General features: G+C 70.9%; 57 protein-coding genes and 1 pseudogene (2 of these 58 only partly in view). 26 read left to right on the forward strand and 32 right to left on the reverse strand.

Annotated elements, in window-relative coordinates; genetic code table 11:
• The 5 genes and pseudogenes from OG303_RS09505 to OG303_RS09525 all read left to right on the forward strand — a co-directional run.
• On the forward strand, positions 1-721 hold the 3' portion of the coding sequence (locus tag OG303_RS09505) for an alpha/beta hydrolase (protein ID WP_405866778.1). 89 nt of this gene lie to the left of the window's left edge; 721 of the gene's 810 nt are visible here — the last part of the coding sequence; the start codon falls outside the window, past its left edge; its stop codon occupies positions 719-721.
• Positions 722-818: 97 nt separating this feature from the next.
• Entirely contained in the window at positions 819-1,301 is a 483-nt protein-coding gene (locus tag OG303_RS09510) for a Dps family protein (protein ID WP_405866780.1), read from the forward strand.
• Positions 1,302-1,412: 111 nt separating this feature from the next.
• Positions 1,413-1,742: a DUF3140 domain-containing protein gene (locus tag OG303_RS09515; protein WP_405866782.1), complete on the forward strand. Its 330-nt coding sequence runs from the start codon at positions 1,413-1,415 to the stop codon at positions 1,740-1,742.
• Between the two features lie 52 nt (positions 1,743-1,794).
• Positions 1,795-1,932: pseudogene (locus tag OG303_RS09520) on the forward strand (endonuclease); the annotation flags it as partial.
• Positions 1,933-2,012: 80 nt separating this feature from the next.
• A complete protein-coding gene (locus tag OG303_RS09525; protein ID WP_405866784.1) occupies positions 2,013-2,825 on the forward strand; it encodes an SAM-dependent methyltransferase in 813 nt (270 codons plus the stop codon).
• Positions 2,826-3,062: 237 nt separating this feature from the next.
• Here the strand turns inward: OG303_RS09525 and OG303_RS09530 are convergent, their stop codons facing one another.
• The 8 genes from OG303_RS09530 to OG303_RS09565 all read right to left on the reverse strand — a co-directional run bounded on the left by OG303_RS09530 (position 3,063) and on the right by OG303_RS09565 (position 11,247).
• Entirely contained in the window at positions 3,063-3,752 is a 690-nt protein-coding gene (locus OG303_RS09530) for an SDR family oxidoreductase (protein WP_405866786.1), read from the reverse strand.
• Positions 3,749-4,624, reverse strand: a complete 876-nt coding sequence (locus OG303_RS09535; RefSeq protein ID WP_405866788.1) for a cupin domain-containing protein — start codon at positions 4,622-4,624, stop codon at positions 3,749-3,751. The genes OG303_RS09530 and OG303_RS09535 overlap by 4 nt, the downstream gene beginning before the upstream one ends.
• Positions 4,621-5,973, reverse strand: a complete 1,353-nt coding sequence (locus tag OG303_RS09540) for an amidohydrolase family protein (protein ID WP_405866790.1) — start codon at positions 5,971-5,973, stop codon at positions 4,621-4,623. Before OG303_RS09540 ends, OG303_RS09535 begins: the two co-directional genes overlap by 4 nt.
• A 22-nt stretch (positions 5,974-5,995) precedes the next feature.
• A complete protein-coding gene (locus OG303_RS09545; RefSeq protein WP_405866792.1) occupies positions 5,996-6,976 on the reverse strand; it encodes an alpha-ketoacid dehydrogenase subunit beta in 981 nt (326 codons plus the stop codon).
• Complete coding sequence (locus OG303_RS09550) at positions 6,964-7,944, reverse strand: thiamine pyrophosphate-dependent dehydrogenase E1 component subunit alpha (protein WP_405866794.1); 981 nt, start codon at positions 7,942-7,944, stop codon at positions 6,964-6,966. The genes OG303_RS09545 and OG303_RS09550 overlap by 13 nt, the downstream gene beginning before the upstream one ends.
• Positions 7,944-9,278: a M24 family metallopeptidase gene (locus tag OG303_RS09555; protein WP_405866796.1), complete on the reverse strand. Its 1,335-nt coding sequence runs from the start codon at positions 9,276-9,278 to the stop codon at positions 7,944-7,946. The genes OG303_RS09550 and OG303_RS09555 overlap by 1 nt, the downstream gene beginning before the upstream one ends.
• A gap of 52 nt (positions 9,279-9,330) precedes the next feature.
• Complete coding sequence (locus OG303_RS09560) at positions 9,331-9,987, reverse strand: helix-turn-helix domain-containing protein (protein ID WP_405866798.1); 657 nt, start codon at positions 9,985-9,987, stop codon at positions 9,331-9,333.
• A gap of 96 nt (positions 9,988-10,083) precedes the next feature.
• Positions 10,084-11,247: a sensor histidine kinase gene (locus tag OG303_RS09565; protein ID WP_405866800.1), complete on the reverse strand. Its 1,164-nt coding sequence runs from the start codon at positions 11,245-11,247 to the stop codon at positions 10,084-10,086.
• A 167-nt stretch (positions 11,248-11,414) separates the two neighbouring features.
• Between OG303_RS09565 and OG303_RS09570 the strand changes: the two genes are divergently transcribed.
• From OG303_RS09570 to OG303_RS09585, 4 genes are all read left to right on the forward strand, one after another.
• Positions 11,415-11,786, forward strand: a complete 372-nt coding sequence (locus OG303_RS09570) for a DUF4333 domain-containing protein (protein WP_405866802.1) — start codon at positions 11,415-11,417, stop codon at positions 11,784-11,786.
• Between the two features lie 20 nt (positions 11,787-11,806).
• Entirely contained in the window at positions 11,807-12,490 is a 684-nt protein-coding gene (locus tag OG303_RS09575; RefSeq protein ID WP_405866804.1) for an ABC transporter ATP-binding protein, read from the forward strand.
• 18 nt (positions 12,491-12,508) lie between these two features.
• Complete coding sequence (locus tag OG303_RS09580; RefSeq protein ID WP_405866806.1) at positions 12,509-14,521, forward strand: FtsX-like permease family protein; 2,013 nt, start codon at positions 12,509-12,511, stop codon at positions 14,519-14,521.
• Positions 14,522-14,591: 70 nt separating this feature from the next.
• Entirely contained in the window at positions 14,592-15,302 is a 711-nt protein-coding gene (locus tag OG303_RS09585) for a response regulator (RefSeq protein WP_405866808.1), read from the forward strand.
• 17 nt (positions 15,303-15,319) lie between these two features.
• On the opposite strand, the gene OG303_RS09590 is transcribed toward OG303_RS09585, so the two are convergent.
• From OG303_RS09590 to OG303_RS09600, 3 genes are all read right to left on the reverse strand, one after another.
• A complete protein-coding gene (locus OG303_RS09590) occupies positions 15,320-16,177 on the reverse strand; it encodes a Cof-type HAD-IIB family hydrolase (protein ID WP_405866810.1) in 858 nt (285 codons plus the stop codon).
• Between the two features lie 81 nt (positions 16,178-16,258).
• Positions 16,259-17,671 (reverse strand): cytochrome, encoded by a 1,413-nt coding sequence (locus OG303_RS09595; protein ID WP_405866812.1) that lies wholly within the window; start codon positions 17,669-17,671, stop codon positions 16,259-16,261.
• 138 nt (positions 17,672-17,809) lie between these two features.
• A complete protein-coding gene (locus tag OG303_RS09600) occupies positions 17,810-18,280 on the reverse strand; it encodes a potassium channel family protein (protein ID WP_405866814.1) in 471 nt (156 codons plus the stop codon).
• Positions 18,281-18,433: 153 nt separating this feature from the next.
• Between OG303_RS09600 and OG303_RS09605 the strand changes: the two genes are divergently transcribed.
• The 6 genes from OG303_RS09605 to OG303_RS09630 all read left to right on the forward strand — a co-directional run bounded on the left by OG303_RS09605 (position 18,434) and on the right by OG303_RS09630 (position 23,695).
• Complete coding sequence (locus OG303_RS09605) at positions 18,434-18,676, forward strand: hypothetical protein (RefSeq protein ID WP_405866816.1); 243 nt, start codon at positions 18,434-18,436, stop codon at positions 18,674-18,676.
• A 111-nt stretch (positions 18,677-18,787) separates the two neighbouring features.
• The gene (locus OG303_RS09610) at positions 18,788-19,642 is read left to right on the forward strand and encodes a hypothetical protein (protein WP_405866818.1); all 855 of its coding nucleotides are present in this window, start codon (positions 18,788-18,790) and stop codon (positions 19,640-19,642) included.
• Positions 19,643-19,755: 113 nt separating this feature from the next.
• Positions 19,756-20,568 carry an SAM-dependent methyltransferase gene (locus tag OG303_RS09615; RefSeq protein WP_405866820.1) on the forward strand — a complete coding sequence of 271 codons (813 nt, stop codon included), beginning with the start codon at positions 19,756-19,758 and terminating at the stop codon, positions 20,566-20,568.
• A 39-nt stretch (positions 20,569-20,607) separates the two neighbouring features.
• Positions 20,608-22,011, forward strand: coding sequence for a glutamine synthetase family protein (locus OG303_RS09620; RefSeq protein WP_405866822.1), 1,404 nt, complete (start codon positions 20,608-20,610; stop codon positions 22,009-22,011).
• Between the two features lies 1 nt (position 22,012).
• Positions 22,013-23,143: an amidohydrolase family protein gene (locus OG303_RS09625; RefSeq protein WP_405866824.1), complete on the forward strand. Its 1,131-nt coding sequence runs from the start codon at positions 22,013-22,015 to the stop codon at positions 23,141-23,143.
• Positions 23,144-23,167: 24 nt separating this feature from the next.
• On the forward strand, positions 23,168-23,695 hold the full coding sequence (locus OG303_RS09630) for an NUDIX hydrolase family protein (protein WP_405877155.1): 528 nt from the start codon (positions 23,168-23,170) through the stop codon (positions 23,693-23,695).
• Here OG303_RS09630 and OG303_RS09635 read toward each other — a convergent pair.
• Entirely contained in the window at positions 23,658-24,488 is an 831-nt protein-coding gene (locus OG303_RS09635; RefSeq protein ID WP_405866826.1) for a DUF427 domain-containing protein, read from the reverse strand. The two genes, OG303_RS09630 and OG303_RS09635, sit on opposite strands and share 38 nt — an antisense overlap.
• 56 nt (positions 24,489-24,544) lie before the next feature.
• Between OG303_RS09635 and OG303_RS09640 the strand changes: the two genes are divergently transcribed.
• The 3 genes from OG303_RS09640 (at position 24,545) to OG303_RS09650 (ending at position 26,416) form a co-directional block, all read left to right on the forward strand.
• On the forward strand, positions 24,545-25,486 hold the full coding sequence (locus tag OG303_RS09640; protein WP_405866828.1) for a sigma-70 family RNA polymerase sigma factor: 942 nt from the start codon (positions 24,545-24,547) through the stop codon (positions 25,484-25,486).
• Positions 25,487-25,550: 64 nt separating this feature from the next.
• Complete coding sequence (locus OG303_RS09645) at positions 25,551-26,108, forward strand: dihydrofolate reductase family protein (protein WP_405866830.1); 558 nt, start codon at positions 25,551-25,553, stop codon at positions 26,106-26,108.
• A complete protein-coding gene (locus tag OG303_RS09650) occupies positions 26,105-26,416 on the forward strand; it encodes an EthD family reductase (protein ID WP_405866832.1) in 312 nt (103 codons plus the stop codon). The genes OG303_RS09645 and OG303_RS09650 overlap by 4 nt, the downstream gene beginning before the upstream one ends.
• 68 nt (positions 26,417-26,484) lie before the next feature.
• On the opposite strand, the gene OG303_RS09655 is transcribed toward OG303_RS09650, so the two are convergent.
• The 12 genes from OG303_RS09655 to OG303_RS09710 all read right to left on the reverse strand — a co-directional run bounded on the left by OG303_RS09655 (position 26,485) and on the right by OG303_RS09710 (position 41,179).
• Complete coding sequence (locus tag OG303_RS09655; RefSeq protein ID WP_405866834.1) at positions 26,485-27,468, reverse strand: aldo/keto reductase; 984 nt, start codon at positions 27,466-27,468, stop codon at positions 26,485-26,487.
• A gap of 89 nt (positions 27,469-27,557) precedes the next feature.
• Positions 27,558-28,220 carry an NUDIX domain-containing protein gene (locus OG303_RS09660; RefSeq protein WP_405866836.1) on the reverse strand — a complete coding sequence of 221 codons (663 nt, stop codon included), beginning with the start codon at positions 28,218-28,220 and terminating at the stop codon, positions 27,558-27,560.
• Positions 28,221-28,287: 67 nt separating this feature from the next.
• Positions 28,288-29,742 carry an alpha-amylase gene (locus OG303_RS09665; RefSeq protein WP_405866838.1) on the reverse strand — a complete coding sequence of 485 codons (1,455 nt, stop codon included), beginning with the start codon at positions 29,740-29,742 and terminating at the stop codon, positions 28,288-28,290.
• Positions 29,739-32,522: an MGH1-like glycoside hydrolase domain-containing protein gene (locus OG303_RS09670; protein ID WP_405866840.1), complete on the reverse strand. Its 2,784-nt coding sequence runs from the start codon at positions 32,520-32,522 to the stop codon at positions 29,739-29,741. The genes OG303_RS09665 and OG303_RS09670 overlap by 4 nt, the downstream gene beginning before the upstream one ends.
• Positions 32,523-32,619: 97 nt before the next feature.
• On the reverse strand, positions 32,620-33,234 hold the full coding sequence (locus tag OG303_RS09675; RefSeq protein ID WP_405866842.1) for a helix-turn-helix domain-containing protein: 615 nt from the start codon (positions 33,232-33,234) through the stop codon (positions 32,620-32,622).
• Between the two features lie 9 nt (positions 33,235-33,243).
• Positions 33,244-34,329 (reverse strand): FAD-dependent oxidoreductase, encoded by a 1,086-nt coding sequence (locus OG303_RS09680; RefSeq protein WP_405866844.1) that lies wholly within the window; start codon positions 34,327-34,329, stop codon positions 33,244-33,246.
• Positions 34,326-35,645: an FMN-binding glutamate synthase family protein gene (locus tag OG303_RS09685; RefSeq protein ID WP_405866846.1), complete on the reverse strand. Its 1,320-nt coding sequence runs from the start codon at positions 35,643-35,645 to the stop codon at positions 34,326-34,328. The genes OG303_RS09680 and OG303_RS09685 overlap by 4 nt, the downstream gene beginning before the upstream one ends.
• A gap of 42 nt (positions 35,646-35,687) precedes the next feature.
• The gene (locus OG303_RS09690; RefSeq protein ID WP_405866848.1) at positions 35,688-36,362 is read right to left on the reverse strand and encodes a glutamate synthase; all 675 of its coding nucleotides are present in this window, start codon (positions 36,360-36,362) and stop codon (positions 35,688-35,690) included.
• Positions 36,350-37,225, reverse strand: coding sequence for a glutamine amidotransferase family protein (locus OG303_RS09695; RefSeq protein WP_405866850.1), 876 nt, complete (start codon positions 37,223-37,225; stop codon positions 36,350-36,352). Before OG303_RS09695 ends, OG303_RS09690 begins: the two co-directional genes overlap by 13 nt.
• A gap of 48 nt (positions 37,226-37,273) precedes the next feature.
• Positions 37,274-38,602, reverse strand: coding sequence for a type III glutamate--ammonia ligase (gene glnT / locus OG303_RS09700; protein ID WP_405866852.1), 1,329 nt, complete (start codon positions 38,600-38,602; stop codon positions 37,274-37,276).
• Positions 38,603-38,787: 185 nt separating this feature from the next.
• Positions 38,788-40,215, reverse strand: coding sequence for a purine-cytosine permease family protein (locus OG303_RS09705; RefSeq protein WP_405866854.1), 1,428 nt, complete (start codon positions 40,213-40,215; stop codon positions 38,788-38,790).
• Between the two features lie 25 nt (positions 40,216-40,240).
• Positions 40,241-41,179, reverse strand: a complete 939-nt coding sequence (locus OG303_RS09710; protein WP_405866856.1) for a flavin reductase — start codon at positions 41,177-41,179, stop codon at positions 40,241-40,243.
• 180 nt (positions 41,180-41,359) lie between these two features.
• On the opposite strand from OG303_RS09710, the gene OG303_RS09715 reads away from it, so the two are divergent.
• The 6 genes from OG303_RS09715 (at position 41,360) to OG303_RS09740 (ending at position 46,763) form a co-directional block, all read left to right on the forward strand.
• Complete coding sequence (locus OG303_RS09715; protein ID WP_405866858.1) at positions 41,360-42,514, forward strand: LLM class flavin-dependent oxidoreductase; 1,155 nt, start codon at positions 41,360-41,362, stop codon at positions 42,512-42,514.
• Positions 42,511-43,125 carry an amino acid synthesis family protein gene (locus tag OG303_RS09720; RefSeq protein WP_405866860.1) on the forward strand — a complete coding sequence of 205 codons (615 nt, stop codon included), beginning with the start codon at positions 42,511-42,513 and terminating at the stop codon, positions 43,123-43,125. The genes OG303_RS09715 and OG303_RS09720 overlap by 4 nt, the downstream gene beginning before the upstream one ends.
• Entirely contained in the window at positions 43,122-43,673 is a 552-nt protein-coding gene (locus OG303_RS09725; RefSeq protein WP_405866862.1) for an amino acid synthesis family protein, read from the forward strand. The genes OG303_RS09720 and OG303_RS09725 overlap by 4 nt, the downstream gene beginning before the upstream one ends.
• A gap of 5 nt (positions 43,674-43,678) precedes the next feature.
• Positions 43,679-44,509, forward strand: a complete 831-nt coding sequence (locus tag OG303_RS09730; protein WP_405877157.1) for an alpha/beta fold hydrolase — start codon at positions 43,679-43,681, stop codon at positions 44,507-44,509.
• Positions 44,506-45,993: an aldehyde dehydrogenase gene (locus OG303_RS09735; RefSeq protein WP_405866864.1), complete on the forward strand. Its 1,488-nt coding sequence runs from the start codon at positions 44,506-44,508 to the stop codon at positions 45,991-45,993. The genes OG303_RS09730 and OG303_RS09735 overlap by 4 nt, the downstream gene beginning before the upstream one ends.
• A gap of 74 nt (positions 45,994-46,067) precedes the next feature.
• The gene (locus OG303_RS09740; RefSeq protein ID WP_405866866.1) at positions 46,068-46,763 is read left to right on the forward strand and encodes a GntR family transcriptional regulator; all 696 of its coding nucleotides are present in this window, start codon (positions 46,068-46,070) and stop codon (positions 46,761-46,763) included.
• Positions 46,764-46,782: 19 nt separating this feature from the next.
• On the opposite strand, the gene OG303_RS09745 is transcribed toward OG303_RS09740, so the two are convergent.
• Entirely contained in the window at positions 46,783-47,277 is a 495-nt protein-coding gene (locus tag OG303_RS09745; protein WP_405866868.1) for a PaaI family thioesterase, read from the reverse strand.
• 116 nt (positions 47,278-47,393) lie between these two features.
• On the opposite strand from OG303_RS09745, the gene OG303_RS09750 reads away from it, so the two are divergent.
• Entirely contained in the window at positions 47,394-47,861 is a 468-nt protein-coding gene (locus tag OG303_RS09750) for a winged helix-turn-helix transcriptional regulator (protein ID WP_405866870.1), read from the forward strand.
• Between the two features lie 3 nt (positions 47,862-47,864).
• On the opposite strand, the gene OG303_RS09755 is transcribed toward OG303_RS09750, so the two are convergent.
• The 7 genes from OG303_RS09755 to OG303_RS09785 all read right to left on the reverse strand — a co-directional run bounded on the left by OG303_RS09755 (position 47,865) and on the right by OG303_RS09785 (position 54,423).
• Positions 47,865-48,539 carry a 4-carboxy-4-hydroxy-2-oxoadipate aldolase/oxaloacetate decarboxylase gene (locus OG303_RS09755; RefSeq protein WP_405866872.1) on the reverse strand — a complete coding sequence of 225 codons (675 nt, stop codon included), beginning with the start codon at positions 48,537-48,539 and terminating at the stop codon, positions 47,865-47,867.
• A gap of 9 nt (positions 48,540-48,548) precedes the next feature.
• Entirely contained in the window at positions 48,549-49,763 is a 1,215-nt protein-coding gene (locus tag OG303_RS09760; protein WP_405866874.1) for an aspartate transaminase, read from the reverse strand.
• A 1-nt stretch (position 49,764) separates the two neighbouring features.
• Positions 49,765-50,508 (reverse strand): SDR family oxidoreductase, encoded by a 744-nt coding sequence (locus OG303_RS09765; RefSeq protein WP_405866876.1) that lies wholly within the window; start codon positions 50,506-50,508, stop codon positions 49,765-49,767.
• A 52-nt stretch (positions 50,509-50,560) separates the two neighbouring features.
• The gene (locus tag OG303_RS09770; RefSeq protein ID WP_405866877.1) at positions 50,561-51,874 is read right to left on the reverse strand and encodes an MFS transporter; all 1,314 of its coding nucleotides are present in this window, start codon (positions 51,872-51,874) and stop codon (positions 50,561-50,563) included.
• Positions 51,875-51,937: 63 nt separating this feature from the next.
• Positions 51,938-52,933: a biotin-dependent carboxyltransferase family protein gene (locus tag OG303_RS09775; protein ID WP_405866879.1), complete on the reverse strand. Its 996-nt coding sequence runs from the start codon at positions 52,931-52,933 to the stop codon at positions 51,938-51,940.
• Positions 52,926-53,648 carry an allophanate hydrolase subunit 1 gene (locus tag OG303_RS09780; protein WP_405866881.1) on the reverse strand — a complete coding sequence of 241 codons (723 nt, stop codon included), beginning with the start codon at positions 53,646-53,648 and terminating at the stop codon, positions 52,926-52,928. The genes OG303_RS09775 and OG303_RS09780 overlap by 8 nt, the downstream gene beginning before the upstream one ends.
• Positions 53,641-54,423 carry a LamB/YcsF family protein gene (locus OG303_RS09785; RefSeq protein WP_405866883.1) on the reverse strand — a complete coding sequence of 261 codons (783 nt, stop codon included), beginning with the start codon at positions 54,421-54,423 and terminating at the stop codon, positions 53,641-53,643. Before OG303_RS09785 ends, OG303_RS09780 begins: the two co-directional genes overlap by 8 nt.
• A 270-nt stretch (positions 54,424-54,693) precedes the next feature.
• On the opposite strand from OG303_RS09785, the gene nac reads away from it, so the two are divergent.
• Positions 54,694-54,721, forward strand: the beginning of a protein-coding gene (gene nac / locus OG303_RS09790) for a nitrogen assimilation transcriptional regulator NAC (RefSeq protein ID WP_405866885.1). The gene runs 902 nt beyond the window's last position; only the first 28 of its 930 coding nucleotides appear in the window; it begins with the start codon at positions 54,694-54,696; its stop codon lies off the right edge, out of view.

Here is a 54,721-nt window from a genome sequence, read left to right on the forward strand (position 1 = left end):
CCTCGTGGTGCACGGCTACGGCGAGCACGTCGGCCGGTACGAGGAACTCGCCGACGTCCTGACCGGGCACGGCGCGGCCGTGTTCGGACCCGACCACACCGGTCACGGCAGGTCGGCGGGCGAGCGGGTGCTGATCGAGGACTTCGAGGACGTGGTCACCGATCTCCACGCCGTGGCCGAGCTCGCCCGGTCCGCCCACCCGGGCGTGCCGGTCGTCGCGATCGGGCACTCCATGGGCGGCCTGATCGCGGCCCGCTACGCCCAGCGATACGGCGACGAGCTCGCCGCACTCGTGCTGTCCGGCCCGGTGATCGGCGCCTGGGAGCTGCCGGGGCGGCTGCTCGCGCTCGACGAGATCCCCGACACGCCCATCAGCCCGGCCTCGCTCTCCAGGGACCCGGCGGTCGGCACGGCGTATGCCGCCGATCCGCTGGTCTGGCACGGCCCGATGAAGCGGCCGACCGTGGAGGCGTTCGCCCGGACCCTGGAGACCGTCACCAAGGGCGGTGACGTCGGCCGGCTCCCGCTGCTGTGGCTGCACGGCGCCGACGACCGGCTCGTTCCCCTGGCCGGAAGCCGCATCGGCATCGAGCAGCTCGACGGCGGCAGCCTCACCGAGCGGATCTACCCCGGTGCCCGGCACGAGGTCTTCAACGAGACGAACAAGGCGGAGGTCTTCGCGGACCTGACCCACTTCCTGGACGGCGTGCCCACCGACTGAGACGAGGCCGGGCAGCCCGGGCGCCGTGTTTGCACCGTTTCGCCCTGGGCACCCGCCGCCGTATCGGCAGGCACCACGCCAGAAGGAGAAGCACCCTATGACTGCGGTGAAGAGCACACTTCCGGAGCCGGCCCGCAAGGTCACCGGGGAGGCGCTGCAGAGCACTCTCGTGGATCTTCTCGGGCTCTCGCTGATCGGGAAGCAGGCGCACTGGAACATCGTGGGCCCGCGGTTCCGCTCGATCCATCTCCAGCTCGACGAGGTCGTGGACACGGCGCGTACGTACGCCGACACGGTGGCGGAACGCTCCGCGGCGCTCGGTGTGTCGCCCGACGGGAGGCCGGAGACGATCGCGGCGGCCTACACGCTGCCGGGGCCGAAGGGCGGCTGGGTGCAGGACACGGAGGTCGTCCAGCTGATCGTGGACGTGCTGGAGGCGGCGATCGGGCGGCTGCGCGAGCGCATCGCCGCGACCGCGGAGCCGGATCCGGTCACCCAGGACCTGCTGATCTCCCTCACCGCCGAGCTCGAGAAGCAGCGGTGGATGTTCGACGCCGAGAACTGGCCCCGCGACCACTGACCGGCGGACCGGTACTCCGACCCTCCGGTACACCGACCCTCCGGCGCACCGGCGCAGCACGGAAGCAGCAGCAAGTACGCAGTACGGACGCCGTACGGAAAGGGGGACTCGATGACCGATGCCCTCGAACTCGACGCGCTCTGGGAGGACTTCCACAGGGCGGTGAACATGACCTCGCAGGAGCTGGCCGCCTGGCTGCAGGTCAGCGACGCCGAGGAGACGGAACCCCTGCCCGATCAGGCGGGCACACCCATCGGGCAGCACATCCTCGCGATCCTGCAGAAACGGCGCACGGACCTCACCGACGACGACGTCGCCGTGATGTACGAGGTCGTGGACACGGTCACGGAGCAGACGGACCCGGAGAACGAGCCGGTGGCCGCGGACACCGACCGCCGCCACCGGCTGATGACGATCGGCCACGACCCGCTCAAGCCGTGACCGACCGGACGGGCGCGCTGCGGGAGCTCCTCGGGGCGCACGGGCAGACGTTCGGCTGGGCCTGCCGAAGGATCCCGAACGGCTCGTGGAGCTCGCCGGGGACACCGAACCGGCCGTGCTCGCCGCCGCGTTGGTGCGTGCGGCGCTCGACAAGGAGGTGGCCGAAGACAGTCTCCGTCGCTCCGCGTGATCGTGTCACACTGCTCGCACGCCCTGGCAGGAGCTGTTCTGCCAGGGGGAGTTGGGGCCTGTCGAGCAGAGGAGCGTCACGTGACCGGGACCGAGCCGGCCGTCCATCGGATCGACACGAGCAGGCCGCACCCGGCCCGCGTCTACGACTGGTTCCTCGGCGGCAAGGACAACTACCCGGTCGACGAGCAGCTGGGCCGGCAGATCATGTCGATCGATTCGGGCGCGCCGCGGGCCGCTCGCGGCAACCGCCGGTTCATGCAGCGCGCCACGCGCAAACTCGTCGGGGAGTCGGGGATCCGCCAGTTCCTCGACATCGGCACGGGCATCCCCACCGAGCCCAACCTCCACCAGATCGCCCAGAGCGTCGCATCGGACGCGCGCGTCGTCTACGTCGACAACGACCCGATCGTCCTCGCCCACGCGGGCGCCCTGCTGCGCGGCACCCCGGACGGTGTCACGGAATACCTCCAGGCGGACGCACGCGACCCCGCCGCGATCCTCGAACAGGCGGGCCGCGTCCTCGACTTCGACCGCCCGGTCGCCCTGTCCCTGATCGCCCTGCTGCACTTCATCGCGGACGAGGACGGCGCCCACGACCTGGTGAACACCCTGGTCGACGCTCTCGCGCCGGGCAGCTGTCTGGTCCTGTCCGCGCTGACGGCGGACTTCGAGCCGGAGAACGTACGGCGGGGCATCGCGGCATATGCGGCGGGCGGAGTGACCCTCGTGGCACGTGCGCAGGCCGAAATGGGCGTCTTCTTCAAGGGACTTGATCTCGTCGAGCCGGGGATCGTGTCCGTGGTGGACTGGCATCCCGAGCTCGGGGTGGACGAGACGCCGGACGGCGAGGGACCCGTGTCGCTGTACGGGGGCGTCGGCGTCAAACGCTGACTCAGAGCCCTCCGCTGCCGCGCAGGAACTCCGCCAACGCACTCAAGTCCCGCTCTCCGAAGCCGTGTTCATGGGCATCAGCCACCAACCCGCGGTTGACTGCGGCCTGTTGCACGGAGGCTCCCACGCGAGGGCCTGGTTGAGCCCCAGGAGGAGGGAGTTGACCGCCGACGTCATCGCCGCGCCTGTGCCGCCGGGGCCGACATGGACGACGTGGGCGGCCAGGGTTCGTGTCACTCACCCCAGCAGCCACCCCCCGTCCACGCTCAACTCCACCGCGTTCACGGAGCGGTTGTGCAGCAGGAAGTCCACGGCGTCCACCACGTCCGCCATGGTGGCGAGCCGTCCGGTCGGGGTCCTGGCGCGCAGGCCGGCCAGTACCGCTTCCGGCTTGCCCTGCCAGTAGGGGCTGTCGCCCACGACACCGGGGTGGACGGCATTGACGCGGACCGGCGCGAGTTCGACGGCGAGGGTGTTCACCAGGCCCCGGACGCCCGCGTTGACCGTCGCCACCGTCGTCGCGCCGGGGTAGGGGCGCTCCTTGGCCTGGCCGCCGAAGATGACGATCGCGCTGTCGTCGTGCATGCGGGGTCGCAGGACGTGAACGACCTCGGTGTAGCCGACGAGTTTGAGGGTGACGAGGCTCAGGGCGGCGGTGATGTCGTAGTCGGTGACCCGGTTCTCGTCCCGGGAGACACCCGCGAGGACCAGGTGGTCGACGCGTCCGACGCCGGCCAGGGCGTCGGCTAGCTCGCGCGGCCGGGACAGGTCGAGGGCGAGGCCGCGGGCGCCGACCTCCTTGGCGACGGCGTCCGTGCGGTCCGCGTCGCGGCCGGTGAGGACGACCTCGTCGCCCCGCTGCGCGCGGACGCGGGCCAGCTCGCGGCCGATGCCGGACGTGCCGCCGACGACCAGGACGCTGCTCATGAGTCCAGCGCCTCCCTCAAGTAGTCCCAGTCCCGCGTGAACCGGTACGAGTGGCGCGGCGGCGGCTGCGGCGCCTGTGTCTCCAGCCAACGCAGCGGCCCCTGACCGACGTTGGCGAAGCCGTGCACGGAGCCGGCCCCCGCCCAGGCGCAGTCGCCGGGGCCGAGCCGGTACCGTTCGCCGTCGAACACCGCCTCCGCCTGCCCTTCGAGGAACAGGTACGTCTCCTCGAAGGGGTGGTCGTGCGTGCCGACGACGCCGTCGGGCGCGTACTGCACCATGAACATCGTCGAGGCGACCGCGCCGAGGTCGCTGTCGACCATCATCTTGACCGTGATGCCGCTGTAGACGAGCAGCGCGGTGCGCATGCTCGCCGAGACGGCCAACAGCTCCTGGGACTGTTTGCCCGGGTCCATCTGCGCGGGCTCGAAGTGGCCGAAGGAGCGGGTGCGCGGGTCGCGGACGTCGATGCGGACGGGGTCCCGCAAAGGCAGTTCGGGCACCGCCTGCGTGTCGTGCCCGTAGCGTGCCCGCGGGACGGGCGCCAGCATGTCGGCCCAGCGTGCGGCCGTGTCCCCGGTGCCGCGCCAGGCGTGCGGGACGCCGGTCGGGAGGACGCCGTAGTCGCCCTCCTCGAGGAGGTACGCCCCGTCCGGCACGTCGAGGATCACGGTCCCGTCGAGGATGTGGAAGCTCTCCTCGTACGAGTGCACATGCGCCGACACCCAGCCGTCGGGCCGCAGTTCGCAGACGCCGAAGCCGGTGTGCACGCTGCCGTCGTCCTCGCCGACCAGCGTCCGGCGCCGGTGGCCGTGTGCGTCGTACTGCGGTTCGGCCACGTCGGCGGCCCGCCGCACCAGATGCCGGGTCATGCTGTCGGCTTCGCCTCCTTCGCCGCCAGGAGCCGGTCGCGGGACTCCTCGACGAGTCGTCGGGCCCGCGCGACGTCGGCGGTCAACTTGCCGTCGCGCTTGCGGATCACGCCGTCGACGATGACCGTCTCGACGTTGGACACGTCCGCGCACAGGGTGACCGCGGACGCCGCGTCGTGCACCGGCGCGATGTTCAGTGCGGTGGCGTCGAGGGCGACGACATCGGCGCGCTTGCCGGGGGTCAGGGAACCGGTGCGGTGTTCCAGTCCCGCGACATGCGCGCCGTTGCCCGTCGCGATCTCCAGCATCTGACGTGCCGTCAACATGGTGCTAGGGACCGGCATGTTGGCCTGCCAGCAGTCGGCGTTGACCCGGGCCCGCTCGGCGCCGAAGGCCGCGCGGATCTGGGTGAACATGTCGCCGGGCACGGTGGTGACGACGTCGATGCTCAAGGAGGGCCGCAGGCCGTGCTCGATCGCCTTCATCACGGGCGGCCAGCCGTGCCCCATCTGCGTCTCCACCTGCGGCGCGACCGACACCGTACCGCCGCTGTCGGCGACCATCCGCCACTCGTCCTCGCTCAGGTAGCAGCAGTGGATGTAGGTGGTGTCCGGGCCGAGGAGTCCCAGCTCTGACAGCTGCTTGACCATGCCGAAGCGGCCGGCGAGCCGCCCCATCGCCACGTGCACGGTGATCGGGATGTCCAGCTCGCGCGCGAGGGCCCATTCGGAGGTGACGACGTCGTTGACGCAGAAGCCGGGGCCGCGGGTGGCGAGCGCCATGGTCAGCAGGCCGTCGTCGGAGGCGAAGTACGTGTCGCGGATGCGGCGTACGTCGTCGCCCGGAATCGCGATCTTGCTCTCGAACCAGTAGTCCGCGAGGGAGGTGTTGGCGCTGCCGTACGCGTACTGGGCGCGGATTCCGGTCTCGGTGAGCGCCTTGATCGCGGCGTCCGGGTGCTCGGGTGTGTTGTTGATGTGGGACCAGTCGACGAGCGTCGTGATGCCGGCGTTGAGGCACTCCAGGGCGCCGGCGAGGTTGGCCGCGTACACGTCCTCGGGGGTGTACAGCGGGGCGAAGGTGTCGAGGATGTCCACGAAGTAGTCGTCGAGGGTGGCGTCGGGGGCGACGCCGCGGATCGACGCCTCCCAGGTGTGGCGGTGGGTGTCGACGAAGCCGGGGATCACGATGCGGCCGGTCATGTCGAGGACCTCGGCGTCCGCGCTGATGTCCGGTTGTACCGCCGTGATCCTGCCGTCCTCGATGAGGACGTCACCCCTCGGCAGATCCCCGACGGCAGGATCCATCGAGATCACATGGCCGGCGCGAAGCAGTATCCGATGGGTCATCGCGCTTCCTCCTCAAGGGTGTTCAGTACGCGGCGAGACTCCTGACGGCCGCCACGACCTTGGCTACGGTGGGGATGACCTGTTCCTCCAGGGCGTCGGCGAACGGCAGCGGGACGCACTCCCCCGCCACCCGGCGCACGGGCGCGTCCAGCAGGTCGAAGCCCTCGTCGGCGACGACCGACACGAGGGTGGCGCCCCAGCCGCCCTGGTACGGGTTCTCCTCGACGGTCACGAACCGTGAGGTCTTCCCGAGAGAGGCGAGGACGGTGGATGTGTCCAGCGGGACGAGGCTGCGCAGGTCGACGACCTCCGCGCCGATGCCCTCGACCGCCAGCGCTTCGGCGGCCTTCAGCGCCACCGGGACCATGGAGGCCAGGGCGACCAGCGTCACGTCGGCTCCCTCGCGGACCACGGCGGCCTGCCCCAGCTCGACCACGTGACCGGGCGGGGCGGGGGCCCCCTTGCTCGCCAGCAGCCCCTTGTGCTCGAAGAAGACCACGGGGTCGTCGCTGCGGATCGCCGCCGCCATCATGCCGACGACGTCGGCGGGCGTGGCGGGTGCCGCGATCTTCAGCCCGGGGACGGTCAGCGCCCAGTTCTCGGTGGCCTGCGAGTGCTGGGCGCCGAAGCCGAGGCCGCCGCCGTTGGCGGTGCGCACCACGAGCGGGACGGTGACCTGACCACCCGTCATGTACCGCACCTTCGGTATCTCGTTGGCGAGGTAGTCCCAGCAACAGGCAAGGAAATCGGAGAACATGATCTCCGCGACCGGCCGCATCCCGGTCATCGCGGCGCCCATCGCCGCGCCCACGATGGCCTGTTCGGAGATCGGTGTGTCCCACACCCGCTCGGGCCCGAACTCCTTGAGCAGTCCGACGGTCGTCTTGAACACCCCGCCCGCCTCGCCGATGTCCTCTCCCAGGCACACCACGGACGGGTCCCGGCGCATCTCCCGCGCGAGGCCCTCGGCGACCGCGTCCCGATAACTGATCACGTCCGCCACGCCGCACCTCCGTCCGCCCACACGTCGGTCATCGCCTCGCCCGGATCGGGCGGCGGCGCGTTCTTCGCCGCCACGACGGCCTGCTCTACGACGTCACGGGCGCGCTCGTCCGCTGCGGTGACCGTCTCCTCGGGCACCCCCAGCTCGACGAGGCGTCCGCGCGCGAGGTCCAACGGGTCGTGCTTGAGCCAGCGTTCGACCTCCTCGGCCGGGCGGTAGGTGGCCGGGTCGGCGCGGCTGTGCCCGAAGTGGCGGTAGGTCTCGGCCTCCAGCAGAGCGGGCCCGTCTCCTGCCCGGGCCCGCTGAGCCAGCCCGGCCACCGCCTCCTGGACGGCGACGACGTCGTTGCCGTCGACGACCTCGCCCGGGATGCCGTACGAAGGGGCCCGGTCGGCCGCGGGCCGGGCCACCGCCGTGACGTCGGCGATGGGCGTGTACTCCATGTACAGGTTGTTCTCGCAGACGAACAGCACGGGCAGCTTCCACACGGCCGCCAGGTTGAGCGCCTCGTGGAAGGCCCCGATGTTGGTCGCGCCGTCCCCGAAGAAGGCGACGGCGATCTGCCCGCTGCCACGCATCCGTGCCGACCAGGCGGCGCCGACCGCCATCGGGAGGTGGGCGCCGACGATGGCGTAGGAGCCGAGCATGTTGTTCGCGGCCTTGGTGAGGTGCATGGAGCCGCCCTTGGCCCTGCACAACCCCGTTGCGCGGCTCATGAGTTCGGCGAGGCACTCCTCGGGGGTGGCGCCGCGGGCCATGGCGTGGTGGTGGCCGCGGTAGGTGGCGAAGACGTAGTCGTCGGGGCGCAGGGCGGCGCTCGCGCCGACGGCGATCGCCTCGTGTCCGGCGGCGAGGTGGGTGGTGCCCTTGACGAGACCGGACAGGAACAGGTCGTGCGCGGCCTTCTCCGTACGGCGGATGACGGCCATCTGCTCGTACAGGGCGAGGAGTTCGTCGCGCTCGACCATCAAGTGCTCCCGTTGGTACGGGTGTTGAGGTGGGACTGCGCCTCGCGCCGGGTGTTGAGTTCGCCGCCCACGGTCCAGTACTTGCGGCCCGCGACGAGCAGTTCCTCGGCGGGGAACTTGGTGATGACCTCGCAGCCGTCGGCGGTGACGACGAGCTCCTCCTCGATGCGGGCGGCGGACCAGCCGTCCGCCGCGGGCCAGTAGGTCTCCAGGGCGAACACCATGCCCTCTTCGAGGACTTCGGGGTGGTCGAGGGAGACCAGCCGGCTGAAGATGGGCTTCTCCCAGATCGACAGGCCGACCCCGTGGCCGTACTGCAACGCGAAGGCGGCGGTCTCGTCGGCGAAGCCGAACTCCTCGGCGCGCGGCCACACTTGGACGATGTCGGCGGTGGTGGCGCCGGGCCGGACGAGCGCGATCGCCTCGTCCATGTACTCGCGGCATCGCACATACGCGTCCCGTTGCGCGCCGGAGGCGCTGCCGACGGCGAAGGTGCGGTAGTAGCAGGTGCGGTAGCCCAGGTGGCTGTGCAGGATGTCGAAGAAGGCGGGGTCGCCGGGGCGGATCAGGCGGTCGCTGTAGACGTGCGGGTGGGGTGAACAGCGTTCGCCGGAGATGGCGTTGACGCCTTCGACGTACTCGCTGCCGAGGTCGTAGAGGACCTTGCTGACCAGACCGACGCACTCGTTCTCGCGCACGCCCGGGCGCAGGTAGCCGTACAGCTCCTCGTAGGCGGCGTCCACCATCGCGCAGGCCTGGGTGAGCAGGGAGATCTCGTCGCGGGTCTTGGTGCGGCGGGTCTCCAGGAAGACCTGCTGGCCGTCGACGACGTCGATGCCCTCGGCGCGCAGGGCGGCCAGGATCGGCATCTCGGCGACGTCGATACCGAGGGGCTCGCCCGCGAGTCCGTGTTCGCGCAGCTCGGTGGCTATCTTCCGGGCCACGTCCTCGGCGATCCCCGCGTCCGGGTGGAAGGCGCCGCGGAGCGTGGAGATGCCGGCGCGGGCACCGGTGGGCGGGCCGTCCTTGCCGTCGCTGTAGTCCAGCCACGGGTTGTAGAGCTGGTGGTGGCGGGCCGCCGAGCCGAAGTCCCAGACGATCGGCTCGCCGCCGCGCACCAGCAGGGCGAAGCGGATCAGTTTGTCCATCGCCCAGGTGCCGATGTGCGTGGCGGTCATGTAGCGGATGTTGGCGAAGTCGAAGCTGAGCACGGCGCCCAGCTCGGAGCGGTTCAGCGTCTCGTGGAGCCGGGCCAGGCGCTGTTTGCGCAGCCGGTCCAGGTCGACGCGCTCTTCCCAGTCGACGGCGTTGGGGCCGTATGTGCGGATCGCCATGGCGACCACCCCCACTTCGGAGTGAACGACCACCCCTCATGAGTGTCAAGTGCTACTGAACGCTTTGGCTGAACACGAACCAGACCCCGACAGCAGGCTCAGCACCATCGTTGCGGTAGCGGTGCGGGGTTGTCGACTCGAAGCAGACGGCGTCGCCGGGACGCAGCGTGTGCTCGTCGAAACCGAGGGTGAGGACGAGTTCGCCCGAGGTCAGACAGCCGTACTCGGTGCCCGCGTGCCGCATCAGGCCGCCGGAGCTGGAGGAGGAGCCGCCGGGCCGGTAGGTCACCTGCAGGAAGTCGACGTCCGTGCCGGGAACGTGGCCCAGGCGCTCCCACACGACCCCGGAGTCCAGCTCAAGGACGTCCCGCTCATCGGGCGTGACCAGCGGTCCTATCCGGCGGGCGGGGTCGGCGGCGAAGGCGGCGAGGGCGTGCAGGACGGTGGCGGGGGCTGCGGACGCGGCCGCGACCGGGGGTGCGGCGGTCTCGTCCTCGTAGCCGTCGAAGAGCGACTCGACGGAGATCGACAGTGCGGTGGTGATGGCGTACAGCGTGCTCACCGACGGCTGGCTCTTGCCGGTCTCGATCTGGGACACCAGGCTCGCGGAGACGCCGATCTCCCGCGCGAGGGCACGCAGGCTCACGCCTTTCGCGAGGCGCGCCTGCCGGATGCGCGCGCCGACGGGCGGCACGGCGGCAGGGGACACGGCGGCTCCCCTCTTGAGCGGACATGTGCAGCTCCATTGAACAGCCGGGGAGGACCGTACCGCCAGACCCGCAGGCGACGGCCCTCGCTCCCTGCGTCAGCGTCGGCCCGCGGGGAACACCGCCCTTACCTCCCAGCCGTCCCCGGCCCGCGGCCCGGAGTGCAGTTCGCCGCCCAGTGCGGTCACCCGCTCCTTCAGGCCGACCAGACCGAAGCCGCCGCCGTGTGCCGCGGCCGGGAGTTGGGTGCCGCCCCGGCCGTCGTCCGCCACCGACACCGACAGGCGGTCGGCGTCGTAGCACAGGTGGACCATGACCCGGTCGGCGTCGGCCGCGTGGCGGCGGACGTTCGTCAGGGATTCCTGGACGACGCGGAAGGCCGCCGCCTGGACCTCGTGCGGGAGGTCGTCCGACACGGTGGGGTCGCGGTGCAGGACGACCTTCTGGATCGGGCTCGCGAAGCCCTCGGCCAGGTCGGTGATGGCGGCCAGGTCGCCGACCGGGCGGCGGGCGGCCGGCTCGTCGCCGGTGTCGCGCAGGACGCCCACGGTGCGGCGCATCGACGCCAGCGCCTCGGTCGCGGCACGTTCGATGCCGGCGAGGACGGGGTCGAGGTCCTCCGGCCGGCTGGTCGCCATCATCCGGGCGACCCGGGTCTGCACCAGGATGCCGGTGACATGGTGCGCGACGAAGTCGTGCAGGTCGGCGGCTATCGCCACCCGCTCCTCCCGGCGGGTCTCGGTGACGGCGACGGTGCGGCGGTAGTCGAGGGAGCGCAGATAGGCCGCGAGGCCGGCGACGAGCCCGATCAGGACCAGCCCTACGACCATGGCGCCGAGGGTCCCGCCGTCCCTGAACGAGTGGGAGTAGCGCAGCGGCGTGAGCAGCAGGGCGACGCCGTCCAGCAAGCCGCACGCGACGGCCCAGCGGGGTGGGCAGTGCCGTACGGCGACGAACAGCAGGCACAGCAGGATCGCCGTCTCGCCCGGGCCGAACTGGGCCTGTGGCCCGCCCAGCAGCGCGCCCGCCGAGTACAGCCCGGAGAGCAACGCCGGTACGGCGGTGCGCAGTTGAGGGGTGAACCAGGCGGGGTGCCGCGCGGCCGGCCACAGGACGGCGGCGAGTCCGGCCAGGAGCACCACGAGGGTCGGCCGCACGTTCTCGCCGGCGCTGCCCACGATCAGGACATCGGCGACCGACGTCGCGAGCAGGAAGCCGACGCCGAATCCACGGGCGCAGCCCCGGCCGGTCATGGAGGTCATGCGGTTCAACGTAGGGGAGGCCGGCGGGCGGCCGGATCGGCCGAACGGTCGAGGAGGCGCCGCCTCACCGTGGCCTTATGGCCGAGGTGCGCGCACCTGCCCGCGGGCGAGGGTGGAGCCACTTCCTCCCCCTGCCTCCCGGGGCCCTCAGTCATCAGGAGTACGTGATGCAGCGCAGCAAGTTCCTCGTCGGAGCCGTCGGAGGTGTGACAGCCGTGGTCGCCCTGGGCGGTCTCGGCACCTACCTGCTGTCCGGAACCGAGTCGACCAGCGAGCTCGACAAGTACTCGTCGGTGACGGTCGACGGCCACAAGGCCCTGTCGGGCAAGATCGTCGCCGGCCGCGCCGAGAGCAAGTACCACCCGCTGCCCTGGGTCGGCAAGAAGGTCTCCGGCGTCAGCTGCCCGACCGGTCTCAAGGCCGTCGCCGGGGCCTCCATCACCTGCACCGGCAAGACCGGCGAGGGCAAGTCGGTCGCCATCCCCGTCGCCGTGGTCAAGTCCACGAGCGGCTCCGTCACCTGGAAGTTCGAGCGCTGAGAAAGGCACGGGACACGATCGTGAGCACCGTTCTGGCCGGTCTCGGCCTCGTGAAGAAGTACGGCTCCGCCACCGCGCTGGACGGTGTGGACGTGGAGGTCCGCGAGCGGGACTCGTTGGCCATCATGGGCCCTTCCGGCTCCGGCAAGTCCACCCTGCTGCACGTCCTCGCCGGGATCATCCGTCCCGACGGCGGCACGGTGCTGCTGCGCGGGACGGCCATCGACAACTTGGGCGAGAACAAGCTCAGCGCCCTGCGCCGCAAGCGGTTCGGGTTCGTCTTCCAGTTCGGCCAGCTGCTGCCGGAGCTGCCCGCCGAGGAGAACGTCGCGCTGCCGCTGATGCTGGAGGGCACGCCCCGCAAGCAGGCTGTCGCCCGCGCCCGCCGCTGGTTCGCGCCGCTCGGCCTCGACGGACTGGAGCAGCGCCGGCCCGGCCAGCTGTCCGGCGGCCAGGCCCAGCGTGTCGCCATCGCCCGCGCCCTGGTCGTCGAACCGGACGTGGTCTTCGCCGACGAGCCGACCGGCGCCCTCGACCAGACCACCAGCACCGAGGTCGTACGCCTGCTCACCGCCGTGACGCGCGAGCAGGGTGCCGCCCTGGTCATGGTCACCCACGACGCCGATGTCGCCGCCCATTGCGACCGGATCCTCCAGGTCCGCGACGGCCGGATCAGCAACTACAGCCAGTTCACGGTCGCCTGACCCCCACCCGGAGATGTGATGAACTCCCCTGTCCTGCCCCTGACCTGGCACCTCGCCCGGTCGTCCGGCCGCCGCGGCCTGCAGAGCCACCTGCTCGCGGCCGGTGCCGCAGCCGTCGGCGCGTTCGTCATGCTGGTGATGATCGCCGCCTGTCTCGGCTCCGGCACCCGCGCCGACCGCACGGCCTGGCGCACGCCCGAACCCGCCAAGCACGGCACGGCCGTTCAGGCGCTCGCCACGACCTACGTCCGCCACGAACCCGTCACGGTCGTGTCGCTGGCCCAGCTGTCCGGCCGCGCGGCGACTCCCGCGCCGCCCGGCCTGAGCGCCTTCCCGAAGCAGGGCGAGGTGTACGTCTCCCCCGCCCTGGCCGACCTGCTCCACAAGCTGCCGGCCGGCCAACTGGCCGACCGTTTCCCCAAGGTGACGTCCTACGGCACCGTCGGCGCGGCCGGTCTCGCCTCGCCGGACGAGCTGGTCGCCGTCGTGGGGCGGGCGCCCGGCGACTCCGCGGTGTCCAAGGCCGCCGACGGCGGGGCGAGTTGGTTCGACATCGGGCAGACCGCGCGGGCCGAGGTCTCCGGGTTCTCCTCGGGCAAGGCGAGCATGTTCACGGCCTCCGACCAGACGATGACGCTGCTGGGCCTGGTGCTGCTGGCGATGCCCGTGGTCGTGCTGTCCTCCGCGGCCGGACGGCTCGGCGCGGCCCGGCGTGAACAACGGCTCGCAGCGCTGCGGTTGGCCGGGGCGACCCCGCGGCAGATCCTCGCCATGACCGCCGTCGAGGCGGCGGCCGTCGGCGGGGCCGGTGCCCTCGCGGGCGCCCTCGCCTACGCGGCCCTGCTGCCCGCCCTCGCACAGATCCCTTACGGCGTCGGAGCCTGGTACACGGGCGAGCTGTGGGTGGGGCTCGGGTGTCTCGCGGCGGTAGTCCTCGCGGTCACCGCGCTCATCACGGTCAGCGCCGTGTCGATGCTGCGCCAGGTGGCGACCTCGCCGCTGGGCGTGGCCCAGCAGGCGAACCCGAGGCGCACCCGGCTGATCCGTCTCGTGGTGTTCGCGGTAGCCCTGGGCTACATCTGGATGTCCACGGACGGCGGGAATCAGCTCAAGGCCCGGCAGCTGCTCGCCCTTCTGCTCCTGTTCTACGGTGCGTTCTGGCTGTTCGGGCCGTGGGTCGTGGACCGGCTGGGCCGGGTCGTGGGCCGCTTCGCCCGCCGCCCGGCGACCCTGCTCGCCGCGCGCAGGCTCAGCGACGACCCCCGGGGCGCCTGGCGCACCGTCAGCGGACTGGTACTGGCAGGATTCGCGGCCGGGTTCTTCTCCGTCAGCATGCTGGGCGCCGACACCTCGCAGTACCGGGACCAGGTCTCCGTGGTCTCCGCGGACACCGGCGCCGCCCGGCACGCCGCCACCGAGGCCCGTACCCTGCTGCACCGGGCCGGTGTCACCGCGACCGTCACCGTCGGACGCGAGGACGACTTCGACAGCATGCTGGGCGGCGCACCGGGCGTGATCGCCCACGTCCCCGGCGGTCAAGAGCGCATCGACACCGCCCTCACCGCCCTCACACCGCTCACCTCCGGCACACCGCCGTACTCCCGGGACTACACCAACGCGAACGACCGCACCGCCACCGGCCTCATCTCCGATGTCACCACCGCCACCCTGGCCCTGAGCTTCCTCGTGGCGACCGCCTCCGCCGGGCTGACCGCCGCGGCGAACGTCCTCGACCGGCGCCGCGTCTACAGCCTGCTGCGGCTGGCCGGCACCCCGTTGAAGGTGCTGGACCGGGCCCGGACGCGCGAGACGGTCGTCCCGCTGGTCGTCCTGGCCGGCGGCACCACCGCGATGGGCGTCTACGGCTCCTACCAGCTCAACAAAGCGGTCGGCGCCACGATCAACACCTCGGGCGCCCTGCAACTGGCAGCCTGCGCGGTCCTCGGCGCGCTGGCGATGTTCGCCGCGATCAACGGCAGTCGGCCGCTGTTGCGCAGGGTGACGGCCGATCCGGCACAGACGGCCGACTGACGACCGACGGGTGGCCGGCAGCCGCGACAGCAGCGGGCCACCCGCACATCCCGTGAGGCATGATCGACCCATGACCACCCCGCCCCCGTCCCCCAGCTCGCCCCCGGCCCCGCCCATCCGTGTCCTCATCGCCGACGACCAGGAGATGGTCCGCACCGGTTTCCGCTTCTTCCTGGACGCCCAGCCGGACATCACCGTGGTCGCGGAGGCCGCCGACGGCGAGGAGGCCGTGACGCTCGCCCGGAAGCTGCGCCCGGACGTGTGTCTGCTGGACATCCGGATGCCGCGACTGGACGGCCTGGAGGCGACCCGGCTGCTGGCGGGACCGGACGTCGCCGACCCGATGCGGGTGGTCGTGGTCACCACCTTCGACCTCGACGAGTACGTGTACGGGGCGCTGCGCGGCGGCGCCTGCGGGTTCCTGCTCAAGGACTCCGGGCCGACGCTGCTGGCGGAGGCGGTGCGGGCCGCGGCGGCCGGGGACTCGCTCGTCTCCCCCTCGGTCACGGTCCGTCTGCTCAAACACCTCACCGGCGTCGCGGAGAACGACGCTCCCGCGCGGCCCGCACCGCCGACGGAATCCCTCACCGACCGCGAGCTCGACGTGGTCCGTCTCGTCGCCCTCGGCCGGACCAACGCCGAGATCGCCGCGAAACTGTACGTCTCCCTCTCCACGGTCAAGACCCACCTCTCCAGCATCCAGCTCAAGCTGGCCGCCCGGAACCGGGTCGAGATCGCGGCCTGGGCCTGGCAGAACGGGCATGCGCAGACCGGCAGTTGAGACCCCGCCGGCAGGCCTTACGGCAGGTTCAGCACGCGGGCGACGGTGCGCAGGACGCCGTTGTCGTTGTTGGACGGCGCCAGGTGGCGGGCCCGCGCGATGACGTCCGGGTGGGCGTTGGCCATCGCGAACGACCAGTCGGCGGCGTCCAGCATCTCCAGGTCGTTGAGGTAGTCGCCGAACACCATGGTCTGCGCGGGCGTGATGCCCAGCTCGCGCTGGAGCCGGCGCAGTGCGGCGCCCTTGTTCGCGGTGCGGTTCATGACGTCGACCCAGTGCTCACCGGAGACGACGACCTGGTGGGTGGCGGTGAAGGACTCCAGCGCGGGGGCGGTGGTGCGCTCGGCGGAGCCGAAGTCGAAGAGGGCCACCTTGATGACGTCGTCGTCGAGCGCGGTGGCGTCCTCGACGACGCGGTGCTCGACGTAGTACCTGCGCACCTCCGCGAGGAACGGCTCGTCGCTCCGCTCGACGTAGGCGGACCGCTTGCCGCAAACGACCGCGCCCACGTCCGCGCCCTCGGCCACCAGCCGTCGTACGGCGTGGACGACGCCGGCGACGACATCCGGCACCAGCGGGTCCGAGCTCAGCTCCACACCGTCGCGCACCACGTACGTGCCGTTCTCCGCGATGAACACCATGCCCTCGGCCACCTCGGCGAACTCCCGCGCCAGCGTGGCGTACTGGCGCCCGCTCGCCGGGCTGAACAGCACCCCGCGCCGACGCAGTTCGGCCAGCGTCTCCCACAGTCCCGACGGCATCCGCTTGGCGTCGTCCAGGAGCGTGCCGTCCATGTCGGTGACGACGAGGCGTATGTCGGCGGAGCCGGTGGGCAGGTCGTCGGCGGTGCGGAGGGGCGAGGGCGCGGAGGTCATGACCTGCTTCCGGTCGGGGGCGCGACGGGGCACCTGATGTCGTACGGCGGTCCCGTCACCCTACGCGAGCTGCGCGGACGGTCAGCTCCCCGACCGGATCAGCCCTGTCAGGTACCGCCACAGCGACGACCGCCGCTTGGCGGCGTGGTCCGGCACGGCGGGTACGTCCGCGGCGGGCACCGGCGCGACCGGCAGCGCCGGCCCGGAGAGCTCGTAGCGCACCGGCAGTGAGCGCAGCCCGCGCATGAACGGCGAGGAGCGCCACGGCAGTTGGTCGACCGGGAGGGCGAGCTCCAGGTGTCCGAACCGTTCGAAGAGGCGGCTCACGCCTGCCGCCGCGATCGTCGACGCCAGCTCGCGGGCCGGGCATTGGCGGGGACCCGCGCCCCACGACAGGTGCGCCCGGCTGCTGATGCTGGATCCGGACGCCATCTGCCCGGCGAAGAGGGGGTCGGCGTGCGCGGCGGCGGAGGAGACCCAGACGGGGTCGCCGGCGTGGACGGTGTACTTCCCGAGCGGGGTGTCCTCGGCGGCGAACCTCGGCACGAAGTTGACCAGCGGCGGCTTGCGCATGACCACCCGGTTCATGGTCTCCCGGACCATCCCGGCGGACAGGGCGGTGCGCACTCCGCCCTCGCTGTCCCCGCAGATCACCTCGACGACGGTGTTGGAGATGAGGATGCCGACGTGGTCGGAGGTCATGCCGAGCAGCATGAACAGCTCCCGGGCCAGCGCGTCGACCGACAGGTCCGGGTGGGCGGCGAGCAGGTGGGAGGGGAAGTCGTCGCCCGGCTTCTCCATCTTCGCGGCGGCCAGTTCGCCGAGCGTCACCAGCAGGCGTGCCAGGGCGGGTTCGGCGTCCGGGCCCGCGTCGAGGACCCGCCACATGTCCATCAGGGCGTCGTCGCCCTGCGAGCCGGGGAAGCCGAGCAGATGGCTGGCCGCCATCAGCGGGAGCGGGCGGGAGAACTGCGCCGACAGGTCGGCCAGGCCGGTGCCGCCGCCCTGCGCGAGCAGGGTGATCAGCTCGTCGGCGTAGCCGGTGACGGCCGCCTTGAGCCGCTTGGCCTGCGGGCTGCGCGGGTCCTGGAACGGCCGCAGGGCAACGTCCCAGGCACCACGCAGCGTGCGGTAGCCCGGGCCGCCCTGGATCAGCACGTGGTTGACCTCGAGGGAGGGGCCGAGCGGCCAGTCGGCGGGCACGCGGCCCTCCGACCGGGCCCGCCAGTTCTCCAGGCCCTTCGGCCAGCCGGCGTCGTCCTGGAGCACCTGGAGCGACTCTCGGTAGCCGAGCACCAGCCAGGCCGGCACACCCAGCAGGTCGACCGGCGCGACCGGGCCGTGGCGCTCACGCAGCCGCTCGTAGACGAGCGCGGGACGCGTCTCGTAGTCCCGGGTCAGCAGGGGTTGCGGGTCCAGGTCCTCCAGCCGCGTGCCGTCCGGCTCCGCGTGCCCCTCGTCGCCCGCCCCTTCGTCGACCAGGTGGAATTCCATGCTTCCGCCGCCCCCTTCGCCACTGCCTGTGACGGTCCGCAGCCTGTGGGTGCCTGCGGACCCGGAGGGGACCGTACCCCAGGCGTCACGCAGGTCACACGGCGGGGTACTCACCGGTAGCAAGCGGCGCGCCCGTCCTCACGTCTGCTCGCCCTTCCCGGCCACCATCCGCTCCAGCCGGTCGAAGCGTTCGTGCAGGACCTGGAGGGTCTCCTCACCCAACTCGTGGGCATGGTTGGCGAGATGGTGGCGTCGCTTCTGTTCCCGTCCGACGAACCAGGTTGCGAGGGCGGCGGTGATCATGCCGTATGTGGTGATCCCGACGATCATCACGACGATCCCGATGACGCGGCCGCCGAGGGTCACGGGGAAGAAGTCGCCGTACCCCACGGTCGTCGCCGTCTCGATCGACCACCACAGCGCCTGCGGGTAGGTCCTGAGATTGGCGCGCGGTGCGTCGTGTTCGGCGACGACGACGACCCACGAGCCGATGAGCATCACCACGCCGAGGACGGCCGTCGCGGCGCCCGCCGCCCTCAGATGCAGCGAGCGGCCCCCCTCCCTGCCGAGCAGCAACCCGACCGCTCTGGCGAGGAATCCGGGCAGCATGCTCACTCCTCGCTGTACGTCGGCATGGGGTCAGTGTCACCGCGGGCGGGTGAGCGGGCATGCCGGGCGGGGCGTTCGAGTTGCCGTACGACCTGGGGCGTTGTGCGCTGGAGCCGCACCTGTACTGCTTGTCGCCCGACGGAGGCCGAGTCCATGGCAACGGATCCCCACTCGGTGCCGGAAACCTTCCGCTTCGCGTGCGCGGACTGCGGTCACGTCTGGACGACGACCTTCCAGCTCATGTTCTTCACCGACCCGCTGGACACCTCGGGCCTGACCACGCAGGAGTACGTCGACGAGGAGGGCCGGGCCGTCCGGTCGCCGCTCACCGAGGCGGTCTGCCCGAAGTGCGGCGGGCGCAAGGTGCGGGTGCGCGAGGTGCGGGGACACTCCTGACGTCCCGCTCACCCGGACGGGCCAGTGCGCTGGTGGGTCGGGGGTGCGGATGGTGCGCTGAGGGGGTCCCCACCTTCTCCGGCTTCCCTGGCCCTTCTGGAGTGATCCGCGATGACCCCTCGTCCGTCCCTCCCCGTCCGTGTGCTCGCCACCACGTCGGCCGTGACCGCGCTGCTGACCACCGCGGCCTGTTCGGACGACGGCGACAGCGCCGGGTCCGAAGCCTCCGACGTGGCCGCTTCGCCCGTCGCCGAGGAGTCCAGGGCCGCCTCACCCCTGGCCGCCAAGACGCCCACCACCTCGGCACCGGCCCGCCTCACCGAGGCCGGAGCACGGGCCGCGCTGATCACCGAGAAGGACCTCGAGGACGACTGGAACCAGGTCGATGACGCCGCCAAGTGGCGCGACTCCCTGCTCGTCGGCAAGGTCGACGTCGCCGATTTCCTCACCGCGAAGGCGAACGCCGCCGACTGCCAGAAGCTCCTCGACTCGCTCTACGACGAGGACCTGCTGGGCAAGCCGTCCGGCGCCTCCGCGCTCACCGGGTTCGAGATGGGCGACTCCCGTCTCCTCTACCAGGTCGCCGCCTACGACCGCGCCGACCTGGACGACTCCCTGACCTGGCTGAAGTCCCTGCCGGTCAAGTGCGACGACTTCACCGCGACCGACTCCAAGGGCGGCAACAAGCGGACGGTCCAGGTGATCGAGACCTCGCTGCCCAAGGTGGGCGATGCCCGGCAGGGCCTGCGCGTGACGGTGCAGGGCACCACGAACGGCGATCCCACCACGCTCACCCTGGACGTCGCCGCCGTACGCGTCGGCAGCGACGCGATCACCGTCACCGCCGGCGGGCTGGACGGGGACGAGCACGACTCCACCGAGCAGGCGGTGGAGGAGGGCACCCAGCGGCTGAAGGACGTCCAGGCCGGGAAGACGCCCTCCGCCAGTCCCGGTCAGCCCTACTGACGGTCCGGAACCGGCCGATTCCGCACACCTGATCAGCCGATTCCCCGGACAGCGTGATCACCGGGCGGCACAATGGCGGCGACGGCCGCAGGCGTGCGAGAAGGAGCTGAGTCGTGAGTGAGAGCCACACCCCCTCGGACGGGTCGGCGAGGCTGAACACCGGTGTGGCGCACAACGCGCGCGTGTGGAACTACTGGATCGGCGGCAAGGACCACTACGAGGTCGACCAGCAGGTGGGCGAGCACGTCGCCGGGATGTTCCCGATCATCCGGGAGATCGCCCGCGCGGACCGCTGGTTCCTGGGCCGGACCGTGCGGTTCCTGGCCGAGGAGCGCGGTGTGCGGCAGTTCCTGGACATCGGCACCGGGCTGCCGACGGCGGACAACACCCACCAGATCGCCCAGCAGGTCGCGCCCGACGCACGGATCGTCTACGTCGACAACGACCCCATCGTGCTCGCGCACGCCCGCACCCTGCTGACCGGCACCCACGAGGGCGTCACCGACTACGTCGACGCGGACGTGCACGACCCGGCCACGATCCTCGAACGGGCCGCGGGAACCCTCGACTTCACCAAGCCGGTCGCGGTGATGATGCTGGGCATCCTCAACTTCGTACTGGACACCGAGGAGGCCCGGGACATCGCCCGGCGCGTCATGGCCGAGGTGCCCTCCGGCAGCTTCCTGGTCCTCACCCACCCCACCTTCGACGCCGAACTCGGCGGGGCGGGCCAGATTCCGGCCATGAAGTTCTGGAACGAGAACGCCACCCCGCCGATCACCGCCCGCAGCGGAGAGGACATCGCCGCGTTCTTCGAGGGGCTTGAGCTCCTCGAACCGGGCCTGGTGTCGTGCTCGCAGTGGCGTGCCGAACCCGAATCGCCCGCCGTGGTACCGCAGTTCGGCGCGGTGGCCGTGAAACCCTGACGGAGGAACCCTGACGGACGTGCCGACCGTGGAGGACGTATGACCACCCTTGCCGATCCCGTCCCCGGCGGGCGCCCCGGTGATGTCGGGCGGGCCACCGCGCTCAGCAGCGAGTTGTCCGGGCGGGGCGTGCACGGTGTCGTGCTGGCCTACGTCGACACCGCGGGCATCGGCCGGGTGAAGACGGTCCCGACGGCGCGGCTCGCCTCGGCCGCGGCCTGGGGCGTCGGCATGTCACCGGTGTTCGACACGTTCCTGGCGAACGACTCCATCGTCTCCACCGACGTCCTGGGTTCCCCGGACGGCGACCTGCGCCTGTACCCCGATCTCGACCAACTGACCGTCCTGGTGGGGCAGCCCGGCTGGGCGTGGGCGCCGGTGGACCGGATCACGCAGGAGGGCGAGCCGCATCCGGGGTGCACCCGCACGGCCCTGCGCCACGTCGTCTCCGAGGCCACCGAACGGCACGGCATCACCTTCAAGGCCGGCATCGAGATCGAGTGGGCCGTCGGGCAAGGACCGTCGGAGGGCGGCGACTTCGTGCCCGCGCTGTCGGGACCCGCGTACAGCGCCACGCGCCAGGTCGAACTGAGCGACTACACGGCCGACTTGCTGGCCGCGCTCGCCACGCAGGGCGTGGACGTCGAGCAGGTCCATCCCGAGTACGCGGCCGGGCAGTTCGAGATCTCGGTGGGCGCCCTCGACCCGGTGGCGGCGGCCGACCGGAGCGTGCTGGTGCGGCAGACCATCCGGGCGGTCGCCGGGCGCCACGGGCTCGTGGTCTCCTTCGCCCCGGCGGTCTTCGCACAGGGCGTCGGCAACGGCGGGCACATCCACCTCTCCGCCTGGCGCGACGGCGCCAACCTGCACTCCGGGGGCGACGGCCGCTACGGCATGACGCCCGACGCCGAGTCCTTCGCGGCCGGTGTGCTCGCCCACCTCCCGGCCCTCACGGCCGTGACCGCGCCCAGTCCGGCCAGCTATCTGCGGCTCAAACCCTCCCAGTGGGCGGGGGTGTTCACCGCCTGGGGCCGCGAGACCCGAGAGGCCGCGCTGCGGGTCGTCACGGGTACGGCGGGTCTGCGCGACCGGGCCGCGAACCTGGAGGTGAAGCCGGTCGACCTGGCCGCCAACCCGTATCTCGCCCTCGCCTGTCTCCTCACGGCCGGCCTTGACGGCCTGACGTCGTCGGCGCCGCTGCCCGAGGAGATCACCGGCGATCCGGCCCGCCTCGAACCCGCGGACGCGGCGACCCGGGGCGTGCGCCGGCTGCCGACCTCACTCACGGAGTCCGTCGAGGAGTTCCGCAAGGACGAACGGCTGCGGGCCGCGCTCGGGCCGGTCCTCGCGGACGCCGTGATCGCCGTACGACAAGGGGAGATCGCGGCGGTCGACGGCCTGGACGACGAGCGGGTGGCCGCGGCGTACCGCTGGAAGTACTGACATGGGCGGCCCGGTCCAAGAGGCCCTCGCCGCACTGCCGTTGGTGGACCACCACTGCCACGGCGTCGTCACCGCCGACCTGACCCGGGAGGGCTTCGAGGCGCTGATCACCGAGGGCGGGACCTGGCCCGGCTTCTCGCCCTTCGACAGCCCCGTCGGCGTGGCCGTCCGCCGCCACTGCGCCCCGCTCCTCGACCTGCCGCGCCACGCGCCGGCCGACGCATACCTGGACCGGCGGGCCGAGTTGGGCCCGCACGAGGTGCACCGCCGCTTCCTCGCCGCCTCCGGGACCGGCACCTTCTGCGTGGACACCGGGTACGCGCCCGACCGCCTCACCACTCCGGCGGAACTGGCCCGGATCGCGGACGGCACGGCGTACGAGGTCGTACGACTGGAGGGTGTCGCGGAGGCGGTGGCAGCGAAGGGGGTCGAGCCGGACGACTACGGCGACACCTTTCTCGCGGCCGCGCGGGAGGCCGTGGGGCGGCCGGGCGTGGTGGCGGTGAAGTCCGTGGCCGCGTACCGCACCGGCTTCGACCTCGACCCGGCGCGCCCGTCCGAGGCCGAGGTCACCGAGGCGGCCCGGCAGTGGCTTGCGCGCGGCGGCCGCCTGGACGATCCCGTCCTCGTACGACACCTGCTGTGGACGGCGGTCGACCTCGGCCTCCCCCTCCAACTCCACACCGGCTTCGGCGACAACGACATCCGCCTGCACCGCGTCGACCCCACCCACCTCACCGACTGGCTGCACCTGACGAACGGCACGATCCCGGTGCTGCTCCTGCACTGCTGGCCGTACCAGCGCCAGGCCGCCTATCTGGCCGCGGTGTTCGAGCACGTGTACCTGGACGTGGGCCTCACCCTCCACTACGTCGGCCCCTCGCGGGCCCGGGCCGTCCTGGAGGAGGCCCTCGAGATCACGCCGTTCCGCAAGCTGCTGTACAGCTCCGACGCATATGGTGTGGCCGAGTTCTACCATCTCGGTGCGCTCGCGTTCCGCCACGGTCTTGCCGCTCTGTTGCAGGACCGGGTGGACGCCGACGAACTGGGTCTGCCCGACGCACTGCGGATCGCGGAGTGGGCGGGAGCACACAACGCACGCCGGGTCTACCGCTTTCCCGGCGCCTCCTGAAAGTATGATCAAGCAATGTCTGACATGACCGAAACCACGACGGGCTGGCTGAGCCCCGACGACCTCGAGCAAGCGCGAGCGCGTATGCCGATCCTGTACGTCGAGGCCGTGCCCGTGCGCGTCGACGACAGCGGCGAAGTCACCAGCGTCGGCCTGCTGTTGCGCATCGGGCCGGACGGGACGGTCAGCCGGACCCTGGTCTCCGGTCGGGTGCTGCACCACGAGCGGATCCGTGACGCCCTGCTGCGCAACCTGGAGAAGGACCTCGGACCCGTGGCCCTGCCCCGGGTCCCGGCGTCCCTGCAGCCCTTCACCGTCGCGGAGTACTTCCCGACGCAGGGCATCACGCCGTACCACGACCCGCGCCAGCACGCGGTGTCCCTGGCCTACGTCGTCCCGGTCACCGGCGACTGCCGGCCCCGGCAGGACGCCCTCGACCTGGTGTGGTTCAGCCCGCAGGAGGCCGTGTCACCCGCGGTGGAGAGCGAGATGCCGGGCGGGCACGGGGTGCTGCTCAAGCAGGCGCTGGCCCACGTGGGCTGCGCGGTGTGAGCATCGCACTGAACGGTGTGACGGGGCGCTCCAGGCGCTCCCCGTCCACGGTGATGTCGACGGCCTCGTTGAAGAAGGCGAGCAACCCCCGCACCGGGCTCACCGCGGCCAGCGGCTCCGGGTAGCTCCAGACCAGGTTGGGCGGCACGTCGGCCTCGCCGTGCCACGACCAGTACTGGGCGGTGCCCTTGTAGGGGCAGCCCGTGTGGTGGTCGGTGGGTTCGAGCAGGTCGAGACGGACGTCCTCGCTCGGGATGTAGTACCGCGTGGGCAGGCCGGTCTCGAACAGCAGCACCGGGTGGTGGGTGTCCGCGACGAGCATGCCGTCGATCTCGACCTGGACGTGCCGGCTGCTGGCGATGGCGTCGACGCGTTTGTGCGGGTCGCGGGCGTGGATGAAGATCTCTTCCTCCTCCTCGTACCAGTGGTCGAGGCCCTTGCCGCTGCGCCCGAACCACTCGAAGGCGATGTGGTCGGCCAGGTCGGCGGCCGGGAAGGTCCAGGCGGCGTTCTCCAGCAGCTCGCCGTCGACCTCGAGGTCGTAGAAGATCTTCGAGCCGGTGTGGGCGCCCGAGCGTGGATTCTTGGCGGGGCGCAGGAGGTCCTCGCGTACGTCGGCCCGCGGGAAGACGTACTGCGGTACGGGCAGTGAGGGCTCCCAGACCAGGAGGGGGTGCCGGCTGTCGACGACGGTGACGTCGCCCTTGCGGCCGCGCACCCAGCGCTCGCTCGGCTCCCACATGAGGCCTTCGGGTGTGGTGCGGATGGGCCGCTCGGCGGGAAGTGGGCTCATGCATCCAGTCAGACACAGCGAGCGGGAGCCCGCCAGGGGTGCGCCATGATGAGCGCATGGACCTTGAGCCGTACCGGGGCGAGCTGGTGGCGTACTGCTATCGGATGCTGGGCTCGTTCCACGAGGCCGAGGACCTGGTGCAGGAGACGATGCTGCGGGCCTGGAAGGCCCGCGACCGGTACGACGCCTCGCGCGCGTCGGTGCGGACCTGGCTGTACCGGATCGCGACGAACGTGTGCCTGACCGCGCTGGAGGGGCGGGCGCGGCGGCCGCTGCCGTCCGGGCTCGGCGCGCCGAGCGACGACCCGCAGGCGCCGCTCACGCCGGCCTTCGACATCCCCTGGCTCCAGCCGTTCCCCGATGCCCGGTACAACGTCGAGGCGCGGGCCGATCTGCGGCTGGCGCTGGTGGCGGCGATGCAGGTGCTGCCGGCCCGGCAGCGGGCGGTGCTGGTGTTGCGGGAGGTGCTGGAGTTCAGTGCCGCCGAGGTCGCCGAGCAGCTCGGGACGACGGTCGCCGCCGTCAACAGCTCGTTGCAGCGCGCGCGGGCCGCGATCGCCGACGTGGGCGACCCGGGCGAGGTCCCCGAGCCGGACGACGCCGAGGCGCGGGAGGTCGTCCAGCGGTACGCGCGCGCCTTCGAGGCGGCCGACGTGCCCGCACTGGTGCGGCTGCTGACCGACGCGGCCGTCCTGGAGATGCCGCCGGTGCCGCTGTGGTACCGCGGCCGCCGCGACTACGGCCTGTTCCTGGACCGCGTGTTCGCGATGCGCGGGACGAGCTGGGTCACACGAGAGCTCACCGCGGGCGGACAGCCCGCGCTCGCCGCCTACGCGCCCGACCCGGAGGGCAGCGGGCACCGGCTGCACACGCTCCAGGTGTTCACGGTGAGGGGTGGGCGCGTCGCGCACAACGTGGTGTTCGCCGATCCACGAGTGTTCGAGGCGTTCGGCCTGCCCGGGGAGATTTCTTCGGACGGGTTCGGTCGCGGGCGATGAGTCCGGGCGGTGGCGCCGGTACATACCGGTGACCACCGATCGAGACCTCCGAGAGGACCTCGCCATGAGCGTCATCGTCATCCAGTTCGTCACCCTGGACGGGATCGTGTCCGACCCGGACGGCCGCGCGGGCACACCGGGCGGCGGCTGGGCGTTCCGGCACGGCCCCGAGTCGGTCGCCGGGGACAAGTTCCGCCTCGGGGCCACCCTGGACGAGGGGGTACTGCTGCTGGGGCGCGCCACGTGGGAGCTGTTCTCCCGGCTGTGGCCGACACGCGACGACGCGTTCTCGGCGCGCATGAACGCCGTACCGAAACTGGTCGCCTCCCGCACGCTCACCGACGTCTCGGCGTGGGCGAACTCGCGGCTCCTCGAAAGCGACCTGGTGGACGCGGTCAAGCACGAGCGGCGCGACGTGATCGTCCTTGGCAGCCTGAGCGTCGTCCACGCGCTGATGGCCGAGGACCTGGTCGACGAGTACCGGCTCCTGACCTTCCCCACCGCCCTCGGCACCGGCCACCGGCTCTTCCCCGCGGGCGGCCCGCCCGTGCACCTGGAGTGCGCGTCGGCGGAGCAGACCGGTCCGGCCGTCCTCGCCTGCTACCGGAGGGCCGGACGATGACGGCCCGCTTCCTCGTCCTGTACGGCACCCCGGCCGACCCCGCGGCCTTCGACCGCCATTACCGCGAGGTCCATCTCCCGCTCGCGCGCCGTCTGCCGGGCCTGCGCCGGTACACGCTCGGCCGTCGGGCCGACGACGTGCGCGGGGGCGAACCGTGCCATCTGGTCGCCGAGTTGGAGTGGGACACGAGGGAGGAGCTGGACGCCGCCTTCGCCTCCCCCGAGGGCCGCGCCTGCGCGGCCGACTCGGCACGCCTGCAGGAGCTCACGGCGGTGCGCAGCATGGTCTTCACCGTGGACGAGGCCTGACACCCCTGGTCATGAGTCTCGGGCCGGGTCCTCCGTCCGGCCCTGGGCGGATGCCGTCCGTGCCGCGGTCAGTGTGCCGCGTCCAGGCGGGACCGTTGGTCCGCCGTCAGTTCCAGGTCGACGGCGGCCAGGTTCTCGTCCAGCTGGGCCACGGACGAGGCGCCTGCCAGAGAGACGATCGGGAGGTCTCCGCCCGACTGCCAGGCCAGTACGACCTGGTTGGCGGTGGCTCCGGTCTCGCGGGCCACCTCGTGCAGCGCCGCGAGGCGGGGCGGGGTGCCCGGGTGGTCGTAGTCGGACGGCAGCCTGTCCGGGCGGACGTAGGCGCCCTTCAGGAGGGGCGAGTACGCGACCAGGGTCAGGCCGGGCTCGGTCCGCAGGTAGGTGAGCAGGTCGGGGCCGGCGTGCCCGAGGCTGCCGTCCGGGAACATGTCGCTGGGCACGTCGGTGCGGGGCCGCAGGTAGCTGTGCGCGTACTGGAGCACCTCGTAGCCCGGCAGTCCGGTCGCGGCGGCGATGCCGCGGGCGCGCTCCACCCGCCACATGGCCTGGTTGCTCACGCCGAGCAGCCCCACCGTGCCCTCGGCGACCAGTTCGGCGAAGCCCTCGACGGTCTCGCGCTGCGGGACGGTGGGGTCGTCGATGTGGGCGTAGAGCAGGTCCAGCTTGTCCACGCCGAGCCGTTCCCGGCTGCGTTCGGCGGACTCGCGGATCACCTTCGCGGACAGGCCCTCCGGGTTGTCGACGAAGCTGGTGCCGGGGGCGAGCGGGCGGGCGCCGAGCTTGGTCGCGATGAAGATCTCGTCGCCGATGCCGCGGCTGCGCCGCCACCGCCCGAGGAGTTCCTCGCTCTGGCCACCCTGGCTTCCGTCCTCCCAGAAGGCGTAGTTGTCCGAGGTGTCGATGAAGTTGCCGCCGGCCTCGACGTACCGGTCGAGCACGGCGAAGGACGTGTCCTCGTCCGTCCGGGAGCCGAACAGCATCGCGCCGAGCGCGAGCACGCTGACCTCGCGGCGGTTGTCCGGGGCAGTTCCGATCGTGCGGTACTTCATGGGTGTCCCTCCCGTACGCACCCGCCGATGCGGGCACGAACGGGAGTCTTCAGCTTGAAGCGCACGCGAAGTCAAGGGACCGCGCAGGATCAGGCCCTGAACGGTCCCTCCAGGGCCGCCCACTGGAGCAGCATGATGGTCTTGGCGTCGGCGATCACCCCGGTGCGGATCATCTCCAGGGCCCGGCGGAAGGGCAGTTCGACGATCTCGATGTCCTCGCCCTCCTCGTCGAGGCCGCCGCCTTCGTGGGTGTGGGTCGAGGGGCCGTAGGCGGCGGCGTAGAAGCTGACGCGTTCGGTGACCGAGCCCGGGCTCATGTAGACGTCGAAGACGTGCTGGACGTCGCCGATGGTGTGCCCGGTCTCCTCCACCACCTCGCGCCGCACGGCGAGTTCGGGGTGCTCGTCATCGTCGTCGAGGAGTCCGCCCGGTGTCTCGACCAGCATTCCGTCGGGGTGTCCGTTGACGTACACCGGGAAGCGGAACTGCCGTGTGAGCAGGACGGTTTCGCGTTCCGCGTCGTACAGCAGCATGGTGGCGCCGTTGCCTCGGTCGTGCGTCTCGCGCTGCTGGGTGCTCCAACTGCCGTCGGCGTGCCGGAAGTCGAAGGTGGTGGCGCGTTCCACGTACCAGTGGCTGGACAGCAGTGTCACGTCCCGCACCTTCACGCGGGGGTTGCCGGTCAGGTCCCGGCCGGTGCGGTCCAGGCCGGTGCGGCCGCGGTGGTCCGGGGTGTCGATGCCGGCGGTCATCGGACACCACCGGTCCGGCGCAGGGCTGTACAGGAGTTGGTCATGATCGCTTCTACCACGACGTCGTTCAGGTCGGGCCCACGCTCAGCACGTGGGAGTGCCAGGGCGGCAGGTCGACGAACAGGCCCGGGGTGAGCAGTGCCTCGCCGTCGCGGTCGTACGTCTGTGCCGAGAGCAGGTCGGTCAGTCGGCAGGGGCGGCCGGCCAGGTCGGGCCAGGGCAGGGGCACCTGTCCCTGGGCCGGGGTGTCGGACTGGTTGACGATCACGAGATGGCGGCTGTCGGTACCGGTCCAGCTCCAGGCGAGCAGGTTGCGGTGGGTGTCGTTGTCGGGCCAGCCGGTGGGGGCGAGCAGGCTCCAGCCGCCGTCGCGTACGGCGGCTGCCGCGGGGAGCAACTCACCGTAGAACGACTGGAGTTGGTCGTCCACGGGTTCCTGCGGGCGACGGGAGAGGAACACCGGTGGGCGGACCCTGCGGCCCTCGAACTGGCCCTCGTGCCAGAGGGTCGCGCCCGGCAGGGTGGCGACGGTCACGGCTGCCGCCCGGTGGCGGGCCTCGGGGAGGGTGGCGGCCGCGCGGGGTTCGTCGTGGTTCTCCAGGAAGCGGACCAGGCCGCGCTGGTAGGCGGGGTCGGCCTGGAGGTGGGTGCGGGTCGACTCGGCGTTCTCGTGGACCAGGCGGTCGTAGAGCCGCTTGTCGTAACAGTGGTCGAAGCCCTGTTGCTGCAGGGCCCATTCGAGGTCCCAGTACGCCTCCGCGACGAAGAGGAGGCCGGGGTGGTGCGCCCGTACCCGTGGGACGACGTACGGCCAGAAGTCCTCGGCGGGGAGCGGTCCGGCCCGGTCTCCCCAGGTCTTGGCGAAGACGTCGTTCATCATGAGCATCGCCATGTCGCAGCGCACGCCGTCCGCCTGGTCGCCGATGGAGACGAGGGTGTCCACGGTCGCGGTGCGCAAGTCGTCGTCGAAGGCGTTGAGTTGGACGACATCCGGCCAGGGCGCGAAGTACGGGTCGCGGCCTCGGGCGTAGATCTGTCCTCCCGTCTCGATGAAGGCCTCGGGTGAGCGGGCCAGGTCCTGTTCGCCGCCGCGGATCAGGCGCTCGGGGTGTTCGGTGAGCCAGGGGTGGTCGGGGGCCACGTGGTTGGGGACGTAGTCGAGGATCAACCGGACGCCTCTGGCGGCCAGTTGGGCGCGGGCCTCGGCCAGGCCGTCCGGTCCGCCGAGGCCGGCGTCGACCACGTAGTTCCGTACGCAGTACGGGGATCCGGCGATGTCCGCCTCCGTGAGGTCGGGCAGGGCGTCGCGGAACGAGGCGCGCAGGGACTCGTCGCGCAGGGCGATCGCCAGACCGGCCGGGCTGCGTTCCCACACGCCCATCAGCCAGACGGTGTCGACGCCGGGCCGGGCGACCTCGTCCCAGACCTCGGCGGGTACCTCGCCCAGGGTGACGCGGCGTCCGTACCGTCCGCTCAACTCACCGAGCCAGACAAGGGTGTTGATCTCGTGGATGACAGTCATGACAAGGGCTCCTCCTCGCCCGAGCCCGTGAACCGTTCGTCGTCCGCGGAGTTCGCGGAGTTCGTCGAGTCCGTGGAGCCCGTGGAGTCCACGGGCCGCAGGGACTCCCGGCCGCCGCGGTGCCATTCGTCGGCGCTGATGGCGTGGAAGAGCGTCGCGGTGGCGGCCACCAGCCCGGTCCAGCCGGTCTGGTGGGAGGCGCCGAGGCCCGCGCCGTTGTCGCCGTGGAAGTACTCGTAGAAGAGGATCAGGTCCTTCCAGTGCGGGTCCTTGGCGAACTTGGGCTGGGCGCCGTGCACCGGGCGGTGGCCGTCCTCCCCGACCAGGAAGGTCGAGGTGAGCCGGTCGGAGATCTCGCGGGCGACCTCGTACAGGTTCATCTGCCGCCCGGAGCCGGTCGGGCACTCCACGGTGAAGTCCGGGCCGTGGTAGCCGTGCAGGTTCAGCAGGGCGCGGATCAGGAGGAGGTTTATCGGGAACCACACCGGGCCGCGCCAGTTGGAGTTGCCGCCGAACATGCCGGAGTCGGACTCCGCGGGCAGATAACCGACGCCGTACGTCTGGCCGTTCACGTCGAAGTGGTATGGGTGGTCGGCGTGGTGGCGGGACAGGGAACGGATGCCGTGCGGGCCGAGGAACTCCTCCTCGTCGAGCATGCGGGCCAGGATGCGGCGCAGCCGGTCCTCGCCGAACAGCGCGAACAGATAGCGTCCGTCGGTGCTCGGATCCGCGGTGGCGTGCTGTGACACGAAGGCCTCGACGGCCGGGTGCCTCTTGATGAACTCCCTTGCTCCCTCCACCAGTTCGGGGAAACTGCGGTCCGTGCGCCCGCCGATCACGCTGGTCGCCGCCAGCGGTATCAAGCCGACCAGGGACCGCACCTTCAACCGGGTGGCGCTGCCGTCGGGCAGCCGCAGCACGTCGTAGAAGAAGCCGTCCTCCTCGTCCCAGAGGCTGGCGTTGTCCTTGCCGATGCGGTTCATGGCGACCGCGATCCAGGCGAAGTGCTCGAACAGCATCTGCGCCTGCTCGACGTAGACCGGGTTCTCGACGGCGAGTTCGATGGCGATGTCCAGGAGGTTCTGGCAGTACAGCGCCATCCAGGCGGTGCCGTCCGCCTGGTCGAGGTGGCCGCCGGTGGGCAGGGGCGCGCTGCGGTCGAAGACGCCGATGTTGTCGAGGCCGAGGAAGCCGCCCTGGAAGACGTTGTTGCCGTCGACGTCCTTGCGGTTGAGCCACCAGGTGAAGTTCTTCGTCAGCTTCTGGAAGGCGTTCTCCAGGAAGGCGCGGTCGCCGTGGCCGGTGCGGTGCTTCTCGAGTTCGTAGACGAAGAGGACCGCCCAGGCGTGCACGGGCGGGTTGACGTCGCCGAAGTTCCATTCGTACGCGGGGATCTGGCCGTTGGGGTGGAGGTAGAGGCGGCGCAGGAGCAGTTCCAGCTGGCCCTTGGCGAAGCCGATGTCGACCATGGACAGGGCGAGGGTGTGGAAGGCGAGGTCCCAGGCCGCGAACCACGGGTACTCCCAGGCGTCCGGCATCGACATGACCTCGTCGTTGACCATGTGGTACCAGGCGCTGTTGCGGATGCCGGGGTCGGCGGAGAGCGGGTCGACGCCGTGCTCCGCCAGCCAGCGTTCGACGTCGAGGTAGTAGTACTGCTTGCTCCACAGCATCCCGGCGAGTGCCTGGCGCACCAGCCTGCGTTCGTCCTCGCCCATGCCGTCCGGGACGACGTCCTCGTAGAAGGCGTCGGCCTCGGTCCGTCGCATGTCCATGGTTGCCCCGAACTCGGCCCAGGGGTCGGTGAGTTCGGTGTCGGACAGGCGCAGCCGCAGGGTCGCGCTGTCGCCGGCGGGGACGGTCAGCGTGTGGTGGACGGCGGCCTTGGTGCCGGTCTGCGCGGGGTTGACGGCCGTGGTGTCACCGTGGACGACGTGGCGGTGGATGCCGTCCTTGACGTACGGCGTGCTGTTCGCGCTGCCGAAGATGCGCTCGTTGTCGGTCTCGTTCTCGGTGAACAGGGCGGGGGCGTCGGTGTCGCTGTACAGCCAGCGCGGGCCGAGTTCCTCGTGGTCGGCGCGGATGGCGTTCCCGGTCTGGCGCAGGCTCGGCACGGCGGTGCCGCCGGCCCAGGACCAGGTGTGCCGGAACCAGAGGGTCGGCAGCAGGTGGAGGGTGGCCTCGTCGGGACCGCGGTTGTGCGCGGTGATCTCGATCAGCAGGTCCTCGGGGCCGGTCTTGGCGTACTCGACGAAGACGTCGAAATAGCGGTCCTCGTCGAAGATGCCGGTGTCGAGCAGCTCGTACTCGAAGTCGCGGCGGCCGCGGGCCTTGTTGGTGTCGACGAGGTCGGCGTACGGGAACTCCCCCTGCGGGTACTTGTACAGGTACTTCATGTACGAGTGGGTGGGCGTGCTGTCGAGGTAGAAGTAGTACTCCTTGACGTCCTCGCCGTGGTTGCCCTCGGCGTTGGTCAGGCCGAACATCCGTTCCTTGAGGATCGGGTCGCGGCCGTTCCACAGGGCGAGCGCGAAGCACAGCCGCTGCTTGTCGTCGCTGATGCCGGCGATGCCGTCCTCGCCCCACCGGTAGGCGCGGGAGCGCGCCTGGTCGTGGGTGAAGTACGACCAGGCGTCGCCGTCCGGGCTGTAGTCCTCCCGGACGGTCCCCCACTGACGCTCGCTCAGATAGGGACCCCAGCGGCGCCAGGCCGCCCGGGACGCGTCGGCTTCCTGGAGCCGCTGCTTTTCGGCGCCCGTCGTGCCGCTGTCCGCCACCATCGTCCGCTCCTCCGCTGACCCGGCATTGTTCCCAGACTGGGACGTCCCGGACGGGCCCGCAATGGCTGGGCGGCGGAGGGGGTAGTTCCCCGGCGTTTCAGTGGTGCGGGCTGTCCCCGAAGGCGGTCACCGTCAGGAAGCGGATCGGCAGCTCGACCAGCCGCTCGGGACCGTGCGGGGCCTCGCCGTCGAACTGGAGAGCGTCGCCGGGGCGCAGGGTGTAGCTGGACTTGCCGTGGCCGTAGACCATGACGCCTTCGAGCATGTAGAGGAGCTCGGTGCCGGCGTGCTGGAAGAGCGGGAAGACCTCGCTCTGCTCGGTCAGGGTGACCAGCAGGGCGTCCATCCGCTTGTGCGCGCCCCTGAGCGAGCCGAGCTGGGCGTACTCGTGGCCGACCTTGGTGCCCCGCCGGACGATCCGGGCGCCGTGGCCCGCGGGGACGAAGACCGCCTCGCGTTCGTCGTCCATGCCGCGGAACAGGGCGGTGACCGGGACGTCCAGGCCGCGCGCGAGCCGGGAGAGCGTGGTGAGGCTGCACGCGGTCTGGGCGTTCTCGATCTTCGACAGCATGGCCTTGGAGATGCCGACCCGCTGCGCCATGTCGGAGACCGAGAGCCCGGCGGCCTGCCGGTACTCGCGGGCCCGGACCGCGATGATGCGCTCCAGGGCCTTGTCGTCCAGGTCCTCTGATGGGCTGGGGTGCTCGGTCACCGGCGAATCCTAGCCCGCGCGGTTCAGGCGGAACCGTGGGTGGGGCTCGGCGCGGCCGGTGGCGAGGTCGGCGGCCATCGCGCCGATGAGCGGGGTGAACTTGGCGCCGTGGCCGGAGCAGGGGGAGACGATGACGAGGGGGCCGTGCCGGTCGAGGACGAAGTCGTCGTCATCGGTGGTGGTGTAGAGGCAGGTCGCCTCCGCGACCGGGTCGGGGTCGAGGCCCGGGAGCCGGTCGCGGACGAAGCCGCTCACGCGGGTGCGCGACGACGGGTCGACGACGCCGGTGCGCGTACCGGCGGTGGTGGGGGTGCCGCGGTCGTGCTCGGCGACCTTGACCGCGGGCAGCGGGCCGCCGTCGCTGCCGGACGGCAGACCGTAGGTCTGCATCGTCTCGTCCTTGAAGACCAGCGTCGGCCACCGGAGGGACGGCTCCCGCTGCCGGAAGTGGAAGACCTGCTGCTGGGTCACCTTCAACTCCGGCAGGCGGACGGGCAGTTCGAGTTCGGGCAGCCAGGCTCCGGCGGCGACCACCACCGTGTCGGCGGTGAGTTCACGGCCGTCGTCGGTGCGCAGCAGTACCTTCTCCCCCACGTCGAAGCCTGTGACCCGAACGCCGGTCCACGCGTCCGCCCCGTGCTCGACGGCCCTGCGCACACACGCCCCGACCGTCTCGTCGGCATCGATCACACCGGCGTCCGGGTGGTACAGGACCGGCCCGTCGAAGCGGATGTACGGCCAGCGCTCCGACGCGGCCCGAACACCCAGGAGCTCGTACGGCACTCCGGCCCTGCCGAGCACTCCGGCCAGCCCCTTCGGGTCGCGCCCCGCCCCACAGTCGAGGCCACCGGTCCTGCGCAGCAAGGGGGTCGAACTGTCGTCCTCCAGTTCCCGCCACTGCTCGTCGGCCTGCCCGGTCAGCCGTACGTAGAAGGGGTCGGCGTACGCCCGTCGGAAGATCCGTGAGCTGCCGTGCGAACTGCCGTGCCTGTGGCCGATGTCGTACGCCTCGATCAGCGTGACCTCATGGCCTCGCCGGGCCAGTTGCCAGGCGGTGGCGGCGCCCATCAGCCCGGCACCCACGACGGCGATCACAGGCCCTCCCCGGGGATCCAGTGCGTACCCGCGAGCGGGACGCGGGCCATGGCGGCGGACTCGATGGTAAGGGCCACCAGGTCCTCGGGCTCCAGGTGCAGGAGGTGGGCCTTGCCGCAGGCGCGGGCGAGGGTCTGCGCCTCCATGGTCATCACCCGCAGGTAGTTCGCGAGCCGGCGGCCGGCCTCCACCGGGTCGAGACGGGCGGACAGTTCTTCGTCCTGGGTGGAGATGCCGGCCGGGTCGCGGCCGTCCTGGTAGTCGTCGAAGTAGCCTGCCGCGGAGCCGAGTCGGCGGTACTCGGCGTCGTGCTTCGGATGGTTGTCGCCGAGCGCGATGAGCGCGGCGGTGCCGATGGCGACCGCGTCCGCGCCGAGCGCGAGGGCCTTGGCCATGTCGGCGCCGCCCCGGATGCCGCCGGAGACGATCAACTGGACCTCCCGGTGGACGCCCAACTCCTGCAGTGCCCGCACCGCTTGGGGCAGGGCGGCCAGCGTGGGGATACCGACGTGCTCGATGAAGACGTCCTGGGTGGCGGCCGTGCCGCCCTGCATGCCGTCGACGACCACGACGTCGGCGCCCGCGTGGACGGCGAGCTTCACGTCGTAGTACGTCCGGGTCGCGCCGACCTTCACATAGATCGGCTTCTCCCAGTCGGTGATCTCGCGCAGTTCGAGGATCTTGATGGCGAGGTCGTCCGGTCCGGTCCAGTCCGGGTGGCGGCAGGCGCTGCGCTGGTCGATGCCCACCGGCAACGTCCGCATCCCGGCGACCCGTTCGGTGATCTTCTGCCCGAGCAGCATGCCTCCGCCGCCGGGCTTGGCGCCCTGGCCGAGGACCACCTCGATGGCGTCGGCGGCGCGCAGGTCGTCGGGGTTCATGCCGTAGCGGGACGGCAGGTACTGGTAGACGAGGTGCTTGGAATGGCCGCGCTCCTCGGGGGTCATGCCGCCGTCCCCGGTGGTGGTGGAGGTGCCGACCTCGCTGGCGCCCCGGCCGAGAGCCTCCTTGGCCTGGGCGGACAACGCCCCGAAGCTCATGCCGGCAATGGTGACGGGGGTGGCGAGGCGCAGGGGGTGCTTGGCGTGCCGGGTGCCGAGAACCACGTCCGTGTCGCAGCGCTCGCGGTAACCCTCCAGCGGGTAACGGGACATGGAGGCGCCGAGCAGCAACAGGTCGTCGAAGTGCGGGAGTTGGCGCTTGGCGCCCCAGCCGCGGATGTCGTAAATGCCGGTCTCTGCGGCACGCTGGATGGCGTGGATGGTGGCACGGTCGAAGGTGGCCGACTCGCGCAGGCCGTGGGATGCGGGTTCCATGATCTTCGAACTCCCTTGGAACGACTAGTACGACTGGAACGACTAGTACGACGCCGTGTTGTCGACCTTGAAGTGGTACAGCTCCCGGGCCGAGCCGTACCGGCGGAAGTCGGCCGGGTCCTCGTCCCGCTCGGCCGCCTTGAGCAACTCGGCGAGCTCGACGAGGTGTTCGGGGCGCATTTCCTTCTCCACGCAGTCGGCGCCGAGGGACTTCACCGTGCCGCGGACGTAGATGCGGGCCTCGTAGAGGGAGTCGCCGAGGGCCTCGCCCGCGTCGCCGCAGACGACCAGCCGTCCGGCCTGGCCCATGAACGCGCTCATGTGGCCGACGTCTTTGCCGACGACGATGTCCACGCCCTTCATGGAGATGCCGCAGCGGGCGGAGGCGTCCCCGTCGATGACGAGGAGGCCGCCGTGGGCGGTGGCGCCGGCGGACTGGGAGGCGTTGCCGCGCACCCGGACGGTCCCGGACATCATGTTCTCGGCGACTCCGGTGCCCGCGTTGCCGTGGACGGTGACCGTGGCGCGCTGGTTCATGCCGGCGCAGTAGTAGCCGACGTGGCCTTCGATGTCGACGGCGAGATCCTCCCGGATGCCGCAGGCCACGGCGTGCGCGCCGCGCGGGTTGAGAATCCGCCAGGACGTGGCCTCGGGCGCGTGCAGGGCCTGGTTGAGCTCCCGTACCGGCGTCCGGGCCAGGTCGATCAGCGTCGCCATACGTACACCTCTTCCGGCTCGGGTTCGAAGATGCGGGCGTTCTCGATGCCCGGCAGGGCGTCCAGCGCCCGGTACTCGGAGGCCATCGCCACCCACGCGTCGGTCTCGGCGACGAGGGCCGGCTTGCAGGCGATGGCATCGCGGACGACGGCGAAGGAGTCGCCGGTCGACACCAGCAACGTGTAGAAGCCGTCGAACCGCTGGCACAGCAGCCGCAGCGCCTTCTCCAGGTCGGCGCCCTGCTCCAGCTGGTGGGCGACGAAGCGCGCACCGACCTCGGAGTCGTTCTCGCTGTCGAACTCGACGCCCTGGGAGCGCAGTTCACGGCGGATGGTGGCGTGGTTGGCGAAGGAGCCGTTGTGCACCAGGCACTGGCCGGGGCCGACGGAGAAGGGGTGGGCGCCCTCGGGGGTCACCGCGGACTCGGTGGCCATGCGGGTGTGGCCGACGCCCTGCCAGCCGGTGACGGACGCCAGCCCGAAGGACTCCGCCAACTGCACTGGGTTTCCGGTGCCTTTGAGTACGGCCATGTCGGTGCCGGAGCCGATGACGGTGGCGTGCGGCAGTGCTTCCGCGACGGCTGCGAGCAGGTCCGTGACCGAGCCGGACGCGTGCACCACCGTGGTCGCGTCGGCGGCGACGGCCACGGCGCCTGGCACAGCCGCCTCCGCCTCGGTCGGCATGACTCCGAGCAGCGAGACGACGGCCCGTCCCGGCGGGGACAGCCGCGGGTCGCCGTAGACCGCGACACCGGCCGAGTCCGGGCCGCGCTCGACGACCTGGCCGAGCATCGCGCTCAGCAGCTCGCCGAGCCGTGGTTCGAGTGAGGGCTCACGCAGATGGAGCCCCACGATTCCGCACATCTCAAGTCCCTTCAGAAGGCGGCCAAAAGGCGGAAGACGGTCGGAACATCAGAACGCTGTCAGATAGCGGTCCAGCTCCCAGGGGCCGACCGTGGCGTGCCAGTCGAAGAACTCTTCGCGCTTGAGGTCGGCGAAGTACCGGCCGACCCCGCTGCCGACCGCGTCCAGGGCGCCGCTGATCACGTCGTCCGCCTGGAGCGCCTCGACGGCGTGCAGCAGCGTGGGCGGGAGTTCCGGACCCTTGCCGGCCGCGCCGGGCTCGCCCGGGTCGAGGCCGCGCTCGATGCCGTCCAGCCCGGCGGCGAGAGCGGCGGCAGCGGCGAGATACGGGTTCGCGGCACCGTCTCCGCCGCGCAGTTCGATGCGGTTGCCGTCGGGGACGCGGATGAAGTGGGTGCGGTCGTTGCCGCCGTAACTCGCAACACGCGGCGACCAGGTGGCGCCCGAGCGGGTGGAGATGGCGCCGGTGCGCTTGTAGGAGTTGACCGTCGGCGCGATGACCGCCTGCAGCGCCCGTGCGTGTTCGACGATCCCGGCGACGAAGGAGTAGGCGAGCGGGGAGAGGCCGAGGCCGCGCTCGTCCGCGGCGTCCGGGAACGTGGGCTCCTCGCCCCGCCACAGCGACATGTGCAGGTGCATGCCGGTGCCGGTGCGGTCGGTGAACGGCTTCGGCATGAACGTGGCCGTCATGCCCCGCTGTTCGGCCAGCACCGAGACCAGGTACCGCATGGTGATGACCCGGTCGGCGGTGGTGAGGGCGTCGGCGTGCTTGAAGTTCTGCTCGAACTGGCCGTTGCCGTCCTCGTGGTCGTTCGCGTAGTTGCCCCAGCCGAGGGAGTTCATGGCGCTGGAGACCGCCGTGAGGTGGTCGTACATGCGGGTCAACCCGCGGGCGTCGTAACAGGGTTGGGCCGCGGTGTCCCTGCTGTCGGCGACGCTGAGTACGCCGTGCTCGTCCCGGTTGACGAGGAAGTACTCGACCTCTGCACCGACGGACATCGACAACCCCTGGGCCGCGGCCCGCTCCAGCAGGCTGCGGAGGATGACGCGCGGGGCGTAGGGCCAGGGTTCGCCCTCCACGTACGGGTCGCAGTGGACGAGGGCGAGGCCGGGCTTGACGAACGGGACAGGTGTGTACGAGCGGGCGTCCGGCCGGGCGATGACGTCCGGGTCGCTGGGCTGCTGGCCGAGCGCGCCGGCCGCGTATCCGGCGAACCCGACGCCCTCGTCGCGGAGTTCCTCGACGGCCTGGGCCGGGACGAGCTTGGCGCACGGTTTGCCGGTCAGGTCGACGAAGACGGCGAGCACGAACTCGATGCCGTCGGCGCGGACGAGCTCGGCGAGATCGGGGGCGTCCGCTTCGGGATCGGTCGTCATGGGGCCCTCCCTGCTCAGTAGAGGATGTCCACTGTGGTGAATCGTTGTTGCCTACCAGTAGACGCGACGGGCGTTACGGGAGGATTTCCGCGATGGAAGGTCCCCGTAAGCCGCCCGGGAGGACCGGGTACGACGAAGAGCCGGGCACCGCCCCCGAAGAGGCGGAGCCCGGCCCTGATACACCGTCAGGAGATCGCGGCCGACGGCTCGTTGGTGGTCACGTCAGGGGAACCGCCGGACGACTCGCGGACCCACAGCGGCTTGAGCCGGTAGGTCAGCAGATACAGCACCACCCCGGCGCCCGCCGCAACGAACATGCTCAGGTCCCCCGCACCCGGAAAGGCCTTCGAGAACGGCCCGGTGTAGAAGCTGGACTGCCAGAACGGCACCGAGGCGGCCACCCCTCCGGCCCAGGCGACGAAACCCCAGTCCAGCACCCGGCGCCGGTCGTAGAGCTCGGCGATGCGGGACGGGTCGGAGCGGCCGCCGAGGTAGAAGTCGAGCAGCAGGACCGCCGCGAAGGGGGCGATGAAGTACGCGGTGAGGTTGAGGAACACCTTGAACTTGTCCTCCGTGCCCGACGCACCCCACAGGCTGATCGCGTAGGCGAGCAGACAGATGACGGTGACCGCCTGGGAGCGGCTGACCGGGATCTTCAGCGTCTGTACGGAGATCGCGCCACCGTAGACATTGAGGAAGTTCTGCGCGAGTGCGGACAGGCCGACGGCGAGCAGGGCGGGGATCGCGAAGGGACCGGCCAGTTCGTGCAGGGCGGTGATCGAGTCGGAGCTGGTCGCGCTGCCGCCGACGACCACGCCCAGGATGCCGAGCCAGCAGATGGTGACGAAGTTGCCGAGGCCCGTGTACCAGGCGGTGCGGGTGACGACGTCGGGGGTGTCCGGCAGATAGCGGGAGTAGTCCGAGGCGAAGGGCGCCCAGGCCACCAGGAAGGACAGGAACCAGCCGCCGAAGGTGACCCAGCCGCCGGTGGAGCCGATGTATCCGGACGCCTTCGGGTCGGCGTGGAAGAGGCTGCCGCCTCGTACCACCGCGACGACGGTGATCAGGAGGAAGAGCGGGGTCAGGACGTAAGTCAGCACCTTCTGGAGGTAGTTGATCATGTTGTAGCCGTAGATCGACACCACCAGCTCGGCCGCGGTGAGTACCCCGGCGCACAGCCAGAACGGCAGATGAGTGAGCTCCGCGAACGCCTTGCCGCCCAGGATGACGGTGACCGCCGCCCAGCCGACACCGGCGAAGACGTTGATGTAGGCCACCGGCAGGAAGTTGCCGAAGAAACCGAGCGGACCGCGGGCCTGGATCTGCTGCGGCACCCCGAGCCGGACGCCCATCCGGGACATGACCGCCATCAGCAGCGAGCCGAGCGCCGCCCCGATGACGATGGCGGTGACGGCGGCGGAGAAGCTCAGCCCGAACCAGGCCGCGCTGAAGCCGAGCAGGATGATCGGGAAGTTGAGGCCGGCCGCGAACCACACGAAGAACTGCGAACTGGGCCTGCCGTGCCGCTCGTTGTCGGGGATGTGGTCGACACCGAAGGGTTCGACCTTGGTGACCGCGCTGCCGTAGACCGGCGCCGGTGTTCCTTCTGTCATGCGGTGCTCCCGGGGAGGAGGAGGGTCACCACGGCAACGGCGCCGTGTGCGAGATGTCGAAGAAGCCGCCGCCGCTGTAGACCAGCGGGGCGAGGTCGTCGTGCCGGGCGGAGACCACCCGGCCGGTGAACACGGTGTGGCTGCCGGCCTCCAGACGTTCGCCGATCTCGACCTCCAACTGGGCGCAGGACCCGTCGATCAGCGGGGCTCCGAAGGCACCCGGCGTCCAGCCGACCTGCGCGAACTTGTCGTCGCCCTTCGAGGCGAAGACCTTGGCGACGTCGAGCTGGTCGGCGGCCAGGATGCTGATGCCGAGATGGCTCGCCCGGTGCAGCGCGGGATGGGTGCTGGAGCTGTGCTGCACGCAGACCAGGACCATCGGCGGGTCGAGGGAGATGCTGGAGAAGGCGTTGACCGCGAGGCCGCGCGGCGTGCCGTCGTCGTCGGTGGTCACCACGGTGACGCCGGTGATGAACTTGCGGTGCACCCCGCGCACCAGGTCGGCGTCGACCGCGGCGCGATGACCGGTGGTGATGATCCCGAGCGCCTCCAGAAGTTGCCGGGAGTCGAAGGTCACCCACTCCTCGGTGACCGACGGCCCGTCGAAACGGGCGAAGGTGGCGCCGGACACCTCGACGGGCCTCCCGGTGGGCGGCACGCCGAGGAAGGCGCCGGTGTGCCGGCCGGTGCTGCGCCAGCGGATCGCCAGCCGGTCGCCGTCCTCGACGATGTCCTCGATCTCGGTGCGCAGGTCGGGGAAGGCCTCGCGCACGGCGCGGATGGAGTCCTTGAGCTGGTCGCGGTCCTGCGCGACGGAGGCAGGTCCGCGGCGGCGGACGTAGGTGGGGCTGAGCAGGTCGTCCAGGGCCTCGAGGTGCCCCTGGTCCCAGGCGGCCCGCCAGGCGGAGCGGATCCGGGAGGTGCGGTCGGCGGCGCCGGCGGTGCGGTCAAGAGTGTGGGTCATGGTGGGTCCCTCAGTCAGCTCTTGTATGGCAGAGGACCGTAGGGAGGGGGTGAGTCGGTGTCAACACCTCATTCAGAAAAGCCTGGTGATTGCCGGTGAGGCGATCAAATACACAGGTCAGACTTGTTTCGGAGTGGTTAACCCTTGACGCCTCCGATCCGGACTCCTAGCCTCACTGCCATGGCACAGCGAGAGAGGGAAGGTCACGGGATGCGGTTCTCGATATTCCACAACCTCGGAGCGCCCGGACGGCTCGGCGAGTACGCCCAAGTCATGGACGAGGCCCGCGAGTTCGCGATCGCGGCAGATCAGGCCGGCTTCTGGTCCACCTGGTACACCGAGCACCACTTCGGTCACGAGGCGATCGAGATCACCCCGAACCCGGTCCTCATGGGCGCCGACATCGCCGCCCGCACGTCACGCATCCGCATCGGCCAGGCGGCCTCCATCGCCACCTTCTGGCACCCGCTGCGGCTGGCCGAGGACATCGCGATGCTCGACCAGCTCTCCGGCGGCCGCGTCGAGGTCGGCCTCGGCCGCGGTCTGTACGGCAGGGAGGCACTCAACCTCAACGCCCTCGCCGACCCGCGCGACCAGGAGCAGAACCGGGCGCTGTACGACGAGACGGTCGAGATCCTGCGCAAGGCGTGGAGCGGCGAGTTCTTCTCCCACAAGGGCCGCTTCTACGAGTTCCCGTCCCCCGGCGTGAAGTGGAACCACCCGCTCTCCCCCGCCACGGACGACTACACCTCCGATGGCGCCATCACGAAGATGCAGGTCACGCCGTTCCCCTTGCAGCGCCCGCACCCGCCGCTGTGGCAGGTCATCGACAGTCCCCGCTCGATCGCGGCGGCAGCGGCGGACGGCGTCCAGGGCCTGTTCTGGCTGCCGCCGGTATCCGCCCTGAAGGAGCGGTTCGAGCTCTACCGGTCCACGGCGAGCGAGGCCTCCGGCCGCGAGTACGCGCTCGGCGAGGGCATCGGTCTGGTCCGGGACGTGTACGTCGCCGACACCATGGAGCAGGCCCGCGCCGACTTCGAGGAGGCGCTGATGACGACGTACCGCTGGATCATGCACTGGCGGGGCCTGAGCAACCTCATGGAGGCGGGCGAGGAGCTCACCGACGCGCACGAGCTGTCCTTCGACTTCCTGCAGAACAGGAACCTGCTGGTCGGCACGCCCGAGTACGTCGCCGAGAAGGTGGCCGAGCTGCGCGACGAGGTGGGCCTGGAGCACCTGCTCCTGTGGACCACGCACCCCGGCCTGGAGCACCGCAAGGCGATGCGCAGCCTGGAGCTGTTCGCGGAGAAGGTCATGCCGGAGTTCACCGCATGAGCCGCGCCTCCTGCGACATCCGCAAGATCGTGACCGTCGTCGACGAGGTGCTGCTGGAACTCGGCCGCCCGGTGGCGACTCCGGTACGGCGGGTCGCGGCGGCCGCGGTCATCCGCAACCCGTGGGCCGGGCGCGGTTTCGTGGGCGACCTGCAGCCCGAAGTCGAGGCCGTCGCACCGGAGTTGGCCCAGATCCTCACCGGTCGGCTGATCGAGACACTGGGCGGCGTCGACCGCGTCGAGGCCTTCGGCAAGGCGGCCGTGGTGGGCCTGAACGGGGAGATCGAGCACGGCTCGGCTCTGATCCACACCCCGTACTTCGGCAACGTCCTGCGGGAGTTGACCGAGGGCACGTCGATCATCGTCTTCAGCGACGACCGCCTGCCGGCCGGTGAGCCGCTCACCGTCCCCCTGTGGCACAAGACGGCCGCGGCGACACGCACCCACTACCAGACCGTGCAGATCCGGATCCCGGACGCGCCCCGCCCTGACGAGCTCGTCGTGGTCGCCGCCGCGTCGTCCGGCCCCCGCCCCAACGCCCGTATCGGAGACCGCCGTACGGATCCCGCCGTCCGTCTCGCCGACCTGGAGAAACTGGAGAGCGCCCGATGAACGTCCGCAAGATCATCACCTTCACGGAGGACATCCACACGGAGGGCGGCCGCCCCGTCGACCCACCGGCCCGGACGGCGGTCGTCCTCGCCGTGATCGAGAACCCGTGGGCGGGACAGGGCTTCGTCGACGACCTGCTGCCGGGAATCGACGAAGTGGCCCCGAAACTGGGCGAGTTGCTGGCACCGCGCGTGGTCGAGGCGCTCGGCGCCCCGGTGGAGGCGTACGGCAAGGCGGCGATCGTCGGCCTGGACGGGGAGATCGAGCACGGCTCGGCGCTGATCCACACGCTGAAGTTCGGCGACCACTTCCGCAAGGCGGCCGATGCGACCACCCTGCTGCCCGCGGTCGAGAAGCGGGCGGCGGCCGGAACGGTCTTCGACATCCCGCTCAAGCACATCACGGACGCGACGGTCCGCTCCCACCACCAGACGATCGAGGCACGGGTGCCGGACGGGCCGCGGGCCGACGAGATCGTGATCGGGTTGGCGGCGGCGGCACAGGGAAGGCCGCAGGCTCGGCTTGCGCCGTTGTCGACGGAGCAGTGACCACGATGGTGGCGCTGGACCACGAGGTGCACGGTACGGGCCCCGATCTCGTCCTGCTCCACGGCGTGGGTCTCGACCGCACCATGTGGGAACGCTGCCTGCCCGCACTGGCCGAACGACACCGTGTCACCCTGGTCGACCTGCGCGGCCACGGCCTCTCACCGGCGGCAGCGCCCGGGGTGTCCCTGCGGGAACTGGCGGTCGACGTGGCGGCGCTCCTGGAGGGCCCGACACACCTGGTGGGCTTCTCACTCGGTGCGCTGGTCGCACAGCAACTCGCCATCGAGCAGCGCGAGTTGACGGCCTCGCTCACTCTGGTCAGCTCGGTCGCCGGGCGATCGCGGGAGGAGCGGGCATCGGTTCTACGGCGACGGGAGCGGGCCCAGGAGGACTTCGCGGCCTCGGCACACGCGGCGGTGGAGCGGTGGTTCTCGCCGGAATGGCGGGCAAGGGAGCCGGAGCTGGCGTGGTCCGTTCTCACCACCATGCTGGACAACGACCGTACGTCCTACCTGGCCTGCTACGACGTCTTCGCCACTGCAGACGCCGAACTGTGGCCCCGCCTGCCCGAGATCACGGCACCGACGCTGGCGGTGACGGGCTCGGACGATCCCGGCTCGACTGCGGCGATGTCCCGGCTGCTGACCGAACGGATCCCCGACGCCCGGGTACTGATCGTGCCGGGGACACGCCACCTGCTTCCGCTGGAACGCCCGGACGAACTGACCACCGCGATCCTCAACCACATCAGGGCGCGGGACTGTATCGATGTGCGGCTCCGCCGCGTGAGCGCGAGCAACCACAGTCAACCCGCAGCCGAGGAGCTACCGTCATGACCCCCCTCCCCCGCCACCAGCACTACATCGCCGGTGAATGGACCGCTCCGGCCTCCGGCGAGTACTTCGAAAGCCTCAACCCCACCACAGCCCAGCCCTGGTACGAGGCGGCGAACGGCACCGCCGAGGACATCGACCGCGCGGTCAGAGCAGCCCGCACCGCCTTCGAAGACCCCCGCTGGCGCGACCTCAGCCAAACCAAACGAGGCCGCCTCCTCCGCAACCTCGCCGACCTCATCGGCGACCACGCAGAGGAACTCGCCCGAACAGAAACCCTCGACAACGGCAAGCTCCTCCGCGAGATGCGAGCCCAACTCGCGGGCCTGCCCGAGTACTTCCACTACTACGCCGGCCTCGCCGACAAGATCCACGGCGAGGTCATCCCGGGCGCGAGCCGCGACCTCCTCAACTACACCCTGCGCGAACCGGTCGGCGTGGTCGGCGCGATCACCCCCTGGAACTCCCCTCTCCTCCTCACCGCCACCAAACTCGCCCCCGCCCTGGCCGCAGGCAACACGGTCGTCGTCAAACCGTCGGAACACACCTCGGCCTCCCTCCTCGCCCTCGCCCCGCTCTTCGAACAGGCCGGCTTCCCACCGGGCGTGGTCAATGTCGTCACCGGCTTCGGCTCGACCGCCGGAGCCCCGCTCACCGAACACCCCGACGTGGCCAAGGTGACCTTCACCGGCTCCACCGAGACGGGCCGCCGTATCGCCCGCACCTGCGCCGACCGCTTCGTACGCTGCACCCTCGAACTCGGCGGAAAATCCCCGAACATCGTCTTCCCCGACGCCGACCTCACCTCCGCCTCCATGGGCGTGATCGCCGGCATCTTCGCGGCCGCGGGCCAGACCTGCGTGGCGGGCAGCCGCGTACTGGTCCACGAGGACGTCTATGACGAGGTCCTGGAGCGCGTGACGGCTCGCGCCACGACCATCCGCATCGGGGACCCGCTTCAGGAGACGACCGAGCTGGGCCCGCTGGCCCTGGCGGACCAGCTGACGAAGGTCGAGTCGTACGTGGACCTGGGCCTTGCGGAGGGCGGCAAGGTGGTGGTGGGCGGCGCGCGCCCGGACACCGGACTCGGCGGGTACTTCTACTCCCCCACGGTCTTCACCGGCACGGACAACTCGATGCGCATCTGCCAGGAGGAGATCTTCGGGCCGGTCGCCACGGTCATGCCGTTCGCGTCCGAGGAGGAGGCGCTCGCCATCGCCAACGACTCCGCGTACGGCCTGGCCGCGGGCGTGTGGACGCGCGACGTCAACCGCGTCCACCGCATGGCGGCACGCCTGGAGGCGGGCACCGTGTGGGCCAACACGTACCGGTCGATGTCGCCGATGTCGCCGCGCTCGGGCTTCGGGAACAGCGGCACGGGCGTCGAGCACGGCACGGAGGTCATCCGGGAGTACACACGACTGAAGAGCGTGTGGATCAACACGAGCGAGGAGCCGGTGAGCGACCCGTTCATCCTTCGGTCATGAGCTGCGTTGCATGGCAGGGACCGGCAGCCGCGGCAGTTGACGCCGGACAGGGGCGCACATTACGTTCACGTACCATGCAAGAACCCACAGGACGGGCACGGAAGCCGTTGCAGCAGACCAGCATGCAGGCCAGGGTCGCCGAAGAGCTGCGCCAGATGATCATCAGTGGCGAGCTGCCGCCGCGCTCCAGCCTGTCCGAGATGGCGCTGTCGGAGACCTTCGGCGTCAGCCGCACGCCCATCCGCGAGGCCCTCAAACAGTTGCAGATCGAGGGCCTGGTGGAGGTGCGGCCGAGGGTCGGCACGTTCGTCGCCGTGCCGTCGCGGCGGGAGATCACCGAACTGTTCCAGATGAAGGAGCTGCTGGAGGGCGCCGCGGCCCGGCTGCTGGCCTTCCGCGGCAACGTCCCCGAAGTGGCCCGCATCGAGGACAACATGCGCGAGGCCGACGACGCCGTCCGCGCGGGCGACGCCGAGCGGTACGCGCAGCTGGTCCACGAGTTCCACGACCTGATCGTCGTCGGAGCGGACAACAGCAAGCTCGAGGCGCACTACCGCACGCTCATGAACCAGCTCGCCTACGCGCGCCTGGTCCGCACCTCGCTCGCCCAGCCGGGCCGTCTGAGCGAGTCCGACCACGAGCACCACCGCGTCCTCGACCTCATCCTCGCCAAGGACGGCGACGGCGCGGAGCGCGTGATGCGCGAACACGTCCGCCGCAGCCACCAGGCCCTCATGGCCGGCATGGACGAGCGGCAGCAACAGGGCTGAACGACCCGGGTGTTGTACGTCAGGCGGCCGCCACCGGGAACAGCATGCAGCTGCTGGTGGCGTGCGCGAGCAGGCGGTCCGCCGAGTCGAGGAGCCGCGCCTCGGCGAGTGCGGTGCGCCTGCCGCTGCTGAGCACGCTGCCGACGGCACGGACCTTGCCCGTGTCGGCCGTGATCGGGCGCAGGAACTTCACCGTGAGATCGAGCGAGGTGTAGCCCATGCCCTGCGGAAGGGTCGACTGCACCGCGCAGCCCGCCGCCGAGTCGAGCAACGTGGCGTAGATCCCGCCGTGGACGCTGCCGATGGGGTTGTAGTGCTCCTCGCCGGGCACCAGGGAGAACACCGCGTGACCGTGGTCCACCTCTTCGAGCGCCATGCCCGTCAGGGCACCGATCGGCGGTGCGGGCAGGCGTCCGGCGAGGAGGCTCCGGAGGAAGTCCAGCCCGGTGCCCTGCCCGACGGCGGCCGCCGAGACCGCCGGGTCCTGCCAGTCGTACGTACGAGACCGTTCCATGCGGCTGCGTTTCCTCCCTGGCCATCCGACTCCGGCCCATCTGACTCTGTCCGACGAAGCTAGCTTCGCTCTCCACTGACTGTCAATATCGAAGCCAGGTGGCCTACGATGACGGCATGAAGTGGCTCGAGACGAGCACCGAGAACTGCACGGTCCAGCGCACCCTCGACCTGGTCGGCGAGAAGTGGACGCTGCTGATCCTGCGCGACGCCTTCAACGGGGTCCGGCGCTTCGACGACTTTCGCACCCATGTGCGCCTCTCGGACGCCGTGCTCTCCGACCGGCTCCGCAAGCTGGTCACGTCCGGGATCCTGCGGACGGTTCCGTACCAGGAGCAGGGCAGCCGGACCCGGCACGAGTACCGGCTGACCCAGAAGGGCCGCGATCTGTGGCCCGTCCTCATCGCCCTGCGCCAGTGGGGCGAGACCTACGTCGGCGACCCGCAGGGCCCGGTCCTGGAGATCCGGCACAGCGACTGCGGCTCCCCGGTAAGGGTCGTCGTGGAGTGCTCCGACGAACACGCCGCACTCGCCCCGACCGAGGTCACGGTCCTGCCGGGGCCGGGGGCGCGTCCGCGGGGCTGACGGCTATCCGTCGATGACGAGCCCCTTCGCCTCCAGCACCGCGGCGAGGTTGCTGACCTCGATGACGCTTTTCCCGGAGCGGTAGGCGGCGATGTAGGCGTCCTCGGCCTCGACCCGATCCTGAGACTTGCGGATCACGTCCGCCACGTCGTCGCGCCGCACGACCACCACGCCGTCGGCGTCCGCGCGGATCACGTCTCCCGGGTTGACGATCTCACCGCCGATCAGCACGGGTTCGGCCATCGGACCGACGGTCTCCTTGACCGTGCCTTTCATGCAGACGCTGAACGAGAAGACGGGGAAGCCCAGTTCGCGCAGTTCCTCTGTGTCGCGGACGCCCGTGTCGGTCACGAGGCCGCCGAGTCCCTTGGCCACACACGCGTTGGCGAGGACGTCACCGAACGAACCGGCCTCCGCGTACTCGCCGGCCGAGACGACGATGACGTCGCCGGGCTGCGCGTGGGCGATGGCGACCTGCAGCATGATGTTGTCGCGGGGAGCGCAGCGCACGGTGAACGCGGGCCCGCACAGGGACATGGTGCGGTCGACCGGCTTGATCGTCGAGTCGAGGGCGCCCAGGCGGCCCTGTGCCTCGTGGATGGTGGCTGCCGAGTACTTGCCCAACTGCTGGACCAGCGCCGGTTCCGGCCGGTCGAACTTGGTGTTGACGCGGATCATGTCGCTCCTTCAGGACAGGTCGGCACAGGCGCGGGCGATGCGCTCGCAGGCCTCGGTCAGAACGTCGGTCGAGGTCGCGAAGGAGATGCGGAAGTAGCCCGGTGATCCGTACGCGGCACCGTGGATGACCGCCACCTGCTGCGATTCGAGGAGATAGCGGCCGAAGTCCTCGTCGGAGTGGATCTCCTCGCCTGCCGGTGTCCGTTTGCCTTGTACGCCGGTGCAGTTGACGAAGGCGTAGAAGCCGCCGCTCGGTGGAGTGCAGGACAGGCCGGGGATGTCTTCGACGAGCTTCACCGTCAGATCGCGCCGCCCGCGATAGACGGCCACGCACTCGCGTACGAAGGTCTGGTCGCCGGCGAGTGCGGCGGTGGCCGCGGCCTGGCTGATCGACGACGGGCAGGAGGAGATCTGCGACTGCAGGGCGTTGACGGCTCCGACCAGTTCGGCGGGCCCGGCGCCGTAGCCGATGCGCCAGCCCGTCATGGCATACGACTTGGAGACGCCGTTGGTGAGGAACACCCGGTCGGTCAGGCGGGGTTCGACGGCGGCGAGGCTGGGGACCTCGCCGGGCTCGTACCAGATCTCGTCGTAGATCTCGTCCGTGAGGACCTGGACGTGCGGGTGCGCGAGCAACACCGCAGCCAGTTCCTTGAGTTCGGCGGTGGTGTAGGCGGCGCCGGTGGGGTTGCTCGGGGCGTTGAGGATCACCCAGCGGGTGCGGTCGGTGATCGCCGACTCCAGTCGCCGCGGGGTGAGCTTGAAGCCGTCCGCCTCCGGGCAGTCGACGACAACCGGGGTGCCGTCGTTGGCGAGGACCATGTCCGGGTACGACACCCAGTACGGCGCCGGGACGATCACCTCGTCCCCCTCGTCCAGGGTGGCCATCAGCGCGAGGAAGATGACCTGCTTGGCTCCCCCGCCGACCGCGATCCGGTCGGCCGGGTAGTCCAGTCCGTGCCGCTCCCTGAGCTTCTGCACTATGGCGGCCCGCAGTTGAGGAGTGCCGTTGACCGGCGTGTACTTCGTGTCGCCCTGCCGGATCGCCTCGATCGCGGCGGCCTTCACATGGTCGGGGGTGTCGAAGTCGGGCTCGCCCACGGTGAGGTCGAGGATGTCGAGGCCCTGGGCCTTCAGTTCGCGGACCCGCTGCGCGGCCGCGGTGCTCGGCGAGGGCTTGATGCGCCGGACGCGCTGAGCGACCGTCGTCCCGGTGATCGCCATGTCAGTCGGCCCGCCTCTCGAAGTTGAGGCCGCCCGGCACCTGGAACGTCGGCAGGATCTCCACGTGGCCGATGTTCACGTGGCGCGGGGAGCCGACCGCGAACTCGATGGCGTCGGCGATGTCCTCGGGCTTCAGCGACTCGTAGCCGTCGTAGAACTGGCGCTGGGCCTCTTCCATGTCACCGAGGAGGCGGCCGAAGATCTCCGTCTCCACCCGGCCGGGGCAGATCTCGGTGACCCGGATGCGACGGCCGTACCCGTCGACCCGGAGCTGGCGGGAGAGCGTGTGCACGGCCGCCTTGGTGGCGTGGTAGATCGTGTTGCCGCCGAAGTTGTAGACACCGGCGATCGAGCTGATGTTGACGATGTGGCCGCGGTCGCGTTCCACCATGCCGGGCATGAGCAGGCGTACGAGGTGCAGTACGGCCTGGATGTTGACCGCGACCTGCTCGTCGACGGCGAACTCGTCGGCGGTGAGGATGTTTCCGGTGCGGGAGACCCCGGCGTTGTTGACGAGGACGTCGATGTCGAGGCCGTGCAGGGTCTCGGTCAGGGCCGCGGTGTCGGTGATGTCCACCGCGTGTGGGATGCAGCCCGTACGCCGGGCGAGGTCGTCGAGGCGCTCGGCGTTACGGGCGATGGCGTGGACCTGGAGCCCTTGTTTGGCGAGCCGTTCGACGACCACCGCTCCGATTCCGGTCGAGGCACCGGTCACCAGGGCAGTCCTGTAGTCGGAAAAGGGCATGGGGATGTACTCCTAGAGAGAGATGTGGGGGGTACGGAAGCCAGACGGGGCGTTACGCGTCACGCAGCGGCAGATGCGCCCTGTCCTGCACCCGGGACACGGCGAGGAGCGTGCCGAGGGCGGTGAGGACCGCGTAGAAGGCGGGCATGTTGGTGTTGCCGGTCTTGTCGATGAGGTACGTCATCAGCAGGGGTGCCGTGCCGCCGAAGAGGGCGGCGGAGACGTTGTAGCCGAGGCCGTAGGCGGAGTAGCGGACCCGGGTGGGGAAGAGCTCGACGAGCAGGATGTGGATGACGCCGGTGTGCCCGGCGAAGATGACCGCCATGATGCAGGCGCCGAGGATGGCGAGCGGGACACTGCCGGTGCCGATCAGCAGGTAACAGGGAACTCCCGCGAGGGCCATGGCGATTGCGGCGCCCGCGAGGACCTTCTTGCGGCCGATCCGGTCGGAGAGGCGGCCCATGTACGGGATCGCGATCGAGATCGCCACCAGACTGGTCGCGGTGACGAGCAGGCCCTGCACCTTGCTGAAGTGCAGCTCGGTGTTCATGAAGGTCGGCATGTAGCTGAACAGCACGTAGTAGCCGGAGCCGTTCATCAGCGGGATGAACAGGGCGAGCAGCATCGCGCGGCGGTGCTCGGCGGAGGAGAAGGCCTCCTTGAGCGGGTTCTTCGACAGGCCGCCGCCTTCTTGCAGGCGGGTGAAGTTGGGGGTGTCGCTGATCCGCTTGCGGATGTAGATGCCGGTGATGCCGAGCGGGATCGCGAGCAGGAACGGGATGCGCCAGCCCCACGATTCCATGCGGTCCGCGCCGAGGCCGCTGGTCATGGCGGCGGCGATCAGGGTGCCGGTGAGCAGGGAGAGGAACGAGGCGATCTGGGCGTAGCTGGTGTACTGGCCGCGCTTGCCCTCGGGGGCGTGTTCGGCGAGGAAGCTCATCGCGCCGGAGGCCTCGCCGCCGACCGAGAAGCCCTGCGCGACGCGCAGCAGGATGAGCAGGACGGGCGCCGCGATGCCGATGCTGGCGTGCGACGGCAGGATGCCGATGGCCGCGGTCGCGACGCTGATCAGCATGATGACGAAGACGAGCATGCGCTGCCGGCCGATGCGGTCGCCGAGGTGACCGCAGATGATGCCGCCGAGCGGGCGGAAGAAGAACGAGACGGCGTAGCCGAGGAAGACGAGCTGGACGGCGTTGTCCGAACCGGGGAAGAAGACGGCGGCCAGCGTGCCGGCCATGAAGCCGAAGATGCCGTTGTCGTAGAGCTCGGCGAAGATGCCGACGCAGCCGGCGAGGGTGACTTTCCTCGCCGTTCTCGGGTCGACTGTGTTGGGTACCGGCTGAGCGGCGGCCACGGTACTCATGGCGTCTCCTGTCTGGAGGTGGGACGGGGAGTTGGTGCTCACGGCTCCGTGCGGGGGTCGGACCTAGGGGAGGTGCGGGTTCTGGGGGACGGGGATGCGCAGGGCGTCGAAGACCGTGCGTACGCGTGCCTTGAGGGCGTCGACGGCGTGGCGTTGGGCCCGGTGGGCGGTGACCGCCTCGGCGATGGTGCGGCGCCGGAAGCGGAGGGACTGGCCCGGTCGGACCTGCCCCAGGGCGGACAGACCGGTCGCCGTGACGACCGCGAGGACCGGGTAGCCGGCGGTGACACCGCGGCCGCGGTGCAGGACCAGCAGTTCGTCTCCCGTGGGAACCTCGACGGCTCCGACGGGGACGCCGCGCGAGAGCACCTCGCCGGTCGCCACCCGACGCGGTACGTCGCCGCCGAGGCGCAGCCCGATGTGGTTGCTCTGCGGGCTGACGGTGTACGGCGACCGGAAGAGCCGTTCGGCGGAGTCACCGAACTCCGCGAGGTCGGGGCCGTCCGTGACGTCGATCGTGCAGGTGGCGTGCAAGCGCTGGACGGGCGCCCTCAGCCGGAACAGAGGGATGCGGAAGTGCGGGTGGTCGAGGGGCGGGCAGGGGGTGTGGAGGCCGACTTCGTCGCCGTCGCGCAGGGTGTGCCCGAAGCCCAGGATCGTGTCCGGGGCACAACTGCCTTGCAGCTGCGGGGCGTTGAGAGACCCCAGCACGGCCAGGTAGACCCGGATGCCGTCCCGGATGCCGGTGATGCGGACGGTCTGGCCGCGGCGCACGGAGACCGGCTCCCACTGGGGATGCGCGACGCCGTCCACGGTCAGGTCCGCGGGTGCGCCGGTCACGGACACGAGCACGTCGGTCGAAGGGGTGCAGCTGAAGTCCAGGGCGGTGATCTCGATCAGCGGTGCGCCCTCGTCGTTGCCGGCCAGCACGTTGGCCACGCGGGCCGAGTGCTGGTCGAGCGCACCGTTGACGGGAAGGCCGTACCGCGAGCGCCCGAACCGGCCGAGGTCCTGCACCGTGGCGAGGCCGGCCCGGTGGACGGTGAGGGTGTCAGCCATGGGACGCCGCCAGGGTCATGCCGGTGTACTCGTCCCACTGTTCGGGGGTGATCGGCCGGAATCGGAAGGTGTCGCCGGGCCGGTACGGAGTCAGCGGATCGGCGTCGAGGTCGAGCACCGACAACGGCGTTCGGCCCAGCAGCGGCCAGCCGCCGGGCGACGGCATCGGGCAGATGACCGCCTGCCGGCCGGCCACCGCGACCGACCCGGGCAGGACGCGGGTACGCGGCGAGGCCAGCCGGGGCACGGGTTTCGGGAACGCCGGGCCGTCCATCATCGGGGCGCCCGCCGGGGCGCCGAGGCAGCGGACGGTCAGGTCGGCACCGCAGTGCAGCTCCACGACCTCCTGCTCGGTGAGCCCCAATTGCTCGGCCACGACCGGCAGATCGGGGCCGTGGTCGCCCCCGTAGACCACGGGAACCATGAACCGCCTTGCCGCAACCGCCCGTTGCTGTCCCTCGCCGAGCCGGTCGGCCTCGCGTCGCAGCACGCGCCGTACCGTCTCGTGATCGGTGGCCGCGCAGTCGAAGTCGACCAGCAGCGCGTCGTACGTGGGCACGATCCCGTGCACCCCGTCGAGGCGGACGGCCTCGAACGCGTCGGCCAGCGCGTGCACGAGCTGCCAGTCGCGCTCCGCGTCCCCGCTCACGGCCCGGGCGACGACGGCCGAGTCACCGCAGTCGACGATCACGATGTCGCCGTCCGGCTCAGCCATCCCGGCCGTCCAGTACGTCGGTGAGTGCCGTGATCTTGATGTCTGCGGCGAGCAGTTCCTCACGTATGCGGCGGGCGAGGGCGATGGCCCCCGGGGTGTCGCCGTGCAGCAGCACGGTGTCGCAGCGGACGGGGATGTCCCGGCCGCCGACGCTGCGGATGACTCCTTCGGTCACCATGCGGACGGTCCGCTCGGCGATCTCCTGCTCGTCGTGGATGACGGCGCCGGGCTCGCTCCTCGGCACCAGCGTGCCGTCGTCCCGATAGGCCCGGTCGGCGATCCCGACGATGCCGACGCGCAGGCCACGCGCGCGGGCCGCGTCGGCGAGTTCGCCGTCCTGGGCCAGCACGATCAGCGACCGGTCGAGGGAGGCGACGGCGTCGGCCACCGCGGCCGCGTAGTCCGGGCGGACCGCGACCAGGTTGCCGAGCCGGCCGTGCGGGGCCACATGCTGCACGCGGGTGCCGTGCGCGGCGGCGAAGGCCTGCAGCGCACCGATCTGGTACAGCACGTCCGTGCGGACCTCGTCCGGCGACAGGTCCATCGCGCGGCGGCCGAACCCGACGAGATCGGGAAAGCTGGGGTGCGCCCCCACGGCGACGCCGCCCCGCACGCAGTGGCGAACGGTGGCGTCCATGATCCGCGGGTCGCCCGCGTGAAATCCACACGCGATATTGGCCGAGGTCAGTACATCGAGGAGCGCCTCGTCATCGCCCATGGTGTAGGCGCCGAATCCCTCGCCGAGGTCGGCCACGAGATCGACCGTGTGGGTCATGAGTTCCTCCGGAAAAAGGAAGAGAACAGGGAAGGGAACGGCGTCTGCAATGCCATCGGAATTCGTGCGAAATACGCGAGGGCTTCCCGGAAGGGGCGGCCGAAAATCTGCGTTTCGGTGAACGTAATGCCAACGGGACGTGGCGGCAAATATGCATTCTGCGTGACGTAATCAACGCTGGATATGACCCACGGCACAGCGCCCGGGTCCGCCCCGGCGGCCGGGCACCTACGATGAGGCCCCGCCCCACGCTGGAAGGCCAGGCCGCGCATGGACACCAGGCGTCTCTACTCGTTCG

This window comes from Streptomyces sp. NBC_00005 (assembly GCF_045160215.1).
GTDB lineage: Bacteria > Actinomycetota > Actinomycetes > Streptomycetales > Streptomycetaceae > Streptomyces.

What these genes read in the sequence shown, in the direction of transcription:
- OG303_RS09510 (WP_405866780.1), top strand. Translation starts at nt 819, where the DNA reads ATGACTGCGGTGAAGAGCACACTTCCGGAGCCGGCCCGCAAGGTCACC.
- OG303_RS09515 (WP_405866782.1), top strand. Translation starts at nt 1,413, where the DNA reads ATGACCGATGCCCTCGAACTCGACGCGCTCTGGGAGGACTTCCACAGG.
- OG303_RS09530 (WP_405866786.1), bottom strand. Translation starts at nt 3,752, where the DNA reads ATGAGCAGCGTCCTGGTCGTCGGCGGCACGTCCGGCATCGGCCGCGAG.
- OG303_RS09535 (WP_405866788.1), bottom strand. Translation starts at nt 4,624, where the DNA reads ATGACCCGGCATCTGGTGCGGCGGGCCGCCGACGTGGCCGAACCGCAG.
- OG303_RS09540 (WP_405866790.1), bottom strand. Translation starts at nt 5,973, where the DNA reads ATGACCCATCGGATACTGCTTCGCGCCGGCCATGTGATCTCGATGGAT.
- OG303_RS09550 (WP_405866794.1), bottom strand. Translation starts at nt 7,944, where the DNA reads ATGGTCGAGCGCGACGAACTCCTCGCCCTGTACGAGCAGATGGCCGTC.
- OG303_RS09555 (WP_405866796.1), bottom strand. Translation starts at nt 9,278, where the DNA reads ATGGCGATCCGCACATACGGCCCCAACGCCGTCGACTGGGAAGAGCGC.
- OG303_RS09565 (WP_405866800.1), bottom strand. Translation starts at nt 11,247, where the DNA reads ATGACCTCCATGACCGGCCGGGGCTGCGCCCGTGGATTCGGCGTCGGC.
- OG303_RS09570 (WP_405866802.1), top strand. Translation starts at nt 11,415, where the DNA reads ATGCAGCGCAGCAAGTTCCTCGTCGGAGCCGTCGGAGGTGTGACAGCC.
- OG303_RS09580 (WP_405866806.1), top strand. Translation starts at nt 12,509, where the DNA reads ATGAACTCCCCTGTCCTGCCCCTGACCTGGCACCTCGCCCGGTCGTCC.
- OG303_RS09585 (WP_405866808.1), top strand. Translation starts at nt 14,592, where the DNA reads ATGACCACCCCGCCCCCGTCCCCCAGCTCGCCCCCGGCCCCGCCCATC.
- OG303_RS09590 (WP_405866810.1), bottom strand. Translation starts at nt 16,177, where the DNA reads ATGACCTCCGCGCCCTCGCCCCTCCGCACCGCCGACGACCTGCCCACC.
- OG303_RS09595 (WP_405866812.1), bottom strand. Translation starts at nt 17,671, where the DNA reads ATGGAATTCCACCTGGTCGACGAAGGGGCGGGCGACGAGGGGCACGCG.
- OG303_RS09600 (WP_405866814.1), bottom strand. Translation starts at nt 18,280, where the DNA reads ATGCTGCCCGGATTCCTCGCCAGAGCGGTCGGGTTGCTGCTCGGCAGG.
- OG303_RS09605 (WP_405866816.1), top strand. Translation starts at nt 18,434, where the DNA reads ATGGCAACGGATCCCCACTCGGTGCCGGAAACCTTCCGCTTCGCGTGC.
- OG303_RS09610 (WP_405866818.1), top strand. Translation starts at nt 18,788, where the DNA reads ATGACCCCTCGTCCGTCCCTCCCCGTCCGTGTGCTCGCCACCACGTCG.
- OG303_RS09620 (WP_405866822.1), top strand. Translation starts at nt 20,608, where the DNA reads ATGACCACCCTTGCCGATCCCGTCCCCGGCGGGCGCCCCGGTGATGTC.
- OG303_RS09625 (WP_405866824.1), top strand. Translation starts at nt 22,013, where the DNA reads ATGGGCGGCCCGGTCCAAGAGGCCCTCGCCGCACTGCCGTTGGTGGAC.
- OG303_RS09630 (WP_405877155.1), top strand. Translation starts at nt 23,168, where the DNA reads ATGACCGAAACCACGACGGGCTGGCTGAGCCCCGACGACCTCGAGCAA.
- OG303_RS09635 (WP_405866826.1), bottom strand. Translation starts at nt 24,488, where the DNA reads ATGAGCCCACTTCCCGCCGAGCGGCCCATCCGCACCACACCCGAAGGC.
- OG303_RS09640 (WP_405866828.1), top strand. Translation starts at nt 24,545, where the DNA reads ATGGACCTTGAGCCGTACCGGGGCGAGCTGGTGGCGTACTGCTATCGG.
- OG303_RS09645 (WP_405866830.1), top strand. Translation starts at nt 25,551, where the DNA reads ATGAGCGTCATCGTCATCCAGTTCGTCACCCTGGACGGGATCGTGTCC.
- OG303_RS09650 (WP_405866832.1), top strand. Translation starts at nt 26,105, where the DNA reads ATGACGGCCCGCTTCCTCGTCCTGTACGGCACCCCGGCCGACCCCGCG.
- OG303_RS09655 (WP_405866834.1), bottom strand. Translation starts at nt 27,468, where the DNA reads ATGAAGTACCGCACGATCGGAACTGCCCCGGACAACCGCCGCGAGGTC.
- OG303_RS09660 (WP_405866836.1), bottom strand. Translation starts at nt 28,220, where the DNA reads ATGACCGCCGGCATCGACACCCCGGACCACCGCGGCCGCACCGGCCTG.
- OG303_RS09665 (WP_405866838.1), bottom strand. Translation starts at nt 29,742, where the DNA reads ATGACTGTCATCCACGAGATCAACACCCTTGTCTGGCTCGGTGAGTTG.
- OG303_RS09670 (WP_405866840.1), bottom strand. Translation starts at nt 32,522, where the DNA reads ATGGTGGCGGACAGCGGCACGACGGGCGCCGAAAAGCAGCGGCTCCAG.
- OG303_RS09685 (WP_405866846.1), bottom strand. Translation starts at nt 35,645, where the DNA reads ATGGAACCCGCATCCCACGGCCTGCGCGAGTCGGCCACCTTCGACCGT.
- OG303_RS09690 (WP_405866848.1), bottom strand. Translation starts at nt 36,362, where the DNA reads ATGGCGACGCTGATCGACCTGGCCCGGACGCCGGTACGGGAGCTCAAC.
- OG303_RS09695 (WP_405866850.1), bottom strand. Translation starts at nt 37,225, where the DNA reads ATGTGCGGAATCGTGGGGCTCCATCTGCGTGAGCCCTCACTCGAACCA.
- glnT (WP_405866852.1), bottom strand. Translation starts at nt 38,602, where the DNA reads ATGACGACCGATCCCGAAGCGGACGCCCCCGATCTCGCCGAGCTCGTC.
- OG303_RS09705 (WP_405866854.1), bottom strand. Translation starts at nt 40,215, where the DNA reads ATGACAGAAGGAACACCGGCGCCGGTCTACGGCAGCGCGGTCACCAAG.
- OG303_RS09710 (WP_405866856.1), bottom strand. Translation starts at nt 41,179, where the DNA reads ATGACCCACACTCTTGACCGCACCGCCGGCGCCGCCGACCGCACCTCC.
- OG303_RS09715 (WP_405866858.1), top strand. Translation starts at nt 41,360, where the DNA reads ATGGCACAGCGAGAGAGGGAAGGTCACGGGATGCGGTTCTCGATATTC.
- OG303_RS09720 (WP_405866860.1), top strand. Translation starts at nt 42,511, where the DNA reads ATGAGCCGCGCCTCCTGCGACATCCGCAAGATCGTGACCGTCGTCGAC.
- OG303_RS09725 (WP_405866862.1), top strand. Translation starts at nt 43,122, where the DNA reads ATGAACGTCCGCAAGATCATCACCTTCACGGAGGACATCCACACGGAG.
- OG303_RS09730 (WP_405877157.1), top strand. Translation starts at nt 43,679, where the DNA reads ATGGTGGCGCTGGACCACGAGGTGCACGGTACGGGCCCCGATCTCGTC.
- OG303_RS09735 (WP_405866864.1), top strand. Translation starts at nt 44,506, where the DNA reads ATGACCCCCCTCCCCCGCCACCAGCACTACATCGCCGGTGAATGGACC.
- OG303_RS09740 (WP_405866866.1), top strand. Translation starts at nt 46,068, where the DNA reads ATGCAAGAACCCACAGGACGGGCACGGAAGCCGTTGCAGCAGACCAGC.
- OG303_RS09745 (WP_405866868.1), bottom strand. Translation starts at nt 47,277, where the DNA reads ATGGAACGGTCTCGTACGTACGACTGGCAGGACCCGGCGGTCTCGGCG.
- OG303_RS09750 (WP_405866870.1), top strand. Translation starts at nt 47,394, where the DNA reads ATGAAGTGGCTCGAGACGAGCACCGAGAACTGCACGGTCCAGCGCACC.
- OG303_RS09755 (WP_405866872.1), bottom strand. Translation starts at nt 48,539, where the DNA reads ATGATCCGCGTCAACACCAAGTTCGACCGGCCGGAACCGGCGCTGGTC.
- OG303_RS09760 (WP_405866874.1), bottom strand. Translation starts at nt 49,763, where the DNA reads ATGGCGATCACCGGGACGACGGTCGCTCAGCGCGTCCGGCGCATCAAG.
- OG303_RS09765 (WP_405866876.1), bottom strand. Translation starts at nt 50,508, where the DNA reads ATGCCCTTTTCCGACTACAGGACTGCCCTGGTGACCGGTGCCTCGACC.
- OG303_RS09770 (WP_405866877.1), bottom strand. Translation starts at nt 51,874, where the DNA reads ATGAGTACCGTGGCCGCCGCTCAGCCGGTACCCAACACAGTCGACCCG.
- OG303_RS09775 (WP_405866879.1), bottom strand. Translation starts at nt 52,933, where the DNA reads ATGGCTGACACCCTCACCGTCCACCGGGCCGGCCTCGCCACGGTGCAG.
- OG303_RS09780 (WP_405866881.1), bottom strand. Translation starts at nt 53,648, where the DNA reads ATGGCTGAGCCGGACGGCGACATCGTGATCGTCGACTGCGGTGACTCG.
- OG303_RS09785 (WP_405866883.1), bottom strand. Translation starts at nt 54,423, where the DNA reads ATGACCCACACGGTCGATCTCGTGGCCGACCTCGGCGAGGGATTCGGC.